The sequence below is a fragment of the Nocardia sp. A7 genome, assembly GCF_046549215.1.
Lineage (GTDB): Bacteria > Actinomycetota > Actinomycetes > Mycobacteriales > Mycobacteriaceae > Nocardia.
Map to the genome: position 1 here is coordinate 748,701 of NZ_JAJPWE010000002.1, position 57,671 is coordinate 806,371.

General features: G+C 67.3%; 50 protein-coding genes (2 of these 50 cut by a window edge). 22 read left to right on the forward strand and 28 right to left on the reverse strand.

Annotation, left to right across the window (positions count from 1 at the left end; genetic code table 11):
* Positions 1-693 carry the 3' portion of a phosphotransferase gene (locus ACLJPD_RS14860; protein ID WP_410872677.1) on the forward strand. The gene continues 390 nt to the left of window position 1, outside the view, so the window shows 693 of its 1,083 coding nt (coding positions 391-1,083); the start codon falls outside the window, past its left edge; the stop codon is at positions 691-693.
* A 4-nt stretch (positions 694-697) separates the two neighbouring features.
* On the opposite strand, the gene ACLJPD_RS14865 is transcribed toward ACLJPD_RS14860, so the two are convergent.
* From ACLJPD_RS14865 to ACLJPD_RS14875, 3 genes are read right to left on the reverse strand one after another with little or no spacing between them, the layout of a single operon-like run.
* Entirely contained in the window at positions 698-1,477 is a 780-nt protein-coding gene (locus tag ACLJPD_RS14865) for an SDR family NAD(P)-dependent oxidoreductase (RefSeq protein ID WP_410872678.1), read from the reverse strand.
* Positions 1,474-2,427, reverse strand: a complete 954-nt coding sequence (locus ACLJPD_RS14870) for an alpha/beta hydrolase (RefSeq protein ID WP_410872679.1) — start codon at positions 2,425-2,427, stop codon at positions 1,474-1,476. The genes ACLJPD_RS14865 and ACLJPD_RS14870 overlap by 4 nt, the downstream gene beginning before the upstream one ends.
* Entirely contained in the window at positions 2,424-3,803 is a 1,380-nt protein-coding gene (locus ACLJPD_RS14875; RefSeq protein ID WP_410872680.1) for a flavin-containing monooxygenase, read from the reverse strand. The genes ACLJPD_RS14870 and ACLJPD_RS14875 overlap by 4 nt, the downstream gene beginning before the upstream one ends.
* A 149-nt stretch (positions 3,804-3,952) precedes the next feature.
* On the opposite strand from ACLJPD_RS14875, the gene ACLJPD_RS14880 reads away from it, so the two are divergent.
* Positions 3,953-4,558 carry a TetR/AcrR family transcriptional regulator gene (locus tag ACLJPD_RS14880; RefSeq protein WP_410872681.1) on the forward strand — a complete coding sequence of 202 codons (606 nt, stop codon included), beginning with the start codon at positions 3,953-3,955 and terminating at the stop codon, positions 4,556-4,558.
* Between the two features lie 76 nt (positions 4,559-4,634).
* On the opposite strand, the gene ACLJPD_RS14885 is transcribed toward ACLJPD_RS14880, so the two are convergent.
* Positions 4,635-4,871, reverse strand: coding sequence for a hypothetical protein (locus ACLJPD_RS14885; RefSeq protein ID WP_410872683.1), 237 nt, complete (start codon positions 4,869-4,871; stop codon positions 4,635-4,637).
* Positions 4,872-5,132: 261 nt separating this feature from the next.
* Here ACLJPD_RS14885 and ACLJPD_RS14890 point away from each other — a divergent pair, with 261 nt between their 5' ends.
* The 3 genes from ACLJPD_RS14890 to ACLJPD_RS14900 all read left to right on the forward strand — a co-directional run bounded on the left by ACLJPD_RS14890 (position 5,133) and on the right by ACLJPD_RS14900 (position 8,131).
* Positions 5,133-5,837, forward strand: a complete 705-nt coding sequence (locus ACLJPD_RS14890) for a response regulator transcription factor (protein WP_410873415.1) — start codon at positions 5,133-5,135, stop codon at positions 5,835-5,837.
* Positions 5,815-7,350, forward strand: a complete 1,536-nt coding sequence (locus tag ACLJPD_RS14895; RefSeq protein ID WP_410872684.1) for a sensor histidine kinase — start codon at positions 5,815-5,817, stop codon at positions 7,348-7,350. Before ACLJPD_RS14890 ends, ACLJPD_RS14895 begins: the two co-directional genes overlap by 23 nt.
* Positions 7,351-7,477: 127 nt before the next feature.
* Positions 7,478-8,131, forward strand: coding sequence for a hypothetical protein (locus tag ACLJPD_RS14900; RefSeq protein ID WP_410872685.1), 654 nt, complete (start codon positions 7,478-7,480; stop codon positions 8,129-8,131).
* Positions 8,132-8,264: 133 nt separating this feature from the next.
* Here the strand turns inward: ACLJPD_RS14900 and ACLJPD_RS14905 are convergent, their stop codons facing one another.
* Entirely contained in the window at positions 8,265-9,221 is a 957-nt protein-coding gene (locus ACLJPD_RS14905; RefSeq protein ID WP_410872687.1) for an oxygenase MpaB family protein, read from the reverse strand.
* A gap of 125 nt (positions 9,222-9,346) precedes the next feature.
* On the opposite strand from ACLJPD_RS14905, the gene ACLJPD_RS14910 reads away from it, so the two are divergent.
* Together ACLJPD_RS14910 and ACLJPD_RS14915 are read left to right on the forward strand one after the other, a co-directional pair.
* Positions 9,347-10,081 (forward strand): TetR/AcrR family transcriptional regulator, encoded by a 735-nt coding sequence (locus tag ACLJPD_RS14910; protein ID WP_410872688.1) that lies wholly within the window; start codon positions 9,347-9,349, stop codon positions 10,079-10,081.
* Positions 10,082-10,309: 228 nt separating this feature from the next.
* Positions 10,310-12,007 carry a hypothetical protein gene (locus ACLJPD_RS14915; protein WP_410872689.1) on the forward strand — a complete coding sequence of 566 codons (1,698 nt, stop codon included), beginning with the start codon at positions 10,310-10,312 and terminating at the stop codon, positions 12,005-12,007.
* Here ACLJPD_RS14915 and ACLJPD_RS14920 read toward each other — a convergent pair.
* The 3 genes from ACLJPD_RS14920 to ACLJPD_RS14930 are packed head-to-tail and all read right to left on the reverse strand — an operon-like array spanning position 12,004 to position 14,248.
* Positions 12,004-12,441 carry a hypothetical protein gene (locus ACLJPD_RS14920; protein ID WP_410872690.1) on the reverse strand — a complete coding sequence of 146 codons (438 nt, stop codon included), beginning with the start codon at positions 12,439-12,441 and terminating at the stop codon, positions 12,004-12,006. The two genes, ACLJPD_RS14915 and ACLJPD_RS14920, sit on opposite strands and share 4 nt — an antisense overlap.
* A 55-nt stretch (positions 12,442-12,496) precedes the next feature.
* The gene (locus ACLJPD_RS14925) at positions 12,497-13,321 is read right to left on the reverse strand and encodes an SAM-dependent methyltransferase (RefSeq protein ID WP_410872691.1); all 825 of its coding nucleotides are present in this window, start codon (positions 13,319-13,321) and stop codon (positions 12,497-12,499) included.
* A gap of 33 nt (positions 13,322-13,354) precedes the next feature.
* A complete protein-coding gene (locus ACLJPD_RS14930) occupies positions 13,355-14,248 on the reverse strand; it encodes a helix-turn-helix domain-containing protein (RefSeq protein ID WP_410872692.1) in 894 nt (297 codons plus the stop codon).
* A gap of 156 nt (positions 14,249-14,404) precedes the next feature.
* Here ACLJPD_RS14930 and ACLJPD_RS14935 point away from each other — a divergent pair, with 156 nt between their 5' ends.
* Both ACLJPD_RS14935 and ACLJPD_RS14940 read left to right on the forward strand, forming a co-directional pair.
* Positions 14,405-15,853, forward strand: a complete 1,449-nt coding sequence (locus ACLJPD_RS14935; protein ID WP_410872694.1) for a helix-turn-helix domain-containing protein — start codon at positions 14,405-14,407, stop codon at positions 15,851-15,853.
* A gap of 235 nt (positions 15,854-16,088) precedes the next feature.
* A complete protein-coding gene (locus tag ACLJPD_RS14940; protein WP_410872695.1) occupies positions 16,089-16,562 on the forward strand; it encodes a hypothetical protein in 474 nt (157 codons plus the stop codon).
* 13 nt (positions 16,563-16,575) lie between these two features.
* Here ACLJPD_RS14940 and ACLJPD_RS14945 read toward each other — a convergent pair whose 3' ends face one another.
* Positions 16,576-18,366, reverse strand: a complete 1,791-nt coding sequence (locus ACLJPD_RS14945; RefSeq protein WP_410872696.1) for an FAD-dependent oxidoreductase — start codon at positions 18,364-18,366, stop codon at positions 16,576-16,578.
* Entirely contained in the window at positions 18,359-19,780 is a 1,422-nt protein-coding gene (locus ACLJPD_RS14950) for an NAD(P)/FAD-dependent oxidoreductase (RefSeq protein ID WP_410872697.1), read from the reverse strand. Before ACLJPD_RS14950 ends, ACLJPD_RS14945 begins: the two co-directional genes overlap by 8 nt.
* 202 nt (positions 19,781-19,982) lie before the next feature.
* On the opposite strand from ACLJPD_RS14950, the gene ACLJPD_RS14955 reads away from it, so the two are divergent.
* The 3 genes from ACLJPD_RS14955 (at position 19,983) to ACLJPD_RS14965 (ending at position 22,385) form a co-directional block, all read left to right on the forward strand.
* Positions 19,983-20,624 carry a TetR/AcrR family transcriptional regulator gene (locus ACLJPD_RS14955; protein ID WP_410872698.1) on the forward strand — a complete coding sequence of 214 codons (642 nt, stop codon included), beginning with the start codon at positions 19,983-19,985 and terminating at the stop codon, positions 20,622-20,624.
* A 133-nt stretch (positions 20,625-20,757) separates the two neighbouring features.
* Positions 20,758-21,642 (forward strand): oxygenase MpaB family protein, encoded by an 885-nt coding sequence (locus tag ACLJPD_RS14960; RefSeq protein WP_410872700.1) that lies wholly within the window; start codon positions 20,758-20,760, stop codon positions 21,640-21,642.
* 83 nt (positions 21,643-21,725) lie between these two features.
* Positions 21,726-22,385: a TetR/AcrR family transcriptional regulator gene (locus ACLJPD_RS14965; protein ID WP_410872701.1), complete on the forward strand. Its 660-nt coding sequence runs from the start codon at positions 21,726-21,728 to the stop codon at positions 22,383-22,385.
* Positions 22,386-22,407: 22 nt separating this feature from the next.
* On the opposite strand, the gene ACLJPD_RS14970 is transcribed toward ACLJPD_RS14965, so the two are convergent.
* Entirely contained in the window at positions 22,408-23,937 is a 1,530-nt protein-coding gene (locus tag ACLJPD_RS14970) for an aldehyde dehydrogenase family protein (RefSeq protein ID WP_410872702.1), read from the reverse strand.
* Positions 23,938-24,125: 188 nt separating this feature from the next.
* Between ACLJPD_RS14970 and ACLJPD_RS14975 the strand changes: the two genes are divergently transcribed.
* Positions 24,126-26,606, forward strand: a complete 2,481-nt coding sequence (locus ACLJPD_RS14975; RefSeq protein ID WP_410872703.1) for a molybdopterin-dependent oxidoreductase — start codon at positions 24,126-24,128, stop codon at positions 26,604-26,606.
* Positions 26,607-26,627: 21 nt separating this feature from the next.
* Here ACLJPD_RS14975 and ACLJPD_RS14980 read toward each other — a convergent pair whose 3' ends face one another.
* A complete protein-coding gene (locus tag ACLJPD_RS14980) occupies positions 26,628-27,500 on the reverse strand; it encodes an alpha/beta fold hydrolase (protein WP_410872705.1) in 873 nt (290 codons plus the stop codon).
* A gap of 122 nt (positions 27,501-27,622) precedes the next feature.
* Between ACLJPD_RS14980 and ACLJPD_RS14985 the strand changes: the two genes are divergently transcribed.
* Both ACLJPD_RS14985 and ACLJPD_RS14990 read left to right on the forward strand, forming a co-directional pair.
* Positions 27,623-28,519 carry a LysR family transcriptional regulator gene (locus tag ACLJPD_RS14985; protein WP_410872706.1) on the forward strand — a complete coding sequence of 299 codons (897 nt, stop codon included), beginning with the start codon at positions 27,623-27,625 and terminating at the stop codon, positions 28,517-28,519.
* A 103-nt stretch (positions 28,520-28,622) separates the two neighbouring features.
* On the forward strand, positions 28,623-29,189 hold the full coding sequence (locus ACLJPD_RS14990) for a TetR/AcrR family transcriptional regulator (protein WP_410872707.1): 567 nt from the start codon (positions 28,623-28,625) through the stop codon (positions 29,187-29,189).
* Between the two features lie 12 nt (positions 29,190-29,201).
* Here ACLJPD_RS14990 and narI read toward each other — a convergent pair whose 3' ends face one another.
* From narI to ACLJPD_RS15020, 6 genes are all read right to left on the reverse strand, one after another.
* Entirely contained in the window at positions 29,202-29,933 is a 732-nt protein-coding gene (narI, locus tag ACLJPD_RS14995; protein WP_410873416.1) for a respiratory nitrate reductase subunit gamma, read from the reverse strand.
* Between the two features lie 16 nt (positions 29,934-29,949).
* The gene (narJ, locus tag ACLJPD_RS15000) at positions 29,950-30,627 is read right to left on the reverse strand and encodes a nitrate reductase molybdenum cofactor assembly chaperone (protein WP_410872708.1); all 678 of its coding nucleotides are present in this window, start codon (positions 30,625-30,627) and stop codon (positions 29,950-29,952) included.
* Positions 30,627-32,282, reverse strand: coding sequence for a nitrate reductase subunit beta (narH, locus tag ACLJPD_RS15005; protein WP_410872709.1), 1,656 nt, complete (start codon positions 32,280-32,282; stop codon positions 30,627-30,629). The genes narJ and narH overlap by 1 nt, the downstream gene beginning before the upstream one ends.
* Positions 32,282-35,971, reverse strand: a complete 3,690-nt coding sequence (locus tag ACLJPD_RS15010; RefSeq protein ID WP_410872711.1) for a nitrate reductase subunit alpha — start codon at positions 35,969-35,971, stop codon at positions 32,282-32,284. The genes narH and ACLJPD_RS15010 overlap by 1 nt, the downstream gene beginning before the upstream one ends.
* Positions 35,972-36,008: 37 nt before the next feature.
* Entirely contained in the window at positions 36,009-37,205 is a 1,197-nt protein-coding gene (locus ACLJPD_RS15015; RefSeq protein WP_410872713.1) for a nitrate/nitrite transporter, read from the reverse strand.
* 99 nt (positions 37,206-37,304) lie between these two features.
* Positions 37,305-38,204, reverse strand: a complete 900-nt coding sequence (locus ACLJPD_RS15020; RefSeq protein ID WP_410872714.1) for a phosphatase PAP2 family protein — start codon at positions 38,202-38,204, stop codon at positions 37,305-37,307.
* Between the two features lie 196 nt (positions 38,205-38,400).
* On the opposite strand from ACLJPD_RS15020, the gene ACLJPD_RS15025 reads away from it, so the two are divergent.
* Entirely contained in the window at positions 38,401-39,714 is a 1,314-nt protein-coding gene (locus tag ACLJPD_RS15025) for a lipase family protein (protein WP_410872715.1), read from the forward strand.
* A 26-nt stretch (positions 39,715-39,740) separates the two neighbouring features.
* Here ACLJPD_RS15025 and ACLJPD_RS15030 read toward each other — a convergent pair whose 3' ends face one another.
* Entirely contained in the window at positions 39,741-40,658 is a 918-nt protein-coding gene (locus ACLJPD_RS15030; RefSeq protein WP_410872716.1) for an LLM class F420-dependent oxidoreductase, read from the reverse strand.
* A 161-nt stretch (positions 40,659-40,819) separates the two neighbouring features.
* Between ACLJPD_RS15030 and ACLJPD_RS15035 the strand changes: the two genes are divergently transcribed.
* From ACLJPD_RS15035 to ACLJPD_RS15045, 3 genes are read left to right on the forward strand one after another with little or no spacing between them, the layout of a single operon-like run.
* A complete protein-coding gene (locus tag ACLJPD_RS15035; RefSeq protein ID WP_410872717.1) occupies positions 40,820-41,947 on the forward strand; it encodes a polyprenyl synthetase family protein in 1,128 nt (375 codons plus the stop codon).
* A 46-nt stretch (positions 41,948-41,993) separates the two neighbouring features.
* On the forward strand, positions 41,994-43,520 hold the full coding sequence (crtI, locus tag ACLJPD_RS15040; RefSeq protein ID WP_410872718.1) for a phytoene desaturase family protein: 1,527 nt from the start codon (positions 41,994-41,996) through the stop codon (positions 43,518-43,520).
* The gene (locus ACLJPD_RS15045; protein ID WP_410872719.1) at positions 43,517-44,485 is read left to right on the forward strand and encodes a phytoene/squalene synthase family protein; all 969 of its coding nucleotides are present in this window, start codon (positions 43,517-43,519) and stop codon (positions 44,483-44,485) included. The genes crtI and ACLJPD_RS15045 overlap by 4 nt, the downstream gene beginning before the upstream one ends.
* 18 nt (positions 44,486-44,503) lie before the next feature.
* Here ACLJPD_RS15045 and ACLJPD_RS15050 read toward each other — a convergent pair whose 3' ends face one another.
* Complete coding sequence (locus ACLJPD_RS15050) at positions 44,504-45,985, reverse strand: SDR family oxidoreductase (RefSeq protein ID WP_410872721.1); 1,482 nt, start codon at positions 45,983-45,985, stop codon at positions 44,504-44,506.
* A gap of 232 nt (positions 45,986-46,217) precedes the next feature.
* On the opposite strand from ACLJPD_RS15050, the gene ACLJPD_RS15055 reads away from it, so the two are divergent.
* Complete coding sequence (locus tag ACLJPD_RS15055) at positions 46,218-47,432, forward strand: hypothetical protein (protein WP_410872722.1); 1,215 nt, start codon at positions 46,218-46,220, stop codon at positions 47,430-47,432.
* 31 nt (positions 47,433-47,463) lie between these two features.
* Here the strand turns inward: ACLJPD_RS15055 and ACLJPD_RS15060 are convergent, their stop codons facing one another.
* The 8 genes from ACLJPD_RS15060 to ACLJPD_RS15095 form a co-directional block, all read right to left on the reverse strand.
* Positions 47,464-48,366, reverse strand: a complete 903-nt coding sequence (locus ACLJPD_RS15060; RefSeq protein WP_410872723.1) for a helix-turn-helix domain-containing protein — start codon at positions 48,364-48,366, stop codon at positions 47,464-47,466.
* Between the two features lie 57 nt (positions 48,367-48,423).
* Entirely contained in the window at positions 48,424-49,857 is a 1,434-nt protein-coding gene (locus ACLJPD_RS15065) for a hypothetical protein (RefSeq protein WP_410872725.1), read from the reverse strand.
* Positions 49,858-50,022: 165 nt separating this feature from the next.
* Entirely contained in the window at positions 50,023-51,249 is a 1,227-nt protein-coding gene (locus ACLJPD_RS15070) for an allantoate amidohydrolase (RefSeq protein ID WP_410872727.1), read from the reverse strand.
* On the reverse strand, positions 51,246-52,559 hold the full coding sequence (locus ACLJPD_RS15075; RefSeq protein WP_410872729.1) for an FMN-binding glutamate synthase family protein: 1,314 nt from the start codon (positions 52,557-52,559) through the stop codon (positions 51,246-51,248). Before ACLJPD_RS15075 ends, ACLJPD_RS15070 begins: the two co-directional genes overlap by 4 nt.
* Positions 52,560-52,587: 28 nt before the next feature.
* Complete coding sequence (locus ACLJPD_RS15080) at positions 52,588-53,286, reverse strand: protein glxC (RefSeq protein WP_410872731.1); 699 nt, start codon at positions 53,284-53,286, stop codon at positions 52,588-52,590.
* Entirely contained in the window at positions 53,271-54,170 is a 900-nt protein-coding gene (locus tag ACLJPD_RS15085; RefSeq protein WP_410872733.1) for a class II glutamine amidotransferase, read from the reverse strand. The genes ACLJPD_RS15080 and ACLJPD_RS15085 overlap by 16 nt, the downstream gene beginning before the upstream one ends.
* A 23-nt stretch (positions 54,171-54,193) precedes the next feature.
* Positions 54,194-55,555 (reverse strand): type III glutamate--ammonia ligase, encoded by a 1,362-nt coding sequence (gene glnT, locus ACLJPD_RS15090; RefSeq protein WP_410872734.1) that lies wholly within the window; start codon positions 55,553-55,555, stop codon positions 54,194-54,196.
* Positions 55,556-55,597: 42 nt separating this feature from the next.
* Positions 55,598-56,788 (reverse strand): NAD(P)/FAD-dependent oxidoreductase, encoded by a 1,191-nt coding sequence (locus tag ACLJPD_RS15095; protein ID WP_410872736.1) that lies wholly within the window; start codon positions 56,786-56,788, stop codon positions 55,598-55,600.
* Between the two features lie 213 nt (positions 56,789-57,001).
* On the opposite strand from ACLJPD_RS15095, the gene ACLJPD_RS15100 reads away from it, so the two are divergent.
* The gene (locus ACLJPD_RS15100; protein WP_410872738.1) at positions 57,002-57,388 is read left to right on the forward strand and encodes an ethanolamine utilization protein; all 387 of its coding nucleotides are present in this window, start codon (positions 57,002-57,004) and stop codon (positions 57,386-57,388) included.
* Between the two features lie 14 nt (positions 57,389-57,402).
* Positions 57,403-57,671, forward strand: the 5' portion of a protein-coding gene (locus ACLJPD_RS15105; RefSeq protein ID WP_410872739.1) for a dimethylamine monooxygenase subunit DmmA family protein. The gene runs 235 nt beyond the window's last position; the window shows 269 of its 504 coding nt (coding positions 1-269); its start codon is at positions 57,403-57,405; the stop codon falls past the right edge of the window.

A 57,671-nucleotide genomic window follows, 5' to 3' on the forward strand; every position in this document is an offset into this window, starting at 1 on the left:
CTCGCGCCGGCTGTACAGGGCGACCAGATTGCCGGCTGCTCCGTCGAACAGGCGCGTGCGGTCGCTGTCGCCGCCGCGGGGCTGCACGGCCCGCGCTGGTGTGACGACACGCTGTTGCAGGTCCAGGGCCTGTCTTTGCCCACTGCCGAGGATCGGGAGTTGATGGATTCGGTGCTCGCGCCGATGGCCGACGCGTTCGTCGAACGTTTCGATGATCGGCTGAGCGACCTCGAGCGAGCCACCGTCGCCTGGCTCGTCGCGTCCGCCGGTGAGTGGCTGATCGCTCCCTTGCGGCATTTCGCGTTGTTGCACGGCGATCTGCGCGTCGACAACGTGATGTTCGCGCCGGACGGCACGGTGACGCTGCTGGATTGGCAGACGATCACCCCTGGACAACCGTTGCGCGACATCGCCTTCCTGCTCTCGACGAGCCTCACGATCGAGGACCGTCGCCTGCACGAGCGCGCCATCGTCGCCGACTACCACCGTGAACTCACCCGGCACGGTGTCACCGGTTACAGCGCCGAGCAATGCTGGACCGACTACGTGTCGTCGCTGATCCACGCCCCGCTGATCGTCGTATTCGGTTGCGGCGCTGCCGCTCCCACCCCCCGTGGTGACGAGATGTTCCACACGATGCTCACGCGCAGCGCCGCCGCGATCGACGACCTCATGCCGGGCACCCTGCGCTGACGACCTACGGCTGCTCAGGGGGCGCCGCCATCGCCCGCACCCGGCCCAGTACATCCGGGTAGCGGCGCAGGTGTGCGCCGCCGTTGAGATCGATCGCCGTGCCGGTCATCCACCCCGCGCGGTCGGAGGCGAGGTAGGCGACCGCGTCGGCGATCTCCTCCGGCCGTCCGGTGCGGCCGAGTGGGGTGTTGTCCAGGTACTCCTCGGTCAGCCCGGGCACCAACGAGATTCCGGCGACCAGTGGGGTGTCGACCAGGCCGGGAGATATCGCGTTGACGCGAATGCCACGCTCGGCCAGTTCCAACGCGGCCACCTCGACCAGCATGAGTACACCGGCTTTGGCCGAGCAGTAGGAGGCCATGCCTGCACCAGGTTGGCGTCCGTTGAGTGAGGCGATGCAGATGATGCTGCCGCCGTCGGCGATGTGGCGACCGGCGTGTTTGAGGACCAGGAAGGTGCCGGTCAGGCAGACATCGATCGTGGTCTGCCAGTGCGCCAGTTCGAGTTCGGTGATCGCGCCCGGTATCGAGAGGCCGGCACAGTTCACCACGGCGTGCACACCTCGCGCGGACTCGAAACCCGCCGCGACCGAGTCCTCATCGGTGACGTCCATGCCGATCGCGGTGACATCGTCGCCGAGCAGCGATGCGGCGTCGCCGGCCGCACTGTCGTTGATGTCGGCGATGGTCACCCGGTACCCCTCGGCCGCCAGTGTGCGTGCGGTTGCCAGGCCGATGCCGGACGCTCCGCCGATCACCAGCGCCGAGCGTCGATCCTCGCTCATGCTGTCTCCTCCGTGGTCCGAACCTGGCTGTGCGCGCCGTCGAGCAGATGGCGGCGTAGGAAATGCAGTTGATGGGCGACGGCGGCGTCGAACCACTGGCTACCCGCGAACAGGTCGAAATGATCACACGGGTAGTGCCTGACCTCCGCGCGGGCCTTGAACGCAGCTTTGGCCGCGGCGTGCGGGGGAGCGGCGCGGTCGAAATCGGCGATCTGCACGAGGGTCGCGGCAGTGATGCGGTCCAGATGCCGATCGGCCCGATAGCCGCCGAGCTCGAGTCCGACGGCGGCGTCGACTTCGTTGCGCCAAGTCGGCCCGGCCAGCGCGGTATAGGCCTCGAAGTAGCCCTCGCCGGTCAAGGCCGCCCGCTCGCCGGGTTTGCCGACCAGCGGCATCATGATCGGTGTGCCGCGCAGGCGTCCCGCGATCGCGCTGCGCACACCGGTCACCGCGGAGCGGGTGACCGCGCCGACACCCACCTGGGCCAAGGCGTTGCGACCCGCTGACATGCCGTCGATCATGGGCACCATCGCGATCACCGCGCGGATGTCGGTCCGGTCGGCGGCCACACTCAGCGCGTGCCCCGCGGACTGGGAGATGCCCCACAACACTGTCCGCGCCGGATCGACACCGGGCTGCGTGCGCGCCGCGGCGATCGCGGCGTGATAGTCCTGGACCTGGCCGGTCATCGAGACCCGTTGGCGCGGTTGACCTTCGGAGGCACCGAAGCCGCGGTAGTCGAAGGCGAAGACGGCCACCCCGGAGTCGGCGAGGTGCCGCGCGAACGGCGCGAGACCGGAGTCCTTGGTGCCGCCGAATCCGTGCGCCATGACCACGACGGGCGAGCCCGCGGCCCCCGCGTAGGGACTGTCCGACGCAGGGGAGAAGAACCAGGCATCGCAGGTGGTTCCCTGGGAGAGGAAGGAGATCTGCCGGTAATCGCCGGTCACTGGAGCGCCTCCGCGGTAGTCGTCGCGATATCGGCCACCTCGGCCCACGGCGGCGGCCCTTGCGCCCGGGCCCGTTGCGCTCCCGCCGGCAGTTCTCGTGTCCGCATGTCGTGTTCGTAGAGGAAATAGTCGACCTGCTGGGTGTGGCGGGGGCGGTCGAGCATGTGCCCGGTGTAGCGCTGCTGATCGGTGACGATCACCTCGCGCATCCGCTGCGGCTCAGGCAGTCGGTACCGGCCGACCGCGTACGCCCCGATCAGCCGCGCCTGGGATTCCACGAAGGGGAACAGGGTGGGCGTCGACTGCGCGAATCCGGCGAAGACCAGATCGTCGATGCCCGGCACGAACATCCGCTTGTACAGATCGATCCGATTATCGGGCGCGCTGAGGAATTCCTGATCGAAGAACGGGAAAGTGATGTTGTAGCCGGTGGCGTAGATGACGACATCGAAATCGTCGCTGGTGCCGTCGACGAAATGCGCGGTGTGCCCGTCGAACCGCGCGATATCGGGTTTCGGGAGCACATCACCGGATCCCAGGCGCAACGGAAGTTCGACCGATTGGGTCGGATGTGCCTCGAAGAACTTGTGATTGGGCGTCGGCAGACCGTAGCTCTCCGGGCGACCCGAGATGAGCGGCTGGCCCCACTGCGCGATTTTGCGCTGCCAGGAGTACGGGATGTGGGGGCTGGTCCGGTAGTACTTGTCCGCCGGTCGGCCCGCGATGTATTTGGGCACGATCCACCCACCGGAACGGGTCGACAGACTCAGCGTGTTACCCAGGGCTTTCGACGACAGTTCCACCGCGATATCGGCCGCGCTGTTGCCCAGACCGACAACGAGAATTCGCCGGTTCGAGAAGTCCATCGGTGTGCGTAGGTCGATGTAGTGGTGCGCGTGCAGCGTGGTTCCGGCGAATTCACCGGGAAAGTCGGGATAGCGAGGATCCCAGTGGTGTCCGTTCGCGACGACGAGGAGATCGAAGCGCCGCGTTCCGGTGCGCTGGGTGCGCAGTTCCCAGCCGCCGTCGGGCAGGCGCCGCGCGTGTTCGACGCCGTTCTCGAATTCGATGTGCTCGGTCAGTCCGAAGGCGGCGCTGTAGTCGTCGAGATACTGCTTGATCTGGGTGTGGTGCGGGAAGTCCGGGTAGTGCTCGGGCATGGGGAAATCCCGGAACGACAGCTGATGTTTCGAGGTGTCGATGTGCAGCGACCGATAGGCGCTGCTGTGCCCGTTCGGATTACCGAAGGCCCAGTTGCCGCCCACCCGATCCGACGACTCGAAGCAGGTATAGGGCACGCCGTAGTCGTTGAGCATCTTCGCGGCGGTGAGGCCACTGATGCCCGCACCGATCACGGCGGTCCGCGGTTGATACATGTCCCGATCCCTCCGAGCAGATCTGTAGACAGATTTGCAAGAGTGTCTACTCGCAGTTGTCACATTCTCAGATCTGTCCACTGCTTGCTAGGGTTTTCGAGAAACCCGACGTCGTTCCCGCGTGGACGCCGACCCTGGAAAGCAGGAGTGTGACCGAAGCACCGACGGCGACGGTCGTGGATCGGTTACTCCACGCCGCACAGAAGTTGTTGGCGACCAAGGGAATCCGGGCCACGACGGTCAGCGAGGTCGCTGAGGAGGCCGGAGTGTCACGCGCCTGGCTCTACCGGCATTTCCCCGACAAGACGACCCTGCTCGGCGCCGCGCTCGTCCGGCTGACCGACGCCTTCTGGACCGACGCTCGCGGCGAACTGGATGCGATCGATACCTTCGGTGAACAGCTCGCGGCGGGGGTGCGCATCGGCAGAGGGGCCTACGACGATCCCGGCGCACTGCTCATTCGGCTACGGACCGACGAACCCGAGGAGTTCGCGTTGTGCACCGACGCGGGCGTCTCCGGCCTGATCCCCGACCTGGCGTCCTTCTGGCGTCCCTACGTCGAGGCCGCGGCGACGCGCGGCGAGATTCACCCCGGTCACGACCTCGCTCAGGTCGCCGAGTGGGTGGCGCGTGTGCTGATCAGCCTGGGCACGGTCCACGGTGACACCATCGACCCCGATGACAGGGCAGCGGTGCTGCGTCACATACGGCGCTATGTCCTTCCCGGCCTGACGGCCGATCCCGGCTCCTTCTGAGTCCGGCAATCCGGCCCGATCACGAACGCGACGCAGGCCCGGTGCCGAGCACCGGGCCTGCGTCGCGGGTTCAGGATCAGGGCAGCGGAACCCAGGTGCCGAACAGCCAGAAGCCGTGCTGCGGCGAACCCTGGTCGTGGTGTTCGGGCTGCTGCTGCTGGCGGGGCTGCTGCCGCTGTTCCTGCTGTGCCTCCGGTCGCGGCTGGTCGTGGCCACCCGGATCGGCGCTCGCGACGCCTGCCGCCGCGCCGAGCACACCGACGGCGAGGGTGCCCGCGACCGCGGTCTTGGCCAGAGTCGACTTGATCCTCATTGCAGATCCTCCTGTCGTTCGACCCGCTGGAGTGGGTCGGCGGCCCAGCGATGTGCTGGACCGGTAGTGGAACCTTCGCCGCCGAAACTGGGTGGGCGATGGGTCGCGGATGTGCGCCGGCTGTGAATCGCGTTCGTCCTGGCTCGGTTGCTCACTCACAGTGGACTCACAGACAGGGTCCAGCTACACCCCAGCGGGCTCGATCATGATTCGACCATGACCACGATGTCCGCAGCGAACAGTCCGACGGAGCGAATCCCGCTGTACCGGGGCGACGGCAGTCGCCTGACGGTGCTGGTGGTCGACGACGAGCCGGTACTGGCCGAGATGCTGTCGATGGCCCTGCGCTACGAAGGCTGGGACGTGACCACCGCGGGCGACGGACGCGCCGCGGTGACCGCGGCGCGCGAGACCCGGCCCGATGTGGTCGTCCTCGACCTGATGCTGCCCGACATGACCGGCCTCGAGGTACTCGGCAAACTCCGAGCGCAACTGCCGGATCTGCCGGTGCTGCTGCTCACCGCCAAGGATTCCGTGGAAGACCGCATCGCGGGTTTGTCCGCGGGCGGCGACGACTACGTCACCAAGCCGTTCAGCATCGAAGAGGTCGTGCTGCGCCTGCGGGCACTGGTTCGCCGTGCCGGTGCGGCCACGGCCGACGACGGCGCCCAGCTCGTGGTCGGTGATCTGGTCTTCGACGAGGACAGCCGCGAAGTGAGCAGGGCGGGCGAACCGATCACGTTGACCTCCACCGAGTTCGAGCTGCTGCGGTTGTTCATGCGCAATCCACGGCGGGTGCTGAGCAAGTCGCAGATCCTGGACCGGGTGTGGGACTACGACTTCGGTGGCCGCTCGAACATCGTCGAGCTGTATGTCTCCTATCTGCGCAAGAAGATCGACAGCGGTCGGGACCCGATGATCCATACGCTGCGCGGCGCCGGATATGTCCTCAAACCCGCAGGCTGAGTGGCATTTCCGCGCGCCACGTCGCTGGTCGCTGCGGGCGCGGCTGCTGCTGGGCCAGGTGCTGGTGCTGGTGACCGTTGTCGTCGGGATCGGTGTGGCCACCGAGTTCGCGCTGCAGCAGTTTCTGGTCCACCAGCTCGACACCGAACTGATCGGCGCGCAGAAGCGTTCGCTCGCCGAGTCCGGTGGCGGGCCGAGTCTCGGTCCGCGCCCCGCTGAACCGTCACCGCGCTCCGCTCCGCCCGAAAACACCGGGCCCAGCCCACAGTTCCTGGACCGGCGCGGCATTCAGCCCGGTGCGGTCGGGGCGCTCATCTTTGGTGACCAAGTCGTCTCCGCCGGACGGATCGATGCCGACGGTGCGCAGACCGCGCTGTCGGATGCCGCGCGCAGCCAGCTGTCGCAGGTCGCGGTCGCCGGGGAGCCGGTCACTGTCGAGGTGGACGGGCTCGGGCGGTACCGGGTGATCGCCGACTCGACCTGGACGAACCAGACCGTCGTCACCGGCCTGCCGCTGGCCGACGTGGACGCGACATTGTGGCGGGTGCTGCTGGTGCTGGTGGTCGTGACGATCGTTGTCCTGATCATCGCGACGATCGTCGGCGTCTGGGTGGTCCGGCGCGCGCTGGCCCCGCTCGAGCGGGTCGCGGCGACCGCGTCGGAAGTGGCCGATCTGCAACTCGATCGCGGGGAAGTGCTGCTCCCGGTGCGGGTTCCGGTTCTCGACACCGATCCGCGGACCGAGGTGGGTCGGCTCGGTGGTGCGGTCAACCGCATGCTCGACCACATCGCGGGCGCGCTGTCGGCGCGCCATGCCAGCGAAACGCGGGTGCGGCGGTTCGTTGCCGATGCCAGCCACGAACTGCGTACTCCACTGGCCGCGATCCGCGGCTACGCCGAGCTGGCCCAGCGTCAGCGCGCCGACGTGCCCGCCGAGGTGGGCGACGCGATGAGCCGCGTCGACGCCGCCGCGCAGCGCATGACCGGATTGGTCGAGGACCTACTGTTGTTGGCGCGCTTGGACTCCGGTCGTCCGCTCGAGCACGAACCGGTCGACCTGAGCCTGCTCACCATCGATGCGGTCAGCGACGCGCACGTCGCCGGACCCGATCATCGCTGGGGCCTGGAACTTCCCGACGAACCGGTGGTGGTCACCGGCGACGCCACCCGCCTGCATCAGGTGTTGGCCAATCTCCTCGCCAACGCCCGCACCCACACCGCTCCCGGCACGACAGTGACCGTGTCACTGCGATCCGATCACGCGGGACGAGTGCTGTGGCGGGTCGCCGACGACGGGCCCGGCATCCCGGAAACACTGCGGCCGGAGATCTTTCAGCGATTCACCCGCGGTGACTCTTCCCGGTCCAGGCGCGCGGGCAGTACCGGTCTCGGCTTGGCGATCGTGGCCGCGGTCGTCGAGGCGCACGGCGGTGCCATCACCGTCGACAGCCGTCCCGGCGCGACCGCGTTCACTGTCGTTCTGCCCCGCTGCACGACACCCGAACCCGGCTGATCTCGGCTCACAGCAGGTCCGCAGGTCGCTCCCAGCTCGGTCGCATCGGAGCCACCGACGAGTTACCGTAACCATGGCTGGTCCGATGGCCGCATCGTGGGCCAGGGAAACGCCCTGGAGGAATGTCATGGTGTCAGCCGCATTGCTGATCGTCGCGGGTATCGAGCTCGTGTGCGTCGGCCTGCTGTGGACGCGAACCACACACGTCGCCCGGGTGCTCGTGCTCGGCCTGGTCGGTCTCGGAATCGCCTATGACTCAGTGATTTTCGGACTCGGCGCGCTGATCGGCGAGGGGGCGCTGCTGCACGGTCTGAGTGTCGGCAGGTTCGTCGGCCACGCCGTGCTCACTCCGCTGCTGGTGCTGTGGGCGGTGGATCGCATCGGAGCGGGTCGTCGGTGGCGACAGGCGGCGCAGGTGTTCACCGTTCTGCTGGTCGTATGGGGCGTGGTCGAGCTGGCTCACCTGACACTGGTCCCGTGCCAGTTCGCCGACACGCTGCGGTATTCGGGGGAGAACCCGGCACTCCCGATTCCGGCGCTCGCGGCGACCGCGGTGCTGCTGACGGCGGGCGTGGTGTTGTGGCGCAATGAAGGTCTGCGGTTTCCGACGCTCGGGATCGTGGGACTGATCGTCGCCTCGGGTGCCGCTGTCGCCTGCCCGCCGCTGGGCAATGCCGGGGAGGCGATCATGTTCTGCGCCCTCGTCGGCGCGGAACTCGCAGCATCACAACGATATTCGGCCCTGCGGTCGAGAGATGTGACATCCTCCCGCGATCGGTAGCCGAACAGCTCAGATACCGCCGCTGCCCCCGGCCGTCGCGCGGTGGGAGCGAAACTCGCGGTTTCGGTCCCGGTGGCCGTGCGACGGCGGCGGATTCCTGCGACGAGGTAGCCCGCCGACAGGCACGGCATCGCTACCGCATCGTTGCTGCGGTGGGGCGGAGAGCGGGGTCGGGGGCGAACGAGGTCAAGCCGACCTTGCGGTACCTGGCGGCCAGTCGTTCGTACTTGCGGCGATTACGTGCCATGGGGGAATCGGTCACCACGGCGGGGAGCTGCTGGTAGGCGATGCGCAGTGCGGTGGTGAGTGCCCGGAACTCCCGTTCGTGTCGGCTGGTCCAGGTGATCGGCATCTTGGCCCGAACGTCGGGGTGCATGATGCCGCAGCCGAGGACCATCGCGAAGTGACCGAGGACCGGCGCGCTCAGCCGCCACAGCGGGCCGATCGCCGCGGGCAGGAAGTCCGGTCGCGGGGAGAGGCGTACCGAGCTGGTGGCCGCTTCCAGCGCGGAGGTGACCCGCAGCTCGGCGATCCGCTGCTCGTAGTGGGCGACCAGGTCGGGAAAGGCGGCGATGGGCGCCGAGTTGCCGGGTAGGTGCAGCCCGCTGGTCTTGTGCAGGTAGTGGTCCCAGATCGCCTGGTTGTCCGCCGCCGTCGGGGTGTCGCCGGTGAGCGCGAGATAGGCGCCGCGCTGAACGAAGAAGGTTGAGTAGAGGATCCAGTTCCACGCCTGCGGGTTGAGTGCCGAATAGCGCTCGCCGTCGGGGCCGACGCCCTTGACATCGCGGTGCAGCAGCATCAGCCGCTCGGATTCGGCGTCGCGATCGGCGTCCTCGCCGTGGTAGATCAGCTGGTCGGCCGCGGCGGTGCGGACCGCGCGCGCCCACGGCTGGTAGCGGGCACGTCCGGTCGCCTCCAGGGCCGCGGAGACCGGTGGCAGCATCGGTTGGTCGAACAGGGCGACGCCGAAGAGGCCGAACAGGACCGAGCCGCCGACGGCTTCGAATCGTGCGACAGCAGAGGCGGATTCGCTCGTGGGGGACGCGGTATCGACAGCACCCGGTGGTTGATGCGGCAGGGGACAGGTCATCGGTGAACTCCTTTGTTCCGCCGTAGTGGGCCGTGTCGAGCCCACCTTCACTCATTGTGGTGCAGTGTGACACCACAACTGGTGTGGTGCTAGCGTGCACCAGAATTGGCGGCTGGTCAAGAGTGGTGGGATACGCTCGTACAACAGCTCCCCGCGATGAGCGGGTACGGGAATGGGAGGCGGTCGAGGACGTGCCTGGGCAACCCGATGTCGCCGCCGCTGCGCGTGTCTACGGCGGAGTCGCCGCCGACGAACGCCGCTCCCGCCGCCGCGGCGCACTCGTCGACGCCGCGCTCGACCTGCTCGCCGAGGGTGGCGCGCCTGCCGTCACCAAGCGGGCGGTCTGCGCACGGGCCAAGCTCAACGACCGCTACTTCTACGAGCACTTCACCGACCGCGACGCCCTGCTCACCGCCCTGGTCGAAGAACACACCGCGCTCGGCATCGTCACGGTGGTCACCGCGGCCCGCGAGGCCGCCCCGGATCTGCACAGCCAGGTGTACGCCGCCGCCGACGCCGCGATCGGCTTCCTGCTCGCCGACCCCCGCCGGCAGGCGTTGCTGCTCAACGCGCACAGCACCGAGGCATTGCAGGCTGCACGGCTCACCACTCAGCACGCGATCGCGCGCGCGATGTCGGCAGTCGGGCGCGAACTCGTCGCCGAGCCCACCCCCGATCCACTCGACTCCGACATGGCCGCCTACGCGGTGGTCAGCGGAACACTCGAGCTGGTCGCCGCATGGATGCGGGGCGAATTCGCCGCAACGCGAGACCATCTCACCGACCTTATCGCCCGCCTGCTGCTGCTCACCGACAATTCGGGCGTTCTGCAGGTCGCGGGAGTGAAGCCGACCGGCTGAGTCTCAGCACGCCTGCGCCCCGCGCGACAATCGAGCCATCCGCAGGTGGCCTGCTCGAGACCGCGGCCGTATTCGCAGAGCATTCGGCCCGGGCCGAGTCCCCATTGTGATGTGCTCTATTCCGATCGAGTCGTTGCTGTGAACCTGCCGTGCGCGGGTCCATTCCCCGCACTCCACCGCGGGACGAGGGTTCGATATCGGTGAACGCACGTGTGGAGGAATGATCGTATGCGACTTCGGCGAACCGGCCTGTCGGCGGTGGTGACAGCGCTGGCGGCGATCGGGGTGTACGCGGTGACCCCGGTCGCGAGCGGTCAGGTGCCCGAACGTACGGAGACGGTGTACGCGACTTCCTCGCCGGTGACTTCGGTAATCGCCTCGAAAGTCACTCTCGCCGTGCCCTTGCCGCCGGGCAGCCTCCCGCATCCGCAGGCGTGCGACACCCTGTCGTATCTGCGATGGCGATCGGTCGACGGGCCGAGGTCTTCGGTCGACGCCGAACGCGTCCTGGTAGCGCAACCCGGTGTTTTCGAGGGTGCGGGTGCCTTCGACAGCGTGGCGCGCAACACCGTCGCGCGGGCCGCCGAACTGGGCAGCCACATCGAATTCTGGGCACTGGACCGGCGATCGAACTGCCTCGAGGACCACACCGGGGTCGCCGCCGCGCTACGGACCGGATCGTTCGACACCGCCGCGGACTACTACTTCAACGGCGCCGAGGCCGACGGTCGCCGGTTCAGCGGCTTCGCCGAGGGCGAGGCTACGGCCTGGTTGCGAGACCAGGGACTCGCGCAGACCCTGCGCGACGAATACGACGTGCTGCGGATCGAATTCCCCGACCAGGCGGTGCGCAAGCAGAAGGTGCTGTGCGGCGGGCATTCGCTGGGTGGTTTTCTCACCGGTTACTTCGTGGAATGGGACTTCGACGGCAACCCGGCCACCACCGATGACGCCGGTTACAACCAGTGCTCGGGCTATTTCGCGCTCGACACCACCATTCACGCCGGACTGAGCTTGCGTGGCCTGCAGGTTCCCGAGCTTCCCGCCCCGCTCGCCGGAGTGGTGGAAGCCGGCTCACTGCAACTCGATACCGCGCTGCCGGTCCTACGCCTGCCCGCGGTGATCAACCCCGAGACCACCAATCTGCTCGCCCTGGCAGGCCTCGCGGCGCGACTGAACCCCGACGGCGTCAACGACCTCGTCCGCCGCCTACCCGACAACCCCAACATCGCCGCGACCCTACGAACCCTGCTCTCCCAGAACGCCGCGATGTTCGCCACCGGACAGCCGAGTGTGCGTGACCTCAACGCGACCAACGAAGCTGTGCTCGGCGCGATCCTCGACGACAATTCCCAACCACTCGGCTTCCTCCAGGCCAGCGTCGGCCTACCCACCGGCGGCCCGATCGGCCCGAAATCCTTCCCCCTGCCGGACTCGATCGCGCTGAGCCCGCTCACGATGGGCATGTTCGGCGACGCACCGAAGGTCTCGCCGACCGTCTACAACCCCGAAACCCTCTACCGCTGGGCCGATTACGACGACACCGCGGACCTGACGGCCCCCTACACCTCCGCCACCAGCGAAGTGACCGCCATCGGCGAACTGGCCCGCAGCCTCTGCGAACCACCCCTCGACTTCACCGAATGGTATTTCCCCACCCGCCTCACCCTCGACCTCCAGCAGACGTCAGCACCGTCGTTCGCCGCCGACCACGTCCACCTCGACGGCGTGAACCGCAACCCCATCCTCACTTTCCGCAGTAGCGGCGGTATCCCTGTAGCCGACTCGGGAAGTCCCCACGACGAAGTGATCCATCTCCCCGGCTACAACCACATCGACGTCCTCACCGCCGCCGCTGACCAGAACGACGGGCGACCCGAAGTCGTCTCCACCCGTCTCGCCCAATTCGCCACCGGTGCTCGTTAGTTCATGCTCACTGCGCCTTCGACCGGGATGGGCGAGAAGAAGGTCGATCGTTCGAATTCGCGGTGCCGCACCGCGAGGACGAACGCGGTGTATTCGCGGTGGTCGAAAGCGAGCCTGGCGGTTCCGGCCGCGGCCCTGCATTCCGGCGTGGCGCTGAATTCGTAGAGGCCGTCTAATCGTCGATCGATGGTGAGGGCTCCATGGACGGGTAGGTCAGCTCGTATCGCGTCTTGGAGGGCATCGAACTGGTCGTGGTCGAGGGTCAGGCACTCGTCGAGCGGGACAGGGTGTGCCGCGGTGTCGACGGGGCCCGCGAGTTTGTCGTCCCAGAGCAGGGTGCGATGGTCGTCGCGGTAGACCATCACGCACGCCTGCTGCGGGGAACTGGCGGCCGCTTTGCGGAAGTGGGCGGCGGTCGGTGTCAACAACGACATGGTGGATCCTTTCGAACAGCGCTGTCGGCGGCGGTGCCGACAGCGCGGACGCACGCTAGGGGAGGCTGCCGATAGCGGCGAAATTGCAGGGGCGGGCGTAGTCGTCGTGGTCGATGGGCTGGTCGGGTCGCCAGTCCGTGGCGTAGGTGATGCCGGGGTCGGCGATGGTCCAGCCGTCGAAGAAGGTCTGGAACTGCGCACGGGTGCGCAGGGTGACCGGCGTGCTGGCATCGGTGAAGACGGCAGCGCCTGCGGCAACCTGGGCTTTGATCTCCGATCCCGCGTCTTCGAGGGACACGTGTGTCATCGCGATGTGGCTACCGGGAGCGAGGGCATCGCGCAGTTGCGCGACGATCTTGGCGGGTTCGCTGGCGTCGGTGATCCACGGCAGCACCGAGACCAGCAGCAGACCGACGGGTTCGGTGAAGTCGATCAGGCGTTGGGTGTCGGGGTGGGCGAGGATGCGTGCGGGATCGCGCAGATCGGCGTCGACCATCGTCGCGGTGTCGGTGACGCCTTGTTCGCGCAGCAGGTCGCGGGCGCGGTTGATCGCCTCCTCGTCGTTGTCGACATAGACGACACGGGAGTCGGGCGCGAGTTCGCGCGCGACTTCGTGGGTGTTGCCGCCGGTCGGCAGGCCTGACCCGATATCGAGGAACTGGCGGATTCCGGTGCCGGCCATATAGCGAACGGCGCGACCGAGGAACCGGCGATTGTGCTGGGCCCACAGCGGATAGAAGGGGATATCGGCGTAGAGCCGTTGAATGAACGGCAGATCCGATTCGAAGATCACCTCGCCGGTGACCATGTGGTGATAGATGCGGGCGGAGCTGGGTTTGTTGGTGTCGATCGGACGGGGCTCGAAGTCACTGTCGGACATCGTGTTTCCTCTGCGGTTGCGGTGGGGCGTGGTCTATCGCTGGATGGTCGGTCGGCTGCGGAGGCCGCGGACGAGGTGTTCCATGAACTGGCGCGAGTCGTGCGGGCTCAAGGCGGTCATCGTCAGGCGGTTGAAGATCTTGTCGCGGATCCCGACCCCGGGTTTGTCGTCGATGTAGCGGATCTCGCCCTGGGCTTCGACGACGGCCATCTCCAGATCGCCCGCGGCCCCCGGGGAGGGCACTCGAACCAGGATGTAGCGGTCCTCCATCCCCGCGCCCGGTGCCTGGTGCGTGAAGGGCATGACCTGGATCTGGATATTGGGGCGGGTGGAGAGTTCGAGGAGATGGGTGATCTGGTCGAGCATCACCGCGTCTCCGCCGTAGGTGCGGCGCAGGCAGGACTCGGACAGGATCGCGTGGAACTCGGGCGCTCCCCGCCCGAGCAGGATTCGCTGACGCGCGATGCGGGCCTTCACGTAGTCGTCGACGGTGACCGCGTCCGGATCGTCGGGGTCGGGTTGCAGTGGTTCGTGCAGCGCGCGGATGTAGCTCTCGTGCTGGAGCAGACCGGGAACGATCTCGGCGCCGGTCTCGCGTAATCGATCCGCCACAGCCTCGAGGTCGACGAGCAGTCGCAGTTCCTCGATGTAGGCGCGACGGTAGCCGGAGTTCCAGAATCCGCGGCGGTGGCTGTCTTCGCGGAGATCGAGCAGGATCGCGATGTAGTCGTCGTCGGTGGCGCCGAGCTGTCTGACCAGCTCGGCGAGCGCCTGGGCGCTCAGATTGCCGGTGCCCCCGATCACCGCCGCGATCCGCGACTGGCTGACCCCGATCAGCTTTCCCGCCTCGGCCTGGGTGGTTCGAGTCCGGCGCAGCAGCGCGTCGATCTCTCTACCTAGCAGCACTTTTCGTGCGGTTCGTGCCATGGATCCCACCGTATCGGGCTGCTGGGCGGCGGATGCCACCAGTTTCGCAAACCTGATTATCAGGTTAGATTATCAACCAAGATTATTTGGCGAACAAGTCAGAGGGTGAGTCCGAACTGCGACATACCCTGCGGCGCAAGAAGAGTGGGCCCACTCATGGACGTCACCGACCCCGAAACCCTGCGCGGCCATGCCGATGCCGGAGCCGCGAACAGCTGGGGACAGCGGCTTCGGACCTTTCGCCGCGCTCGATTAGGGCTCAGCCGTGGGGATTTCGCCGAGTTGATCAACGATCGGGCTCGCCGCGACAGCGTCAATGTCGCGTGTTCGGAACGACACGTCGCGCGCTGGGAACTCGGCGAGGTCCGCAGGCCGAGCAAGTCCTACCGTGCTCTGTTGGCCGCGCTCGGCGCACCGGTGCCGGAGATCGACGCCGTACTGTCATCCTCTGACCTGAACATCGGGTTCGCTCGTGACGTGGTGTCACGGTCTCCCGAATTCCCCGGTGCCGGTTCCCGTCGCGGCGCGGATGCGACTCTGCTGGAGGCCCTCGCGACCGCCGTTGTCGGTTCCGCCGACATCCTGACGCCCTGGCTTCCCTCCCTCGACGCGTCCGAGTCCCTGTGCGATACACGGCAACTCGATCTCGATACCGTGCGTAGCGCCACCGCGGGCCTGCGTGAACGCGACCAGCGACACGGCGGCGGTTCGATCGCCCGCACGGCCGTCGATCTCCTGAAATCGACGACCGCGCTGCTGGCCGGGCACCGCGGACACACGACACTCGCGCACACGCTGCTGGTCGCCACTGCCGACCTGGCCCGGCTGATCGGCTGGGCCTACCACGACATCGGTGATCAACACCGCGCCCGCCAATACGCGACGATGGCCTTGGTTTCCGCGCGGCGAGCGGGCGCGGACAGTCTGGTCGCGTCGACGCTCTACGTGCTGGGGCGGATCAGTTTGATCGAACGCGACCCACGCGCCGCGCTGCGCATGTTCCAGCTCGGGCAGCTGCCCGCCCAAGATGCCGGTGGTGGGGAGTCCGCGCGCTTGTATGCCAATGCGGCCTGGGCGCACGCCATGATGGGCGACGCAGGCCGGATGCGGACCGCGCTCGCCCGCGCCGAAGACGAGACCGCTCGGGTCGCAGACCCCATCGACCCGTGGACCCGGGTGTTCTTCACCCCCGGAGAGTTCACCGGCATGCGATCGGTGATCTACAACGAGTACGCCCTGACCGCCCGCGGACAGACCGCCGAGCACTTCACGGCCGAAGCTGTCGACGCCGCCCGAGCCTCGTTGGCCGCGTCCACACCAGGACGACCGGCCCGCAGCATTCTGTTCGACAACATCACGGTCGCCACGGGCGCCTTCCGTCTCGGCCAGATCGATGAGGGGGTCTCGTTCGCGACGGCGTCGCTGGACATGACCGGCCAGGTCGACAGCGGGCGCGTCGGCGACCGACTGGGGCAGCTGGTGCACGCCGCGACCCTCGCGTCGTCGCGATCCGACGTTCGGGACCTGTGCCAGGCGATCCGCAGGACTGTCCGCGCTCGGCACACTCCGAGTCCGATGACCGAACACCGCCTCGCGACCGCGTAGCACTGCGGGCGCGAGGTGACGATGTCATCCGCGCACCGCGATATTTATGACATGCCCTGTCGAATGTCATTGTCGCAGAACCTGTTCGGCGATGTAATCGCTCCATGACTACGACGACGCCGAGGCGTGGCCAGCGGGAGATGGGCAGACGCGAGTGAACCGGGTGTGTGTAGCGGCGACGCACGCAGGCGTCGCCACCGCGACGTCTGACAACCGCGCCGCGGAGGAGGTGCGGATGCGGACCGCGGAGGGATTACTGGAGGCGCGCCAGTTGCTGCTCGCCGTCGCAGGGAACCTGCGTGGCGGTTCCCCGTTGATCGGATGGGCGCGCGAGCTGGCGGATCTGCACGCGACATTGTTCACCGCGTCGGTGTCGACCACCCGTCGGCCTGCTGACTTCGATGCCGTCGCTACCCGCGGCCGAATCGACACCACCATCGGCCTGATCGACGAGTGGTCGGCCTGCCACCTTCCTCGCCCCACCTCGGGCCGCCGCCACACCCATTCCCTCGGCGAGGTGATCAGCCACGTGGCCGACACCTACACCCACGTTCAGTGGACACTGCGCCACACCAAGAGTGCCGAACACCAGCACCATGCCGCCCTGCGCTTCGCGCAAGTCCAGGAAGGCTATGCCGATCTGGTCGGCGAGATCCGCGCCTTGCGCGTCGCACTACCGCTGGGCCGGGGCCACCGACCGGCCCCATGACGGGCGAGGTGGATCAGCCGTCGAGCAGGTGCGGTAGGCCCGCGCGGAAGCGGTCGGCGTCGATGGCTTTGGCAGCGGCGAAGGCGGGCAGCGAGACCAGCGGGAAGATCTGGGCGCGCGGGCCCGGGTCGTCGGCGGCGTCGAGGACGGCGTTGGCGGCGGCCCGGCCGGATTCGTTGGCGCCTTCCATGGTGGCCAGGTCGATGTGGTTGCGGACGTGGTCGCCGCCGAAGTAGAGGTTGGGAATCGCGCAGTGCGCGTCGGGGCGATCGTCGTAGGAGCCGACCGTGTTCACCAGCAGGGGAGTTTCGTTGTGGATGGTGTCGCCGGACCAGGTGATGCCGGGGTCGAGATGCCAGGAACGGATGTCTTCGTCACGTAACCAGTCGGTGCCGGTATTGAGCCAGACTTTGAGCTGAGCCCAGGTCTCGGTCGCGATCTCGGCCGCGGTGCACTCCTTGGCGGTGCGCCCGTAGAGGATGCCGGGGGTGTCCCAGTCGGAGATGTCGACCGAGAGGCATTCCAGCACCGAACCGTCGCCGTAGGTGGCGGGGAAATCACCCACCCACATGGGGGCTTGGCGCAAGGCGGTGAGTGCCCAGGGGGAGCCGAGTGCGGCGATGTGCCCTTCGGGGATCTCGGTCGTGCGGCGCAGGTAGTACTGGATGCCGACCATCCAGTCGGTGACCAGGTTTCGCATCCCGGCCAGGCGTGGATCGGCGTCGATGATCGTGTCGTCGAGCAGATCGACGGCGCGGTCGACCGGCACGGCGCACAGATAGTGGTCGGCGGTCACCGTCGTGGATCCACTCGTGCCGGTGATCGTTGCCGAGGCGATGCGGCCGCCTGCCATCCGCAGTGCGGCAAGTCCCCGACCCAGCACGAAGCGAACCCCGAGCGATCGCAGGTACTCGACCCACGGATCGATCCACGCAGTGCTGGTGGGGCGGTTCAGGATTCGATCGATGCCACCGGCGAACTGTGGGATCGTGCCGGTCGCGGCCAGGACGAGTGCCTCGCCGATCGTGCCGATGGTGCGTGCCGAACTGGTCTGGGGTTTCGCGGCGACGGTGATCCGGGTGAGCGCGTTCACCAGATACTTGCGATAGGCGGGCGACTTCCCCTCGGCGTGCATGATCTGTTCCCAGGTCACGTATTCCCACTGGCCGAAACGCCGTTCGGTGCTGGAGGTGAACCACACCAGCATCTGTTTGGCGAAGAACGCCAGCTCGTGCGGCGGTAGCCCGGGGATGAAACCGAGGGCGCCGATGATGCTGTTGCGCAACACCTCCGGCGTCAGTTGACTCAGTCCGCCGAGCTCGACCGGGGCGAAGATCGGTGGGAGATCCTGGAATCCGGCGACCGTTCCCTCGACCCGTACCAGGTTGTCGAGCACGCCGTTCGGGTTGCCGGGGAACGGGATTCGGCTCATCGTGTCGGGAACGTGCTGATAGCAGCCGGGGAAGAACCGGAAGCCGTGCTCTCCCGGCAATTCCTGGCGACCGGGTGCCGCTGTCCCCGGCACCCCCATGCTGCGCGCCTTGCCGCCGAGAAGCGCGGGTTCGTAGACGGTGATGTCGTATCCGCGTTCGGCCAGTTCGTGGGCCGCGCTCAGCCCGGCCATGCCACCGCCGAATATCGCCACCGTTTTGCCGCCGGAGCGCAATAGTGGCGAGCGCCGGTTGCTCGGCGCGGCGGCGGCGACCGGGGGAGCGACGGCCAGCGCGGCTCCGGCGACGAGCCCGGCGCGCAACGCGGTGCGGCGGGTGATCGGTGCTGACAACGGTGTCGGCTGATCAGGCATGGTGTTCTCCTGGACCTGCGGTGGTGAGGGTAGAGCGCGGGGTGGACGGGGCTGGGATGTGAGATGGGTTGCCGTGCAAGGCTGTTCGTGTCATCCGCCATTCGCGGGTCGAGTCGCGGACCTCGCGCGCCATGTCGGCGAGGACGGCGGGCAGGTGCGCTCGCTGATGACGCAACGCGCGGACCGCGAGACCGAGCGCGCGTGCCGGGGCGTACAGCTCGGCGGGCCGGTGGGTGCGGGAGAAGATGCCCGCGGTGATCCGTGCCAGGTCTGGATCGTCGGTAGCGGTGCGGTAGAGCTCGATCTCCAAGGGCCGCATGACCTCACCGCGGGCCAGCCGGTTGGTCCAGTGGAAGATCTCGCGGCACTCGATGACGCGACGGCGTTCCCACTCCGACAGTGCCGCGTCGAGTGCGCGCGGGTCGTGGAGAACCTCGACCACCGACTCGGCGAGCGTGCGTCCGTAGTGCAGCGCGTCGCGGATGCCCTGCGCGGTGACGGGGTCCTTGAAATGTCCGGAATCGCCGGGTAATGCCCACCCGGGGCCCGCGGAACGACGGAAGTAGGAGGAGATGCCGGTGGCGGAACGGACCCGGCCGACCCGCTCACAGCCGCTCAATCGCTGCGTGAGGTCCGGAATCCGGGTGAGAGCCTCGGTATAGCGGCGTTCGGCCTCGCCGGGCCCGCGTCCCCGATCGTTGCCGGACGGGGGCTGCACCAGACTGAGGACCAGGCCGTCATCGCAGGGAAAGGCCGTGCCGAGATCGGCGCCGACCCGCCACTGGGCGGCGATGTGGCGTGGGGCGTCGGCGGTGTCCCGCCAGTACGCGAAGTAGCAGTCGCGTCCGCTGGGCACGGTCAAAAACGGTGGCTCGGCGCCGACCTCGCGGGCGATGGTGCTGCGCCGCCCGTCCGCACCGACGACGAGCGCGGCCCGAATCTCCACGCTCCGGCCCGCGCTGTCGAGGTATCGCACACCGGCGCAACGGTTTGCGTCCCACACCACCGAGGTGACCCGGCAGCGCGCCCGCACCTGCGCGCCCGCCTCGACCGCGGTGCGCAGTAGCGCGGCGTCGAGTCCGGCACGGCGCACGCACATCGCGTAGTCGATGCCCTCGACCGAGGGAAAGGCGGAATCGACACCGTAGCCTGCGCCCTGTGCGTAGGCCCTGGTCAGCCGTGGGGCACCGAGGGCCTCGACGGCTGCCAGCGCGTCGAGGCGCTGGAGTTCGGCCAGGCCCGCGGGCCAGAGCAGATGGGTGGACAGGGTGTCCGACGGCAAGGTGGCGGCGTCGAGAACGACGACGTCGCGGCCCGCCCCCGCCAGTGTCGCCGCGGTGGCCGATCCCGCGCAGCGCGCGCCGACCACGACGACGTCGGCCCGTTCGACCGCGGTGGCAGGGGAATCGACCATGAGGACCTCCTCGGTCACACAGTCTCGGACAGTGTGTCCGATTGATGATGAGGCGGACCGCGCACAGGTGTCAACAGCGAACCGGGACAGGGGGATTGGCACCGCCCGTACCCGCCACCCGGGCGGTTCGCCGCGTTACGGGCACAATGGGTCGCATGGTCACTGCCAGCGCGCCGGGTGCGGCATCGGCGACGGATCGCCGATGCCCTCGCTGACCCGTGTCCCGCGATCGGCGCGCAAACCGGCAGATGACCGGCGTGCCGAATTCGAGCGCCGGGTCCTGGCCGCGGTCGAGGACCTGCTCGCCGACGGCACGCCGTTCACCGAGATCGCCGTGCAGAAGATCGCCGCGGCCTCGGGGTCGGCCAGATCCACGTTCTATCGCTACTTTCCGGACAAGAGCAGACTGCTGATCCGAATGGCCGAGTTGGCCACCGCCGATCTGTTCGCGGCGGCGGAGCTGTGGTGGAACGCCGAGCACACCGATCAGCAGGCCGGTGTCGTTCGAGCCATGCGCGCGATGATCGGCGGCTTCCGCGACCATCGCTACCTGCTGCTCGCCCTGACCGAAGTCGGCTCCTACGACCGGGAAGTCGGTGCCTACTGGCGGTCCCGGGTGGCGACATTCGCCGAACTGGTGCGCGCGCGGCTCGAGGCCGAACAGTCCGCGGGCCGCGTCGGGCGACAACTCGACCCTCGGGCCACCGCGTTGGTCCTCACCTCGATGGTCGAACGCACGATCTCCGTCGCCTTCGCCGCCGAAACCGGTATCGGCGAGGAGGAATTGGCCGCCTCGCTCGGTCGCGCGATCTGGCTGGTCATCTACGGGGACGCGCCGCGGTAATGCCGACCGGCTGACCAGCCCGCCCGACCTCCCAGTAATGGGACATCTCTACAGATTTTCGTGAGTTGATTAGTTGAAGAGTCTCTCAATGTATCATCGCCTTAGTGGTGTCCGGAGAAGGAGACGCAGGACTATGAGCGAAGTTTCAGTGAGGCCCGATCCGGCGATGCCCGGTGCTCTCGACGGGGTACCGAGGTGTCGATACGGCACTGTCGAGGATTTCGAGATCGAGCGATTTCTCGACGGGATCGGCGCCTTCGCCGGGGCGGGCGCGAATGTCATCGTGCAGCTCGCGAACCGGCCGGTGGGGTACGGCGTCGTCGAGAGCACGGTCGACTCCGGCCGCGCCGACGTGCATCCATGGAAGCGGCTGCGCACCACACTGACCTACATCGCGGTGGCGATGCTCGGTACCGAGGATGACCGGGACGTGTATCGACAGGCAGTCGGTACCGTCCATCGCCGCGTTCGTTCCGCGCCGGGCGCCGAGGTGAGATACAACGCGTTCGATCCCGAGCTGCAGAAGTGGGTCGCGGTCTGCCTGTGCTGGGGCGTCATCGATATGCACGAACGCCTCTACGGGCCGCTGGACAAGGCCACCAAGGAAGTCTTCGTCCAGTACGCGGCCAGGTTCGGCACCGGGTTGCAGATGAAGGCCGACATGTGGCCCGCCGACCTGGCGGAGTTCGACAGCTACTTCGAATCCGGGCTGGCGAGCATGCAGATCGACGACGTGGTCGCCGAGTACCTGCGCAAGCTGGTCGGTTTGCGCAATGTTCCGCGGCCGCGTCTGCTCGCCAGCTTTCATCGTTTCGCCGTCACCGGCCTGCTGCCCGCACCCATGCGCGCACAGCTCTACCTGCCGTGGACCGACGAGCAGGAGCGACGCCATCGGCTGATGTTCCGAGGCATCGGAGCCGTGTACGGGCGGCTGCCCGTTCGCGCCCGGATGTTCCCGTACTCGACCGTGCTCGGGGATATGCGGCGGCGCCACCGACGCGGCCGCGCGCTAGTCTGAGCGCTGCGATCCACGGCGCGGTCGCACGCCACCGGCAGGCCGCACGATGTTCGGGCCTTGTGCTCAGCTGAGGGGAATGGGATATGGCCGAGTCGATCAGGTTGCTGGCCCGAATCCGTGGACACGGCAGTGTCGAGCGCGATAATCCCGATGTGCTGAACGCCGCCTTGGCCGCGTTTCTGGACTTCGGGATCAAGCGCACCAGCATGGGGGAGGTGGCCCGCCGAGGCGGGCTGTCCTTGGCGACGCTGTATCGCAGGTTCGGTGGCAAGACCGACGTCGTCCAAGCGGTCGGTCTCTGGCAGGTGCGCCACCTCCTCGAACAGGCCGACGCCGCGATGCGTGAGCAGGCCGAGGCGGGCGCCAGCGCCGAAGATCAGATTGTCGAACTGTTCGTCACGTTCGCCCTCGGCCTGCGCGAGAACCCGCTGCTGGACCGCCTGCTCGAAACCGACGCCGCCACGATCCTGCCCTATCTCACCACCGGTGGGGCGCCGGTCATCGAGCTCGGTCGAGACTTCTTGGCCGAATTCATCACCCGCCTGCAGCAGGCGGGAAAGCTCCCCGAATACGATCCGCTGCCCGTCGCCGAACTCGTGGCGCGCACCGCGTTGTCGCTGGTGCTGACCAAGCCGACGGTCATCCCGCTCGACGACGAGGCCGCGGCACGCCGGTTCGCGCGCGATCACATCGCACCCGGGTTCCGTCCGCTGGACGGGCGTGCCGCGGCCTCCGAGGCCTAGCCGGATCCCTCGCGGGCGGCGATCACCGGCCGAATCGGCGGCGACCGCGAGCACCGGTCGCGCGCATCGCGCTTCGCATGAACCCGAAGTTCTTCAGGCTGTACGGGTACCAGACGAGTTCGGACTTCTGCGTCGGCAGCGCCGGCGCCGTGATCGCCTGCTTGCGGCAATACTTGCGCACGCCGTCCGCACCGCCGAAGCGGTACCCGGTGCCGGACTGTCCCCAACCACCGTGGGGGAGCGCGAAATTGAACAGGTTGATGGTGGCGTCGTTGATATTCACCGCGCCGACCGTCAGCCGCCGGGCGATCTTCTGCCCGCGGGACTTGTTGCCCGTCCACACCGAGGCCGACAGCCCGTACTCGGAGTCGTTGGCGAGCCGGATCGCCTCGTTCTCGTCGGCGACCTTGATGACCGGGATGGTCGGGCCGAAGGTTTCCTCGGTGATGCACGACATCGAATGGTCGACGTCGACCAGCACGGTCGGTTCGAAGAAGTTGCCCTCGCCCGTGGCCTTTCCACCGGTGAGGGCTCGCGCGCCCTGGGCGATCGCGTCGTCGACGTGGCGGGTGACGATGTTCAACTGCGTTTCGTTGGCGAGCGGACCGATATCGACATTGCCACTGCGGTCGTCGCGGCCGAGCCGCAGCGTCTTGACATGGGCGACAAGCTTGTTCACGAACTCGTCGTACACCGGCGCCTCGACATACACCCGCTCCACCGACACGCACAGTTGCCCGGCGTTGGTCAGCGCGCCGAACGCGATGCCGTTGGCCGCGCGCTCCAGGTCGGCGTCGGCGAGCACGATCGCCGGGTCCTTGCCGCCCATCTCGAGGCTGTAGGGGCGCGTGCGTTCCGCGCACGCGACGGCGATCCGGCGCCCGGTGGTGCCGGAGCCGGTGAACTGGACGAAATCGGCGTTGTCGACCACCGCGGCACCGGTGTCGCCGGTACCGGAGACCACCGCGAACACCGGCGGCGCGCCGATCTCGGCCCAGCCGCGGGCGAGGACCAGCGGTGTCAACGGGGTCACCTCCGACGGCTTGAGCAACACGGCGGCGCCTGCGGCGAGCGCCGGAACGAGGTCCGAAGCAGGCATGGCGAGCGGAAAGTTCCACGGCGTGATGATGCCGACCACGGGATACGGTGTGTAGGTGGTGGTCAACTTCTTGATCCGCATCAGGGGACTGTGCGGGCTCACGTCGGTATCGGCGAGGAACTTCTTGGCGTTTCGCGCGTAGTAACCCAGCAGATCGACGGTGAAGGCGACTTCGACCTCGGCTTCCACCCGGGGCTTTCCCGATTCGGCTTGAATCGAATCCGCCAGTTCATCGGTGTGGTCGAGCACCCAGTCCTGTAGCGCGAGCAGCCACTGCTTGCGTCCGGCGGCGCTGATCGAAGCCCACCGCGGCTGCGCCTTGCGCAGCGCGATCGCGGTGGCGGCGACCTCCTCCGGGCTCGTGACGGCGACGGTGCCGACCAGTTCTCCGGACGCCGGGTTGCGAACAGTCAGTTCGGTGGCGCCGACGGTGGGTGTGGCGGAATCAGACACTTCTTCTCCTGGATAGCCGAATCGGTCTACCCGCCCACCTTAGACAGTGTGAGACGTTTTATGCGTCACTCTTTCAATGCTGGACCGAGATTCTCGACCGCGCCGTCGCCGCTGTTCGCCTATGTTATGTTGCATACCATAGAACGGCCTGGCGGCAGGCCGTGATGTCTCGAGCTGGAGGGTGTCGCATGGCCGAACCGGAGCAGCAGGCGACCGCGTGCGTGTTGTGCGAGTGCAACTGCGGGATCACGGTAGAGGTGGACGGGCGGCGGTTCGCCAAGATCCGTGGTGACAAAGCGCATCCGGCCTCGGCGGGCTACACCTGCGAGAAGGCGATGCGCCTTGACCTGTATCAGAACGGCCCGCACCGGCTCACCTCGCCGTTGAAGCGGACCGCCGACGGTTCCTATGTCGAGATTGATTGGGACACCGCACTCGACGAGATCGCCACCCGGTTGACCGAGGTCGAGACCCGGTTCGGTGGCGACAAGATCTTCTTCTACGGTGGCGGCGGGCAAGGCAATCACCTCGGCGTGGCCAATCAGCTCGCGCTGCGCGGCGCGCTGGGATCGGTGTACCACTCGAATGCGTTGGCGCAGGAGAAGACCGGCGAGATGTGGGTCGACGCCCGGCTCTACGGCGGGCACACCAAAGGCGACTTCGACAATGCCGAGGTGCTCGTGTTCGTCGGGAAGAACCCCTGGCAAAGCCACAGTTTTCCGCGTGCGCGTCCACTGCTCAAAGAGGTTGCGGCCGATCCACATCGAGCGATGATCGTGGTCGACCCCCGGGTCAGTGAAACCGCGGCCATGGCCGACCATCACCTGCAGGTGACCCCCGGTGGCGACGCGTGGCTGATCGCCGCCATGGTCGCGGTGCTCGTGCAGGAAGATCTCGTCGACGCTGCTTTCATCGCCGCGCACACCAGCGGCTACGACGAGGTCCGTGCGGCCTTCGCCGACGTCGATATCGCGGCCTTCGCCGTCACCAGTGGTGTCGGTGAAGAACAGATTCGGGCCGCCGCGCGACGGATCGCCGCCGCGTCGAGCGTGTGCGTCTACGAGGATCTCGGCATCCAGCAGGCGCCGAACAGCACGCTGGTGTCCTACCTCAACAAACTGCTGTGGATTCTCACCGGCAACTTCGCCGGACCGGGGAAGATGTTCCTGCACTCCTCGTTCGCGCCGCTGGCCGGTGGCGGTGGCTCCGGCGCGGGCCCGCGGAAACCGCCGACCAGGCTGGACCGCGCCCGCAAGGCGGCGACGGCGCGTGCGGTCACGACGGCGGGCTCGGCGATCGGGGTCGCGCTGCCCGCGTTGTCCGGCATCGCGGCACTGCGACCCGCGGTCGAAGCGGGCTCGCGCGCCCTGCTCGACGCGATGATTCCACTCGCAGGCGGCATGCTCGGCGGCACCGCGGGAGCGGCGGGCGGTAGTCGGACGAGTCCGGTCACCGGCGCGAAGATCATCGGCGGCCTGTTGCCGTGCAATTCGATCGCCGACGAGATCCTCACCGAGCACCCCGACCGTTTCCGGGCGATCTGGATCGACTCGTCCAATCCCGCGCATTCGCTCGCTGATTCGAAACGGTTCCGCGCCGCGATGCGGTCGATCGAACTGTCGGTCGTGATCGATGTCGCGTTCACCGAGACCGCGCGCGAAGCCGACTATGTGCTGCCCGCCGCGAGCCAATTCGAGAAGCCCGAAGCCACGTTCTTCAATTTCGAGTTCCCGCGCAACATCTTTCACCTGCGCAAGCCCATCGTCGATCCGCTGCCGGGCACCCGATCCGAGCCCGAGATCTACGCCGAGCTCCTGCGTCGAATGGGCGCGGTGGACACGGCGACGATCCACCGACTGCGCCGCGCCGCTCGCAGCGGGCGCGACACGTTCGGCGCCAGCTTCTTCGCGACGCTCGCCGCCCGGCCCGCGCTGGCGAAGCTCGCGCCCTATCTGCTCTACGAAACACTCGGCGAAACCCTGCCGCCGCGGGTCCGCGGTGCGGCCGTGCTGTGGGGTCTGAGCCAGATCTGTGCGATGTCGAATCCGAAAGGTGTTGCACGAGCCGGCTTTACCGGCAAAGGCGCGGCGCCCGGCAATAAACTGTTCGACGCGATCATCGACTCACCTACCGGCGTCGTGTTCACCGACGACACCTGGGACGACGTCTGGCACCACGTCAAGCGCAAGGACCGCAGATTCACCATCGCGATCGAGAATCTCCTCGGTCAGGTCCGTGCGCTGCCCTCGGCACGTTCGGTCTGGACCACCGAGGAGTTCCCGCTGGTCCTGGCCGCCGGTGAGCGCCGTTCCTTCACCGCCAACGCCATCTTCCGCAACCCCGAATGGCGTCGCCGCGACAAGCACGGCGCCCTGCGGATCAGCGCCGCGGATGCCACCGCGCTCCACCTCGCCACCGGCGATCAAGCGCGCCTGACCACCGAAACCGGTTCCGCGACAGTCACTGTCGAGATCAGCGACATGATGAGGGCAGGCAATATCGCCCTGCCCAACGGTCTCGGTCTGGACTTCCCGGCCACCGACGGCACCACCACCTCCGAAGGTGTCTCACCCAACGAGCTGACCAGCCTCGGCCTCAAGGACGACCTGGCGGGCACACCGTGGCACAAACACGTCCCCGCACGCCTCGACGCGCTCGTCACCTCGTGACCTACCGAGTCACCGCATGGACTACTCCTGATCCAGGCTGTCGACGAAATCGCTGATGAGCGGGGCGATTTCGGAGAGTTTCTCCTCGAGTGCGAAGTGGCCCGTGTCGAAAATGTGGACGGCGGCGTCGGGGAGGTCACGCAGGTAGGCGTGCGCGCCGGCTTCGGGGAAGAAGGCGTCATTGCGACCCCACAGCACCAAGGTGGGCGGCTGGTTCTCGCGCAGCCACTGCTGCCAGACCGGGTAGAGCGCGAGGTTGGTGTGGTAGTCCAGTCCCAGCTCGACCTGGGCTTCCTTACGGCCAGGAAGGTCGAGGAAGTGCTGGTCCATGGTCCAGCCGTCGGGTGCGATGAGTTCGGGATCGGCTGTGCCACCCTCGTATTGGCCGCGGGTGACGGGCAGTTCGAGGATCTGTCGCACGCTGTCCGCACCGCCGGGTACGGTTGGGGTGTTCGCGGTCATGGCGCGGGCGAGGTCGGACAGGCCCTCGTCGTAGGCGTTGGAGTTCTGCACGATCAGCCCGCAGATCAGTTCGGGGCGACGGGTAGCCAGGCGCAATCCCACCGGGCCGCCGAAGTCGAAGGCGTACAACACAAATCGCGAGAGGCGAACCGCGTCGATGAAGCCTTCCACGATGTCGGCGAGCCGCTCGAAGCTGTATTCGAAATCCGCTGGGGCCTCCGTGTGCCCGAACCCGGGATAGTCGGGAGCGATCAGCCGGTATCGCCCGCCGAGCGCGTCCATGAGCCGCCGGAACTGGTGCGAGGCCGACGGAAAGCCGTGCAGCAGAAGCAGAGCCGGTGCGTGCTGCGGTCCGGTTTCCCGGTAGAACACCCGCACCCCGTCGATCTCGACGAACCGGTGCTTGATGCGCGGGACGGTGACTACCACCATGCCGAAACCGACCTCTCTGCAGGTTTTCGTGGACAAATCTATGATTGAGCGTTCGCCGGGTGTGATCAACGACTGATCACCCAACGATCGTTAACCAGCGGGCAAGGATCACGAGGACGACAGTGGAGCGACACGAGATCGAGGCGTTCCTGACGCTGTCGGAGGAACTGCATTTCGGCCGCACCGCGGAACGACTGCGAGTGTCGACGGCGCATGTCAGCAAGACGATCAAGGCGATCGAACGCCAGGTCGGGGTTGCGCTGTTCGAACGGACCAGCCGCAAAGTGGCGCTCACCGCGGTCGGAGTTCGGCTGCGTGCGGAATTGCATCCCGCCTACGAGCAGGTTCAGCGCAGCATGCGCAATGCCAAGCTGGCCGGGCGTGGCATCGCGGGAACCGTGCAGGTCGGCTACTTCGGGTCCGCCGGTGGGCGGTACCTGCTCGAGGTGGGCGAGATCTTTCACGTGCGCTACCCGGAATGCGAGGTGCGGATCATGGAGATGCAGCTCAGCGACGGAGCGAACCGGCTGCGTTCGGGTGAGGTCGAAGCCCTGCTGTGCTGCTTTCCGATGTGCGAGCCCGACATGGCCATCGGGCCCCCGCTGATCTCCGAGGACAAGATGCTCGCGGTCCCGTCCGACCACGAGTTCGCGCGGCGAAGGGCAGTGTCGCTGGAAGACCTCGCCGACGTCGCGATGATCCAGAACCCGCCCGAGCTACCGGCGGACTTCGACGATTTCCACCACCCCAAGCGCACCCCCTCCGGCCGTCACATCCCACCCGGGCCCACCGCGGCCACTTTCCAGGAAATCCTCGCTCTCGTCGGGGCGGGTCGAGGCGTCTACCTCACGACCACCCAGGCACCACTGTTCTACCTCCGCCCCGATGTCGTCTTCGTCCCCGTCACCGACGCGCCACCCCTTCAATTCGGCCTTGGCTGGATGACTGCGGGACTCACCCGCCGGGTCGAAGCGCTCGTGCAGGTGGCAGTTGACGCCGGGAACCGGAGCAGGGCCTGAGATGCACGGGCGGTGCCGGTCTCTGCCGCAGGTGGCGGCTATATTATGAGACATACAATAATCGTGGACTACGTGAGGTAGGTGGCGGCCGATGGCGGCGCGGGTGACAACGCGACACAAAATGTTGCTCGGCGGCGTCGAGCTGCTGCGGGAGCGCGGCGCGGCCGGGGTGACGGTCGATGCGATCCTCGCGCGCACCGCGACGCCGCGTGGCTCGGTCTACCACCACTTTCCCGGTGGTCGCGGGCAGATCATCAGCGAATCGCTCGACCTGGCCGGTGATGCCATCGCCGCCATCATCGACGATTCGCTCGCGGACGGGCCGGTCGCGGGGTTGCGACGGTTCGCCGCGTTCTGGACGCAGATTCTGCAGACGAGCGACTTCAAGGCAGGCTGCCCCGTGATCGCGGTGGCGGTCGGCGGCGCTCCCGACGACGAGCTCGCGCACAAGGTGGCCACCATCATCGAGCGGTGGCAAGCCAGCCTGCGCGCCTCCCTTGTCGCGGCCGGGGTCTCCGAACAGCGGGCCGTTCCGCTGGCGACGATGGCGATGGCATCAATCGAGGGGGCGGTCATCCTGTGCCGCACGACCCGCACGATCACACCGCTCAACGACGTGGTCGATGAGCTCACCGCGATGCTCGCAATCGTTGTCCCGCAGCGTGGGTGAGCACTGATTCGGCTACCAGCCCCGGCGCTCCGGGCGCGATCCCATCAACTCGTCGGGCTTGGCGCTCGAGCGGGTCCGGTAGACGATGTAGGGCCGGTAGAAATAGCTGATCGGGGCGCTGAAGGCGTGCACGAGTCGGGTGAACGGCCAGATCGCGAACAGGATCAGCGCGATCATCACGTGGATGTGGAACGACAGCGGCGCCTGTGCCATGAGATCGCCGCGCGGCTGCAGGATCCAGATCGAGCGAAACCACGGTGAGACGGTTTCGCGGTAGTTGTGTTCAGGACCGACCGCGCCGGACCCGATCAGTGTGGTCGCGAGGCCGGTGACCAACGCGCAGACCAGGACCAGGTACATGATCTTGTCGTTGCGGGTGGTGGCGGTGAACACCGGCCCGTTGCGGCGCCGCCGATAGATGAGCAGCGCGAGACCGGCGAGCGTGGAGACACCGGCGATGCTGCCAAGGGCGATGGCCTGGATGTGATAGACGTGCTGGCTCATACCGATGGCGTCGGTCCAGGATTCGGGGATGACCAGGCCGATGATGTGGCCCACGATCACCACCATCATCCCGTAGTGGAACAGCGGGCTGCCGATCCGCAGCAGCGTGGATTCGTAGAGCTGGGAGGAGCGAGTGGTCCAGCCGAACTTGTCGTAGCGGTAGCGCCACCACGTGCCGACGATCAGAATCGCCAGGCTCACATACGGGACGATGTCCCAGAAGATCTCACCCGCCGAGATGCCTTCTCCGTCCATGTCACCGAAGTCCTTTCGCTACAGCGGGTTTGCGATCGTCGGCAACGCGGCGCGGTGGCACGGTCAGGGTGAACGGGGCCAGCCCGACCGATTCGGCGGCCGGGCCGGTGTCGACGAGCCTGCGGGCCCACCCGAGGTCGGAATCGGTCGCGGTCGGCAGCGTGGCGATGACCGCGGCCAGCGTCGGGGCGTAGCGCGAGTCCTCGTCGACCAGGGCCATGCCGATGGCGTGGATCGCGCGCCGATTGGCGGTGAGCAGGGCCGCGCCTGCCACCGGGTCGACGGTCGCCGCGAATTCCAGCACGACCGGGAGATGGTCGGGAACCTCGCTCGACGGTGGGGTGACACCGGCGGTCCGGTAGGCCTCGGTGAAGGTCAGCATCGCCATGCCGCGGTTGCGGGTGTCGCCGTCGGTCCAGTAGGTGAGCAGCAGTGTTGCCCGCCTGCGCAGGTCGAAGGTGTCGACATACTGTTGTGCCGCAACCCTTTCGGGCAGTGCGCGTAGTGCCGCGGCGGTGTCGAGCAACGGGTGGGCCCGCTCGGGTGGCAGGTGGGCACACAACTGCGCGACGAGGTCGAGTCGCGAGTTCTGCTCGGCGTCCGGATAGGCCAGCAACAGCGACGCCGCCTGCCAGGTCAGGCGATGCTCGGCGGTCCGGCGCGCCGTCCGGCCGCGCATCATTTGCCGCCGCCGGGGAACATGCCGTCGGGTGCGCCTTTACCATCCCAGTTGAGCAGGTTGACCCGGGTGGGATCATTGGCGTCGGCATGCAGTGTTTCGCTGGTCTGGCGTTGTTTGAGCGCTTGGAACGTTTCGACTGCGACCGGCACCGGCTTGCCGCTGGTCTCACCGAACGGGCCCGACGCCTGCTCGTACATGCCGGGACCGCCGTCGAAATCGAGCGCGCAATCGGTCATCGATTCCTCGAGTTGATGGCCCTGGTCGGCATACGCTGACGGAATCACATACCTGTCCTCGATTTTCGCGAGTGCGAGCAACCGGTACATCCGGTACATCTGCTCCTCGGTCATCCCCACGGCCGCCGGGATATGGGCCTGCGGTTCGCGTCCGAGATTGATATCGCGCATATAGGACCGCATCGCCGCCAGCTTGCGCAAGACCGCGGCCACCGGTTCGGTGTCGCCCGCGGTGAACAGTCCGGCCAGATAGTCCAAGGGAATACGCAGCGATTCCAATGCGCCGAAGAGATTGCCCACGTCCTCGCCGTCGTGACCGTCGCGGCTGACCGCGTCGACCACCGGTGACAGCGGCGGGATGTACCAGACCATCGGCAAGGTCCGGTATTCCGGATGCAGCGGCAGGGCGACGCGGAAGTCCTTGATCAACGTATGGATCGGGGATCGCTGCGCCGCCTCGATCCAGCTGTCCGGGATTCCCGAAGACCGCGCGCCCGCGATGACTTCCGGATCGGACGGGTCGAGCATGATCTCCACCTGGGCCTCGTACAGATCGTGCTCGTCGGCGACGGACGCGGCGTCGAGCACCCGGTCCACGTCGTAGAAGACCAGCCCGATATAACGCAACCTGCCGACGCAGGTCTCCGCGCACACCGTGGGAAGCCCGACCTCCACGCGCGGATAGCAGAACGTGCACTTCTCGGCCTTGCCGGTCTTGTGGTTGAAATACACCTTCTTGTACGGACAACCGGAGATGCACATCCGCCAGCCACGGCACTTGTCCTGATCGACGAGCACGATCCCGTCCTCGGTGCGCTTGTAGATCGCGCCGGACGGGCACGACGCGACACACGCAGGGTTCAGGCAGTGCTCGCAGATGCGCGGCAGATAGAACATGAACGTCGACTCGAGGTCGGACTTGACCTGCTCGCTCACCTTGGCCAGCACCGGATCTCCCGGCAGGATCTCCGGCGACCCGGCCAGATCGTCGTCCCAGTTGGCCGACCAGTTGATCTTCATCCGCTCACCGGTGAGCAGGCTGCGCGGCGCGGCGACCGGGATCTGCTCGCTCAGTGGGGCATTGATCAGATTCTCATAGTCGTAGGTCCACGGCTCGTAGTAGTCGCTCATCGCGGGCATCTTCGGATTGGCGAAGATATTGGCGAGCTTGGCGAAACGATCACCGCCGAGCAGTCGCAACCGGCCCTTCTTCAAGGTCCAGCCGCCACGCCATTTCTCCTGATCCTCATAGGTGCGCGGATATCCCTGCCCCGGACGGGTTTCCACATTGTTGAACCACACGTATTCGGTGCCCGAACGGTTGGTCCAGGCCTGTTTGCAGGTCACCGAGCAGGTGTGGCAGCCGATACATTTGTCCAGGTTCATCACCATCGCCAACTGCGCCATGACTTTCATCAGTACGTCACCTCCTGGCTGCGGCGACGGACCACGGTTACCTCGTCGCGTTGATTTCCGGTGGGGCCGAGATAGTTGAACGCGAACGCGGTCTGGGCGTAACCGCCTGCCAGATGCGTCGGTTTGATGAGCAGCTGAGTGATCGAATTGTGAATGCCGCCACGGGTTCCGGTAGTTTCCGAGAGCGGCACATCGATGGTGCGTTCCTGTGCGTGGTAGACGTAGACCACGCCTTCGGGCATGCGTTGGGACACGACCGCCCGGCACACGTACACACCGTTGCGGTTGAGCGCCTCGACCCAGTCGTTGTCGCCGACGCCGATCTTGTCCGCGTCGCCGGGGCTCATCCACATCGTCGGACCGCCGCGCGAGAGCGACAGCATCAGCAGATTGTCCTGGTATTCGGAATGGATCGACCATTTGGAATGCGGCGTCAGATAGCGCAGGGTCAGACCGACACCGTTGCGCTCACCGATCGCCGGTTCGCCGAAGAGCCTGCCCATATCCAGCGGCGGCCGGTAGATCGGGAGTGCTTCGCCGAGTTCTTCGATCCAGTCGTGGTCGACATAGAAATGCATGCGCCCGGTGAGTGTGTGGAACGGTTTGCCGAATTCGATGTTCTGGGTGAACGGCGCGTACCGTCGGCCACCGGTTTCGCTGCCCGACCATTCCGGGCTGGTGATCACCGGCACCGGGCGAGATTGTGTCTCGGCGAAGGTGATCCGGCGCTCCTCGCTGCCCTCGGCCAACGTGACCATGTGGCAGCCGGTGCGGCGGTCGAGCTCTGTGAAACCCTCCACCGACAGGCGCCCGTTGGAGGTTCCCGAGAGCATGAGAATGGTTTCGGCCGCCTTCTCCGCGGTCTCCATCGCCGGCCGACCGAGCGCCACGCCGGCATTCATCACACCGTGCAGGCGGGCGAGTTCGGTGACCTCCTGATCCGGGACGACGGTGATGCCCTTCGTGGTCAGGCCAAGCTTCTCCACCAACGGTCCGAGCGCGGTCCACTTCTCGGCGATCGCCGCGTAGTCGCGCTCGACCACCGCGATCGGGCCCATCGTCTTGCCCGGCACCGGCCTGTCACCGGTGTCCTGCCAATTCGATTGGGTGCCATGGGGATAGGCCATCGCCCCCGGGGTGTCGTGTTGCAGGGTGCCGAGAACGACATCGGTCCTGGTGCCCAGATGGCGCGCGGCCATCGACGAGAACACCCGGGCGATCGCGGCGAACGCGTCGAAGTCGGACTTGGTCTCCCACGGCGGATCGATCGCGGGGGTGAACGCGTTCATGAACGGGTGCATGTCGGTGCTCGACAGGTCGGCCTTCTCGTACCAGGTCGCCGCGGGCAGCACGATATCGGAGAACAGGGTGGTCGAGGTCATGCGGAAGTCGATCGACATCAACAGATCGAGCTTGCCTTCGGGCACCTCGTCGGGGGAGACCACATCGACGGGTCGATCATCGGGCCCGGCGATGTCGTTGCGCACGTTCGAGCTGGTGCCGAGCAGATGCTTCAGGAAGTACTCGTTGCCCTTGGACGAGGAACCGAGCAGATTCGACCGCCACACACTGAGCACGCGTGGCCAGTTCTTCGGGTTGTCGGGGTCCTGGACCGCGAATTTCAGCGCGCCACTGTGCAATTGGTCGACGGTGTAAGCGACCGGATCGACGCCTGCTGTCTTCGCCTCGTCGGCCAGCGTCAGGGAGGAGCGGTCGAACTGGGGATAGAACGGCGTCCACCCCATCGCCACGCCCGCGCTCATGACATCCATCGTGTGCTTGCCACGGAACAGCCCACGCCCGGTCGGGGAGGCGAGCACATCGGCGCGGTAGCCGTCGTAACGCCACTGGTCGGTGTGGGCGTACCAGTAGGAGGTGCCCGCCATCAGCCGCGGCGGGCGCGACCAGTCGGTGCCCATCGCCACGGTCGACCATCCGGTCACCGGCCTGCACTTCTCCTGGCCGACATAGTGCGCCCACCCGCCGCCGTTGCGCCCCATCGACCCGGTGAGCAGCAGCATCGCCAGGATCGCGCGATAGGTGGCGTCGCCGTGGAACCACTGGCAGATGCCCGCACCCATGATGATCATGGAGCGGCCACCGGAATCGACGGCGTTGTCGGCGAACTGGCGGGCGATCCGGATGACCTGATCGGCGCTGACGCCGGTGATCCGTTCCTGCCAGGCAGGGGTGTAGAGGCTGTCGGGGTCCTCGTAGTCGCTGGGCCACTCGCCCGGCAGTGTTTCGCGCCGCACGCCGTACTGGGCGAGCATCAGATCGAACACGGTGCACACCGGACGGCCGTCGAGCATCATGACCGGCACGCCGCGCTCGACGGTCTCGCCGTGGCCGTCGATGGTGTCGAATCGGGGCAGCGTGACGGTGACACCCGTCAGATCCGCGCCGCGCACGTCGGCGACGCTGAGAACCGGCTGCCAATCGCCCAGGTCCAGGTTCCATTTACCGGCACCGTCGGGGCCGTAGCGGAAGCCGAGCGAGCCGTGCGGGACGACGGGTCGACCGGTCACGCCGTCGACGAAGATCGGTTTGAACGCCGCGTTCTCCTCGGTGCTGCCGAGGTCGGCGGCGGTGAGGTTCTTGCCGGGGACCAACCGGCCGTCGCGCTGTTCCAGACTCACCAGGAACGGCAGGTCGGTGAACTTCCGCACGTAGTCGACGAAGAACTTCTCCCGCTTGCGGACGAAATACTCGGTCAGGATGACGTGGCCCATCGCCATCGCCATCGCGCCGTCGGTGCCCGCCGCACACGGCATCCATTCGTCGGCGAACTTGGTGTTGTCGGCGTAGTCGGGGCTGATCGTGACGACCTTGGTCCCGCGATAGCGCACCTCGGCCATCCAGTGCGCGTCCGGTGTGCGGGTCACGGGCACGTTGGAGCCCCACATCAGCAGGTACGAGGCGTCCCACCAGTCGCCGGACTCGGGGACATCGGTCTGGTCGCCGAATACCTGCGGCGAGGCCACCGGCAGGTCGGCGTACCAGTCGTAGAAGGAGGTCATCACGCCGCCGATGAGCTCGATGAAGCGCGAACCGGCGGCGAAGGAGACCATCGACATCGCCGGGATCGGCGAGAATCCGGCCACTCGGTCCGGCCCGTATTCGGCGATGGTGTGCACGTGCGCGGCGGCGATCATCTCGACGGCCTCGTCCCAGCTCACCCGCACCAAACCGCCCATGCCCCTGGCTTTTTGGTATCCGCGCCGGCGTTGGGGATCTGCTTGGATGTCGGCCCAGGCCAGGACTGGGTCGCCGAGCCTGTTCTTGGCTTCGCGATACATCTCGACCAGCAGACCGCGCGCGTAGGGGTAGCGGACGCGGGTGGGGGAGTAGGTGTACCAGGAGAACGCGGCCCCGCGCGGGCAGCCACGGGGCTCGTAGCCGGGGCGGTCCGGGCCCGCCGACGGATAGTCGACGTCCTGGGCTTCCCAGGTGATGATGTCGTCTTTGACGTAGACCTTCCACGAACACGACCCGGTGCAGTTCACACCGTGGGTCGACCGAACCACCTTGTCGTGGCTCCACCGGTTGCGGTAGAAGATGTCGCCTTCGCGCCCGCCCTCGCGGGTGACGGACCGCAGGTCGGCGGATTCGACTCCGGGAGTGAAGAATCGGCCGCTTCGGACGAGCAGATCTTCGACGGGGCCGCCGATCCGGGCTCGGTGTGCCACTGCGCTTCTCCTTCGACGTACGGGACGCGAACGGGCGTTACTCGACGGCGTGCAGCTTGACCACGGTGTAGACGAGGGCGGCCAACGCGGTCGCCGCGAGCAGCAGCAGGCCGACGGTGTAGCTGTGACTGGCCTCGTTGTAGGTGATGCCCATGATCAGCGGCGGGAAGTAACCGCCGAGACCGCCTGCCGCCGAGACGATTCCGGTGACGCTGCCGACGCTCGTGGCCGGTGTGCGTCGAGCCACCCAGGCGAACACGCCGCCGGTCCCGATGCCGAGGAACAGCGCCAAGGTGATGAACGTGGCGGCCGACGCGACATCGGCGGGCGGTTTGAAAGCCGCGACCACGGCCATGACCGCTGTCCCCGCCAGCGAGGTGACCACGATGTACTTCGGCGCGATCCGATCCGACAGCGCTCCGCCGATGGGCCGGGCGATGACAGCGGCGAGCGCGAAAGCGGCTGTGCGGGTGCCCGCGTCGACCGCGGAGAAGCCGTACACGTTCTTGATATAGGTCGGCAGGTACGAACTGAATGCCACGAATCCGCCGAACACCACCGCGTAGAGGAACGACATCTCCCAGGTGACACCGAGTTTCATCGCCGCGCGCAGTTTGGGCAGCACCGGATCGGTGTTGGGGGTGAAGTCGGGCGAATTGCGCATGAACAGGATGCACACCACCGCGGTGACCGCGAGGGTGGCCGCCACGATCAGGTGGGTCGGCAACAGCCCGAACCAGCGGACGAACCGTGGTGTGAAGAACGCCGACACCGCGGTGCCGACCATGCCCGCCCCGAACACGCCGGTCGCGAAGCCGCGCCGGGCGGGCACGTACCAGGAGTTGGCGAACGGAATCCCGACCGCGAAGACGGTACCGGGGATACCCAACAGGAAAGCGAACACCAGCATCAGCGGGTAGGACTCGATGCTGCCCGCGATACCGACCGCGACGACCGGCACGATCGAGGCCAGCGAGACCCCGATGAACATCGCCCGCCCGCCGATGCGGTCGGTGAGCGCACCGGACACGATCCGGCCCAGCGAACCGACCAGAATCGGCATCGCCACCATGATCGAGGCCGCCATGCTGCTCAGCGCCATCTTGTCGGCATAGTTGGGGGAGAGCGGACCGATGAGGTTCCAGGCCCAGAAGTTGATCGCCGAAACCCAGGTGGCCAGGGCGAGATTGAGGGTCGGGGACCCGGTGCGTACCGCGGACTCGGGCGAGGTCACACGATCAGGAAACCACAACGGTCCGGGACGCGGCCGATGACACGCAACATTCTGGCAACCATTGCGAACTCGGAGGCGAGCAATCCGATAGTGCCTCGATCATCGAGCTCGGGAAGGCGAATCGTTGTCGATCGTGGTGTCGAGGCGATGCCAGGCGGCCAGGAACGCCAGTGCCGTGAACAGCGACGCCGCCGACGCGAAGGCCGTCGCACCGAGATAGATGTTCCACTCGTCGTCGCTGGTCGCGACGGCGACGCCCTCCTCGCTCAGCGGAACGCCCCACAGCACCGCGCCGAGGGCGGCGGTGAGCACGGCCGACGCGGTCGCGAAAACGGTGACGAGCACCGCGATCACCTTGGCGCGGCCGGTGTAGCGGCGCACGCCACCGCGCGCCACCACCCACCACGACGCCAGGCAGGCCAGCGCGAGCGAGATGGCGTCGGCGGCGATGGTGTCGCTGAGCCGGTGCCATTTCGCGGTCAGTGTGTAGTGGCCGATCCCGACCGCCCAGGTCAGCACGATGACCAACGCGAGCCCACGCCAGCGGTAGGGCACGACGATGATCGTCGCGAACAACACCGTCATCGCGATCGTCGTGTGCCCGCTCGGCAGGCTGTTCTGCGCGTAATGGCCGGTGATGTCGACCAATTCGGGTCGCGGCAGCACATACCGCTTGAGCGGTTGTACGATCACCTGCCCGGCCACGATCACCCCGACCGCCGCGATCAGCAGATCGAATCGCTTGCGCAGTGCGGCGATCGCGGCGACGGCGACCACCGCGACGGCCAGTGAGTACACGGTGATCTGGTCCAGGCTGTGCGAGGCCTGGTTCGCGTCCCGCGCAGAGGCCTGGTCCGCACCGCGCAACGCGGCGTTCTCGATGGCCTGTCCGGTGCCGGTGCGCACCGCGAGGAGGTAGGTCGCCGTGGCGACGGCGACAGCGATGACGGCGATGCCGGGCCAGCGCCGTTGCGGCAGCGGGATCAGACTGTGGGACATCGTGTCACGCTACGGCGGCCCCCGTCACAGCGTGACGGCGCCACGCCACGCCACGCCGCGACCACGGCCTCGGCCTCGGCGATCCGTCCGTGGGGCGCCGGTTCCTGCGGCGCTGCCGGGCCGACTGAAACAAGAAGTCTTGTTATGAGTAAGGCATCGTGCTGTAATCGGCGTCACCTACCGAAGCGAGGAACCGATGAAGAGCACACGAGGCGCCACCAGATGGGCGGCGGTGCCGCTGGCAGCGCTGTGTCTGGCGGTATCGGGCACCACGGCCGCCGTGGCCGACCCGTATCCGAGCTTCCCGCCCGATCAGAACCAGCTGCCGCAGCTGCCCGCCGAGCCCGAGCTCTACGACCAGCTGCCGATCCCGGTACCCGCCGAGGATCCCTGGTACGACGACCCGGCCGAGCTGGCTTCCTACGCCCCCGGTCAGATCATCCGCTCCCGCACGGTGCAGACCCGGCTGCTCGGGCTGCCGTTCCCCGTCCACACCGAACAGCTGCTGTATCGCAGCAACGACGTGCACGACAATCCGATCGCGACCGCGACGTCGGTGATCGTCCCCGGCATTCCCTGGTCGGGCAGCGCGCGACCGGTGGTCTCGTTCCAGGAGGCGATCGACTCGACCGATTCCGCCTGCAATCCCTCCTACACGCTGCAGACGGGAACGATGAAAGAGGCCGCGCTGACGGTCTATTGGCTCGCGCAGGGCTTCGCCGTCAACGTGCCCGACTTCGACGGCAAGTTCAACACCTTCAACACCTACGACGAAGGCAAGATGGTGCTCGACAGCCTGCGTGCCATGAAGAATTCGGCACTGGGCCTCACCGATTCCGGGATCGCCCTCTACGGATACTCCGGTGGCGGCTCCGGGTCGATCCGCGCCGCCGAGCTGCGCCAGACCTACGCCCCCGACGTACGACTGCTCGGCACCGCGGTGGGCGGTTTCCCCGCCGACCTGCGAGCCCAGGCCCGCTACGCGGTCGCCCGACAGCCCGGGCTCACCGGCATCAGCAACTTCACCATGTGGCTCGGATTCGCCGCGCTGTCACGGGAATTCCCCGAGCAGTTCGACGCCGAGGAACTCCTGACCCCCGAGGGCCAGGCCATCGTCGCGGATATGGGCAAGCGCTGCGTGTACACGATCGCGGCGGCGGGCGCGTACCGACCGATCAGTGCCTACTTCCAGCCGGGCAAGTCCCTGGACACCGCACCCGGGGTCATGGAAGTTCTCGCGGAACAGAGTGTGGGCCAACACATTCCCGACAGCCCGATCCTCTGGTGGCACGGTATCTGGGACGAACTGATCCCCGCCGACGTCGTGCTGCCAACGGTCAAGGACTACTGGAACCGCGGCGCCGATCTGCGGTTCTACACCATGCCGCTGCCCGAACACCTGGTCAACGCCGCCGCGGGCTGGCCACCGGCGGTGGCCTGGACCAGCGCGGTACTGCGCGGACTCCCGCCGGGCGAGCGCTTCAAAGCCGACATCCCACTGCCCGGATAGGCCGGGAAAACGCAGCCCCGTCGGATTCAGAGCTGCGATTGCACCTCGGCGGCGATGAGTTCCAGGTGGTCGAGATCGGCGAGATCGAGGATCTGCAGGTAGATCCGGCTCGCACCGATCTCGCGGTAGCGGGCGATCTTGTCGACGACCTCGGCGGGCGAACCGGCCAGGCCGTTGGTCTTCAGCTCATCGACCTCGCGGCCGATCGCGGCGGCCCGGCGCGCCACCTCGGTGTCGGTGCGCCCGACGCAGGCGACCAGGGCGTTGGAGTAGACCAGTTCGTCGGTGCGCCCGGCTGTGCGTACCGCGGCGCGCACCCGGTCGAACTGGGTGGCGCTGTCGGCGATCGAGGCGAACGGCATGTTGAACTCGGTGGCGTAGCGGGCCGCCAGGCGCGGGGTGCGGACTTTGCCGTTGCCGCCGATGATCACGGGTACCGGATCCTGTACCGGCTTGGGCAGGGCGGGGGAGTCGGTGAGCTGATAGTGGACGCCGTCGAAGCTGAACGTCGCGCCCGGCTTGGTCTCCCACAGGCCGGTGACGATGGCCAGCTGTTCCTCGAGCAGGCCGAACCGGTTGTCCGGGAACGGAATTCCGTAGGCCGTGTGTTCGGCGGCGAACCAGCCGCTGCCCAGGCCGAGTTCGACCCGCCCACCCGACATCTGATCCACCTGGGCGATCTGGATGGCCAGCGGTCCGGGCAGCCGGAAGGTCGCGGCGGTGACCAGGGTGCCCAGCCGGATCCGGGAGGTGTCCCTGGCCAGCCCGGCCAGGGTGATCCAGGCATCGGTCGGGCCGGGTAGGCCCTCGGCCTCGCCCATGGCGAGATAGTGGTCGGAACGGAAGAACGCGTCGAAGTCGAGCTCCTCGGCTGCGCGCGCCACCGACAGCAGCGTGTCGTAGTCGGCGCCCTGCTGGGGTTCGGTGAAGATGCGGAGGTCCATGATCACCATCGTGCCCGATCCGTCCTCGGCGCGCCCGACACCGGGGCACCACCGCGTCGGCCGGACCGGGGTCAGTTCTCGGGGCGCCGTCTCCCTGAGAGACGACTACGAAACGATGCGCAAACGATGCATTTTGGGCCGAACGGTGTCACAATCGAACGGTGGATGCAGAACGAGTAGCAGTCTCGCTCCGGCCTGACGAACCCACTGTCGGTGGTGACGGTTCTTCGCGGTTCGCGGTGTGGCTCGCGCGCACGCAATGGTCGGTACGCGATCACGTCGACGAGTTCGTCCGGGCGCGCTGCACGGCAGAACTGGACCCGGCGGGGTTCTCGCTACCCGGTCAGCTGATGATCGACTTCGCTTCGGGCGGCAAGTGCGTACGGTCGGTGTTCGTCTATCTGGGCTGGTTGAGTGGCGGCGGCGGTGAATCCGAACCCGCGCTGCGCGCCGCGGCCAGCGCGGAACTCCTGCACGCGTTCGCGCTCGTGCAAGACGACGTGATGGACGAGTCCCTGGTCCGGCGGGGAGGTCCATCGGCCCATCAGCGACTCGCCACATGGCACAAGAATCAGGAACTGTCGGGATCGTCGGCCCGATTCGGTGAGTCCGCGGCGATTCTGCTCGCCGACCTGTACCTGGTGTGGGCTGAGCGCATGCTGCGCGAGAGTGGCGTCGCCGCCGCCGCGTTGGATCGAGCATGGCCGCATTACGACTCGATGCGCAGCGAGCTGGCGGTTGGCCAACTCGCGGATCTGACCAACGACGCCAACCTCGTTCCGTCGGTGGGTGCGGTGATGGACATCGCGCGCCGCAAGTCCGGTAACTACACAGTGCGTCGCCCGCTCGAACTGGGTGCTGCGATGGCCGGCTGCGACGAGACGGTGATGCGCGTTCTCGGTGCCTACGGCGAGGTGATCGGGGAAGCGTTCCAGCTCCGTGACGACCTGCTCGGCATCTTCGGCGATCCCTCGGCTACCGGAAAGCCCACCGGCGACGATGTCCGAGAAAAAAAGGCGACCATCGTGATCGCGCTGGCCGATCAGCTCGCCGCACCGTCGGACCGCGCCCGGTTACGCGATCTCTGGAGAGAGGCGTACATCGGCGAGCAGGGCGTAGCGCTCGCGCAGGCGGTGATCACCGAGAGCGGCGCACGAGAGCGCGCTGAACAGATGATCGGCGACCGAGTCGAGCGTGCACGTCGGCTCCTCGACGTGGCTGATCTCGAACCGTCGGTGGCCGACGCGCTGCACCGAATGGCGCTGTTGTGCACCCACCGCACCCACTGATCAACCCCCTGCCGTAACCACCGAACGGTCCGATGGAGAGGAAGTTATGCGAACGGTATCGGGAAGAACCGATGAGGTGGTCGTCGTCGGGGCCGGTCTGGCCGGTCTGGCTGCCGCGCTACACCTGGCGGGGCGCGGTCGCAGTGTCACGGTGGTGGAGCGCGACGCGTTCGCCGGCGGTCGGGCCGGACGGCGCGACGTCGACGGCTATCGGCTCGACACCGGACCGTCGGTGCTCACCATGCCCGACATCGTTGCCGACACCCTTGCCGCGGTCGGCGACAGTCTCGAGTCCCGGTTGGACTTGCTGCCGGTAGTTCCCGCCTACCGCGCGCACTTCGCCGACGGCAGCGGGTTGGACATTCACAGCGACGCCGCTGCGATGGAGGAATCGGTTCTGGCCTTCGCCGGACCCAAGGAAGTCGATGGCTACCGCCGGCTGCGCGCGTGGTTGAGCGAGCTGTACCGCGTCGAATTCGATCGTTTCATCGCCGCGAACGTCGATTCGCCACTCTCGCTGCTGACACCGGCGTTCGCGCGGCTGATCGCGTTGGGCGGGTTCCGGCGCCTCGACAAGGCGGTCGGGTCGTTCCTGACCGACGAGCGGCTGCGCAGGGTATTCACCTTCCAATCCCTCTACGCCGGGGTATCGCCGCAACGAGCGTTGGCGCTGTACGCGGTGATCTCCTACATGGATACCGTGGGCGGGGTCTACTTTCCGCGCGGTGGCATGCGCGCACTGCCGGACGCCCTGGCCGCCGCTGCCGCCGACGCCGGTGTCACGTTCTGTTTCGGCGAGACAGTCGACGAACTGGAACGAAGCGGCTCCCGGATCACCGCGGTCCGCACCGATCAAGGACGCCGAATCCCTTGCGATGCCGTCGTTTTGGCGACGGAACTTCCTACTGCCTACGCATTGCTCGATCGCTCCCCGCGCCGACCGATCAGCTGGCGCCCGGCGCCCTCTGCGGTCGTCATGCACCTCGCCGTTCCTGCCGGCGTGCCGACCGCGCATCACAACCTGGTCTTCGGCGCCGCATGGCAGCAGACCTTCGACGAACTGATCGGTGCGGGAACATTGATGACGGACCCGTCACTGCTGGTGACCCGCCCTACCGCGACCGATCCCGCTCTTGCTCCGCACGGCCGCGATCTGTTCACCGTCCTGGCTCCGGTACCCAACCTGTACCGCAGCGGGGACCTGGACTGGGATCGCCGGGCCACCGCTTACGGCGAGGAACTCGCCGCGATCGTCGAGGACCGGTTGGTCCCGGGCTTCGTCAGTGACTCGAGGGTCGTGCATCTGGACACCCCCGCCGACTGGGAACGACAGGGCATGCTGGCCGGTACGCCGTTCTCGCTCGCGCACACCTTCGCGCAAACCGGACCGTTTCGTCCCGCGAACCTGCCGCGCGGCGCGTCCAACGCGGTGCTGGCAGGCTGCGGTACCGTCCCCGGCGTCGGTGTGCCGACCGCCCTGCTGTCGGGTCGGCTCGCCGCGGACCGTGTCACCGGCACGGTGTCCACCTCGCGGCCGTCGGCCGCGACCGCCACCAGGGGTGATCGACGATGATGCGCACCGAACTCGACGCCGCCGGTATCCGCGCCACGGAGCTGCGTGCGGCCTACCTCAGATGCCGCGAACTCAACGCGCAGCACGGGCGCACGTTCTTTCTGGCCACTCGGCTGCTCGCTCCCGCCCAACGGCCGGCCATCCACGCTCTCTACGGCTTCGCCCGGTGGGCCGACGACATCGTCGACGAACCCCCGATCGATGCTGCCGCGGGCACCCGGGCGGACCGACTGGACGCGGTGGCGCAGGAAATGCGCGACAGTCTTTCCGGTAACCCCGGTGCCGACCCGATCTTCGCCGCGCTCGCAGATACCGCAGCCAGGTACCACATCGACCACGTCCTGTTCGAGGAATTCCTCGACTCGATGCGTATGGATCTGACGGTGACCGACTACCCCGACCGGGCCGCGTTGGATCGCTACGTGCACGGTTCGGCAGCGGTGATCGGCCTGCAGGTACTGCCCGTGCTCGGCACCGTCGGCGCTCGAGCCGATGCTGCTCCGTACGCGGCGGCACTGGGGAAGGCCTTCCAGCTCACCAACTTCCTGCGAGACGTCGCCGAGGATCTCGATCGGGGCCGGGTGTACCTGCCTGCCGACGAGCTGGCAGCTTTCGATGTCGATCGCGCCCGGCTGCAATGGTGTCGAGACAATCGCCGCACTGACGCCAAGGTGCGCTCGGCACTGGCCGCCCAACATGCCGTCGCCCGCGACTTGTACCGATACGCTGACGCCGGAATCGCACTGCTACACCCGGTTTCGCGACCATGCGTGGCCACGGCGGCCGTGTTGTACTCGGAAATTCTCGACCGCATCGAGGAGACCGACTTCGCGGTGTTCACCGCGCGAGCCACCGTCGGTAACGTGCGCCGCACCCGTGTTGCCGGTTCGGCGTTGGCTCGCGCGCTCTGGGCACGGCGAGGCAGCCGCGTTCGCGCACTGACCCCGGCTGAAGGACCGATGTGAGCCGTACCGGGTAAACCCTCAGCTCGGCGAAGCCGCGCCGTCGGCGGGGGTGCGTTCCGCGGTCCCGGTGATGTTGCGGACCATCCCGCCGAATACTGCGTTGTGGAACGGTGAGATCGCCTGCCAGTAGAGATGCCCGGCGAGTCCGTGCGGCTGGAAGATGGCTCGTTGCCGATAGCAGGAGCCCCCGTTCGGGTCGGGTTCGACGCTCAGTTCCAGCCAGGCCAGTCCCGGGACCCGCATTTCGGCGCGAAGCCGCAGCAGACGGGGCCGGTCGATCTGTTCTACGCGCCACCAGTCCAACGCTTCGCCCTGATGCAGATAGCGTGGGTTCTTGCGGCCCCGACGCAAACCGACACCGCCGGAGACTCGGTCGATCCAGCCGCGGAACGACCAGGCGAATGGGGACGAGTACCAGCCGTTCTCGCCGCCGATCGCTTCGATCACCGCCCAGAGGGTGTCGGGGTCGGCGCTGGTGTGGTGCTCGCGCAGGTCCTCGTAGAGGGAACCGCCGGACCAGTCCGGGTCGGTGGGCAGCGGATCCGACGGCGCGCCGAAGGTGCTGGCGTCGGACCAGCGGGTAGGGACCTCAGCGTTGCGAATTCGATTCAGCGCCAACTCCACCGCACGTTCGTAGCGCGTGAGCCCCTCGGCGGGATCGGGGATGTGTGCGGCGATGTCGTGCTCGCCGCACACGACTTCGTGGACGAGAGATTCGATGAGAGGTACGGCCAGCGCACGAGGCACCGGAGTCACCAGGTTGACCCATTGCGCCGACAGCCATGGCGTGAGAACCGGGACCGGCAGCACCACCCGGCGATTCAACCCGGCGACGACGGCGTACTTGCGCATCATGGTCAAGTAGGTGACGACGTCGGGCCCGCCGATGTCGAACGCGCGATTGACGTCAGCGGGCAACGACGCGGCATGCACCAGGTAGTACAGGACATCTCGGACGGCGATGGGCTGGATCCGGTTGTGCACCCACCGAGGGGTGATCATCGCGGGAAGGCGTTCGGACAGGTAGCGCAGCATCTCGAAACTGGCCGAGCCGGATCCGATGATCACCGCGGCGCGCAGTTCCGCCGTGGGGACGCCGGATGCCCGGAAGATCTCGCCCACCTCGGCGCGGGAGGCGAGGTGGCGCGACAGCGTCGCGTGTGGTGGGACGATGCCGCCGAGGTAGATGATGCGTCGCACGTCTGCCGCGTGCGCAGCGGCCGCGACGATCTCCGCCGCCTGCCGGTCGGTGTCGGAGAAGTCGCCACGGGTCAACGAGTGAACCAGGTAGTAGACGACCTCCTGGTCCGCGACGGCCGCGCGCACCTGCTCGTCGTCGGTGACATCGCCACGGACGATCTCGACTCGATCCCGCCAGGGGACCTCCGCCAGCTTCTCCGGCGTCCTGGCCACGACACGGACCTGATGACCGGCCTGGATCAGTTCGGGCACCAAACGTCCGCCGATATAGCCGGTTGCTCCGAAAACCACGCACCGCATGCTCATCACTCTTTTCCGATTGTGGACGTCGAGATCGGTGAGGTAGTGCGAAGGAAAGGCCGCGCTGGATACGTCGACAATATCCTGATAACGCGTTCGACCATCCGGCCTCGGGCCCGGTTTCGAGCAGAATCGCAGGTTGGATCGGGTTCGGTGGCCCGTCGTTGCGGCTCTCGCCGCCGCGGTGGGGATACGATGGTCGGACTCGACATGCAGCGAGAAAGCCGGACAGATGACGACTGTTTCTGGTGGCCGGGGGCGGCGGCTCGCCGTCGCATTGCTGGTGTTCGCCACGGGGATCTTCACGCTGACCGCTGTTGTCGCCGGGTTCCTGCGCGCAAAGGTCCTCGACACCGACCATTACGTCGACACCGTGTCCCCGCTGGCCTACGACCCGGCGATTCAGACGGCTGTCGCGGATGCGTTGACCAGGGCTGTGATGGCCCGTGTCGACGTCGAGCGGGCGGCATCGGAACTACTCGACACCGTCGGCGACGCCGAGAACCGCGGTCCGCTCGCCACGGCCGCGCTGCGGAGTGTGCCCGCGCTGCTGGAAGCCCAGTCCGAGCAGTTGGTCCGCGGCGTGGCGACCACCCTGGTGCACAGCGACGCCTTCCCTCGACTGTGGACCACGGCGAACCGGCTGGCGCATCGCGGGCTGGTGGCAACGGTCACCGGCATCGATGACGGCGTGGTCCGGGTGAACACCGACGGCGTGGTGTCGCTCTCGCTCGACCCACTGGTGGACGAGGTCGTCGAGCGGCTGGACCGCCGCGGTTTCGCCCTCGCCGACCGCGACATCGATGCGCGTACCGAATTCGTGCTCATCGATTCCGACGAGCTGGCGCAGGCGCAGCGGGCCGTGCGTCTGCTCGACCGGGCGGCGATCGTGCTGGCGGCCGCCGCGCTGGTCTGCGCGCTGAGCGCGATCCTGGTGGCGGGCAACGGTTTCCGTCGCCGGGCGATCATCGCCGTCGTGGTGAGTGTGGTGGTGTCGATGGTCGTGCTCGCGGTGGCACTGCTGATCGGGCGTGGCATATATCTCGATCATGTTCGGTCCCAGTCGATGTCACCGGAGGTAGCCCGGATCTTCTTCGACACTGTGGTCGGTCCGTTGCGGGTGAGTATGCGGGTGCTCGTGGTCGTGGCCGCGGTGGTAGGTCTCGGCGCTTTCCTCACCGGCCCATCAGCGCCGGCGTCCTGGGTGCGCGCGACGGCTGATCGGGTGGGGGATCGGCTCCGCCGAGGCCAGAGCGGTCCGGTATCGCGGTTCGTCGCGTCGAATCTGGGTTGGGTGCGCGCCACGGTGCTGATCGTCGCCGCGACGGTACTCGTGTTCTGGGACTACCCGACTGTGCGGGTCGCGGTGGTGATCGCGCTGGTCACCGGCGTCGTGCTGCTCGCGCTGGAGCTCGTCGCCAGGTCAGGACGTGGGGCGACGGGCTGACTTCGACGTCACCGGTTTTCGGTGTCGCTGCCTACATTTCGGCGGCGGCGATGTGTTCGACCCGACGGGCGGTGGCGAGCAGTTCGTCGATATAGCGTCGCCGCTGGGGGAGGGTGGCTTCGGTACACAGCGGGCCGATCTGGATTTCGAAGAGGGCCCGGCCGGCAGGAGCGAGGACGGGGGCGCTCAGATAACCGAGGGACAGCGCCGCCGGGGAGTTCAGTGCGTCTTCGGTGTGCGCGCTGCCGCTGACGTCGCCGAGCAGGCTCAGGACTCGCCCGCGCAGTTCATCGGTCGCGGGGCGTTCGGCGAGGTGGTCGACCACGTCGGACAGGACACGGAGCGCGTTGAGTGCGCCCGGGCGCAGGCTCCAGGCGCAGTAGCCCGCGGTGCGGATCGTCGCCAGGACATCACGGAACTCGGCGCGGCGGTCGGGGTCACCGCGATCGAGCCACCGGTTCTGCGCGGCGGCGGGGGCGTGGGCGACGAGGGTGGCGCCCGCGGGCGGGAGCAGTGGTATGCGGGTCCCGTTCTCGATGCCCGCCGGGATGAGGCCATGCCCGCCGACGACCGCCACGAAGGTGAGTTCGTCCCCGATCAACGCGGTGAGGGCGGCGCCACAGCCCGCGCGCGCTGCCAGCCGCTCGAGTTCCTCGCCGACCGCCGCGCTCTCGGCGAGAATCGCGGGTGCCAGTAGCCCGACCCGTGACAGGCCGGGGCCGAGCCGGTAGGCCAGATCGGGCTGTCGCCGGGTCCACCCGTGCCGGTCGAGGGTGGCCAGGATGGCTCCCACCGTCGACCGGCTCAGGTCGAGCGAGTGCGCGATCTCGGCCGCCGAGAGTGCGGTGCCCCGCGCCGCGAGCAGCTCCACGACGGCGATCACCCGGCTGGTCGGCGGTGAATCATCATGGGGGCGAGCCGAATCGGATCCCATTCCGCCTCCCTCCCGCATCGAACGCCGCCGGTTGGCTCCGATGATCGCACACGACACTCAGCGTGGTGCGATGCGGAACAGGCCGGTCATCGTGCCCTGGTAGAGAGTTCGGTCGGGTGAGATGGTCCCGACCATCTGGAGCGTGTTGTGGACGGCTGTCGCCCCGATCAGCTTCTCGGTGTCGATGCGCCCGGACGCGGCGTCGATCACGGTGTATCGGAAGTTGTCGGTCAGGCCGACGCTGCCGGTCGGGATCACGGTGTGCCGGGTCACGGTGTAGATCTTGCCGTCGGCCACCGACAGACGCGGGACCGCCGCGGACAGCGCCTTGTTGGTCCACACCACCCGGCAGCCGGAGCCGGTGACGTTGACTCGCACCATCCCGCCGGTGAACGCGGCGTTCGCCGGTTCGCTCGGACCCGCGCCGTCCGGCAGGGCCGGATACGGGTAGCCGTAGGTTCCCGCGACGAACAGACTGCTACCGGAGCCGATCGGGGAGTTCTCGGTGCCGTCGACGGTGGGTACCGAGCAGATCCGGTTGCCGGTCGCGGTGTCGAAGACCAGCAGGTTCTCCTTCGGCACCGCGTTGTCGGTGATCGCCAGGTATTCGGTGCCGTCGCCGGGTCCGAAGAAGGTGGGCGTGGCACCGGAACCCCAGGACAGTTGCCCGGGCTTGCGGGCCGGGCCGCGGTCGTAGGCCTGCCGCCACACCACCCGAGGATTGCCCGAGCCGTCCACGTCGACGAGGTACAGCGCGTGAGTCGTGGCGATCGCCACGCCCTGCGGCGCGGTGGAGATACTGTTGGCGACCTTTTCGCCGGGACCGAGCACGATCGCGCGGGCTACACCGGTCGACGGGTCGGAGAAGCCCACCGCCGCATTGTCGGTGGCGAACCAGACCCGGCCGTCGAAGTCGGGCATCACCGAACTGACCGCGTCACAGTCTCCGCCGCCACAGTGACCGGTCACGGCCTGGGCGATATCGGTCGCCGATTCGATGAAGACCGTCCAGTCGTCGCCGTTCTCGCGGTGGCCGATGCGCAGCAGCTTGCCGCTGCCGTCGACGGTGACCATGCGGTCGTTGCTGTCCAGATAGGCGTAGACGCCGCCGAGCAGGCTGCCCTTGGCCAGGTCGAGCGAGGCGAGCGGTCGACCACTGTTCGGGTCGAGCAGGAAGACCTTCGGGGCACGGTCGATGACCTTGGTGCACAGCGCCTGCGGCATGCCGTCGGAGCCTTGGAGGATGGTCGGGCACGCCGCGGCGAGCTCATGGAAATCGCTGTCGATGTGCCCGGTGCCGGGGCCGGCGAACGGTGTGGCGTCGGAGGATTCGGCATCGCCGTGCATGGTCGCCGTACCCAGCGGGCCCAGGTGTGGATTGGCCGGTGGCAGTGAACCGAAGTCCGCCGCGGCGGTGCCGGTGCTGACGGTCAGTAGTGCTGTCAGTCCGATCGCGGCGGTGACGGCGGCACGACCCATTCTCTCGGACACGGACGACTCCTAGATTCGTAGTGCCGGCGTGGTCACCCGATCCGAGAAACTTTCGCCGTGCGACGAATATTCGAACTCTGCAGTTCGACTATTCGGTAGAGGTTAGGAGGCGATCGGTGCGATGGCAAGGGTCGCAGCTTCTTTCGCGCTGCGGCGCGGATGTCGTCAGGTCGACACCCAGTCCGCCATGACATCGGCGAGCGCCAGCACCCCGGCGTGGCAGTCGTCCGCGTCAGCGTGCTCGACCGGGGAGTGTGAGACTCCGGTGGGGTTGCGGACGAAGAGCATGGCGGTCGGGACCTTGGCCGAGAGGATGCCCGCATCGTGTCCCGCCGCGGTGGGCAGCACCGGGATCTCGCCCAGGTGGCCGAGTGCCGACTGCAGACGGTGGCGGGTACCTGCTGGGAATTCGACGATGGGCGTGATCGATTCGGCCTCGGTGTGCAAGCCGATGCCGTCGGTGGCCGCGTGCCCGTGGATCTCGCGGGTGATGTGGTCGACGAGTTCGGTCAGCGTTGCTTCGTCGGCGGCGCGTGCGTCGAGCCAGGCTTTGATTTCGGACGGAATCGCGTTGGCGCCGTTGGGAAGTACCCGGACCTTGCCGAAGGTGGCGACCGCGTCGTGCAGTGCGGCGGCGGCGCGGGCGGTGTGGACCGACGAGGCGAAGGTGAGCATGGGATCGCGGCGGTCGACGAGTCGGGTGGCGCCCGCGTGATTGGCCTCGCCGGTGAAGGTGAACAGCCATCGGCCGTGCGGCCAGATCGACGACGCGACCGCGAGGGGTTGATCGACGAGGTCGAGTGCGCGCCCCTGCTCGACGTGCAATTCGACGTAGACGCCGACGCGTTCGGTCAGTGCCGGATCGGCGCCGAGGTGCGCGGGGTCGCGGCCCGCGCCGGTGAGCGCTTCGGCGAGGGTGATGCCATCGGCGTCGCGAAGCCGAAGCGCGCGTTCGGGTTTCAGTGCTCCGGAGGTCAGTTGTGAACCGATGCAGGCGACCCCGAAGCGGGCGCCTTCCTCGTCGGTGAACGCGGTGACCGCCACGGGTCTGGTCGGCGCGATGCCGCGTTCGCGCAGGACATCGACGGCGGCGAACGCCGAGACCACGCCCAGCGGTCCGTCGAAGGCGCCGCCGTCGGGCACGGAATCCAGATGCGACCCGGTGACGAAGGCGTCGCGGGGTTCGCCGGTCCAGCCGATCGGCATCCACCAGGCCCAGAGGTTGCCGTTGCGGTCTTCGTCGACGGTCATGCCGCGCCGATCAGCCTCGCCGGTGAACCATTCACGCAGCGTCATCTCCGCGTCGTTCCACGCGAAGCGTCGATAGCCACCGGTCGACGGTTCGCGGCCGACGTCGAGGATGGCCGCCCACATGGCGTCGAAACTCTTCATGACCGGCCGGGGATCCAGGTCGTTCCGGCGAGCGGCACGCGGGCCATCGCCGACGACTCGACCGTCAGCGCCACCAGATCCTCCGGTTCGAGGTTGCGCAGATGCGACTTGCCGCAGGCGCGGGCGAGGGTCTGCGCTTCCATGGTGAGCACGCGCAGATAGTTCGCGAGTCGGCGCCCGCCTTCGACGGGGTCGAGATTCGCGGCGAGTTCGGGGTCCTGGGTGGTGATGCCGGCGGGATCGCGACCGGCCTGGAAGTCGTCGTAGAAGCCGGCTTCGGAGCCGAGTTCGCGGTATCGCTCGGCGAAGCGAGGACTGTTGTCGCCCAGCGCGATCAGCGCCGCGGTACCGATCGCGACCGCGTCGGCACCCAGTGCCATCGCTTTGGCGACATCGGCGCCGCTGCGGATACCACCGGAGACGATCAGCTGTACCTTGCGATGCTGTCCCATCTCCTGCAGGGCCTGCACCGCCTGGGGGATGGCGGCGAGGGTGGGGATACCCACGTGTTCGATGAACACGTCCTGGGTCGCGGCGGTGCCGCCCTGCATGCCGTCGACGACCACCACGTCGGCGCCTGCCTTCACTGCCAGCTTGACGTCGTAGTAGGTCCGGGTCGCGCCGACTTTCACATAGATCGGCTTCTCCCAGTTGGTGATCTCGCGTAGTTCGATGATCTTGATGGCGAGGTCGTCGGGACCGGTCCAGTCGGGATGACGGCAGGCACTGCGCTGGTCGACGCCCTGGGGCAGGGTGCGCATGCCCGCGACGCGTTCGGTGATCTTCTGGCCGAGCAGCATGCCGCCGCCGCCGGGTTTGGCGCCCTGGCCGAGCACGATCTCGATGGCATCGGCCTTGCGCAGGTCATCGGGATTCATCCCGTATCGTGACGGAAGGTACTGGTATACGAGGTTTTTCGACTGACCCCGTTCTTCGGGGGTCATCCCACCGTCGCCGGTGGTGGTCGATGTGCCGACTTCGCTGGCGCCGCGACCGAGTGCTTCCTTGGCTTGCCCGGACAACGCTCCGAAGCTCATTCCGGCGATCGTGACCGGAATGTCGAGGTGCAGGGGAAATTTCGCGTTGCGATCGCCGAGCACCACGTCGGTGTCGCAGCGTTCGCGATAGCCCTCCAGGGGATACCGCGACATCGACGCGCCGAGGAACAGCAGGTCGTCGAAGTGCGGGAGTCGGCGTTTGGCGCCCCAGCCGCGGATGTCGTAGATGCCGGTCTCGGCGGCCCGCTGGATCTCGGCGATCACGGTGCGGTCGAAGGTCGCCGATTCGCGCAGCGTCGGGTTGAAGGTCATGGAAGTTGTCTCCTCGTTCGCCGCGGTGTCAGTACGCCGAGGCGTTGTCGACGTGGAAGTTGTAGAGCTGCCTGGCCGAGCCGTAGCGGGTGAAATCCGCTGGGTCGGCGTCGATTCCGGCCGCGTTCAGCAGTTCGGCCAGCTCGGCGAGGTGCTCGGCGGCCATCTCCTTCTTGATGCAGTCCGCACCCAGCGACGCGACGGTGCCCCGCACGTAGATCCGGGCCTCGTAGATCGAATCACCCAGTGCCTCACCGGCATCACCGCAGACGACGAGGCGACCGGCCTGACCCATGAAGGCACTCATGTGGCCGATATCGCCGCCGACGACGATATCGACGCCCTTCATCGAGATGCCGCAGCGCGCGGCGGCATTGCCCTCGATCACGAGCAGCCCCCCGTGCGCGGTGGCGCCTGCGGACTGTGAGGCGTCGCCGGTGACCCGAACCGTGCCCGACATCATGTTCTCGGCCACCCCGACACCCGCGTTGCCCGCGACGGTGACCGATGCCCGCTGGTTCATGCCCGCGCAGTAGTAGCCGACGTGACCGTCGATGATGACGTCGATGTCGCTGTCGAGTCCGCACGCCAGGGCATGCGCGCCGCGCGGTGCGGTGATCACCGAGCGGGCAGGGGCGTCGGCCGACTGCAATGCCTGATTGGTACTGCGCACAGTGGTCGTGCGCAGATCGAAGGTCGTGGCGGTGTCGGTCACTGACGGTGCCATACGTACACCTCTTCCGGTTCGGGCTCGAAGATTCGGGCGGAGTCCACGCCGGGCAGGTCCGCCAGGGCGCGGTATTCGGAGGCCATCGCCACCCAGCGGTCGGTCTCGGCGATCACGGCGGGCTTGCACGAGATCGCGTCGCGGACCACCGCGAAGGAGTCCTTGGTGGAGACCAGCAGCGTGTAGAAGCCGTCGAACGTCTCGTTCAGCATCAGCAGCGCCTTCTCGAGATCGACGCCGTCAGCCAGTTGCTCGGCGACGAAACGCGCACCGACCTCGGTGTCGTTCTCGCTGTCGAACACGATGCCTTCGCGTTCGAGGCTGTGCTTGATGCTCATGTGGTTGGAGAAGGAGCCGTTGTGCACCAGGCACTGGTCGGGGCCGACCGAGAACGGGTGTGAGCCCTCGGCGGTCACGGCCGACTCGGTGGCCATCCGGGTGTGGGCGACACCTTGCCACCCGGATGCGTTCGGAAGTCCGAAGCCGTGGGCGAGTTCGGTCGGGTTGCCCATTCCTTTGAGAACGGTCACCTCGGTGCCGAAGCCGATGATCCGGGCGGTCGGTGTCACGGCGCGGACGGCCTCGAGCAGCTGTTCGGTGCTGACGGGCGCGTGCACCACCGTGGTGGGGGCGAGGTCGAACGCGGTGACCGCTACACCGAGCCTGTCGGTGAGGGCGGACTCCAGAACGCTTGCCGTGAGCGGGTTTTCGAGTAGCGACAGGGTGGCGTGGCCCGCGGGCGACCAGGTCGGGTCGCCGTAGATGGACATGCCCGCCGAATCGGGTCCGCGGTCACACATCTGGTCGAGCATGCCGGTGAGCAGCATCCCCAGCTGGGGATACAGTGCCCGGTCACGTAGGTGCAAACCCACGATTCCACACATGTTGTGCTCCTCTTTCGTAATGGTCAGAAGGCGGTGAGGTACTGGTCGATCTCCCAGCGCGACACCGTGTTGTGCCAGGCGAAGAATTCCTCGCGCTTGAGCCGCGCGAAATATTCGGCGACGCCGGGCCCGGCGATATCGAGGGCGCCGGTGAGCACGGGATCTCGCTCGAGCGCGTCCATGGCGTGCAGCAGGGTCATCGGCAACATGTCGCTCTGGCGGTCGCCGCTGCCGGGTGCGCCGGGGTCAAGGGCCCGTTCGACGCCGTCGAGACCGGCGGCGACGGCCGCGGCAGCCGCGAGATAGGGGTTGGCCGAACCGTCGCCGCCGCGCAGCTCGACCCGGTTCGAGTCGGGGACACGGAGATAGTGCGTGCGGTCGTTGCCGCCGTAGGTCGCGAAGCGCGGCGACCACGTGGCACCGCTGCTGGTGGTGGTTGCTCCGGTGCGCTTGTAGGAGTTGACGGTCGGGGCGATGACGGCCTGCAGGGCGCAGGCATGGTCGAGCAGGCCGGCGATGAAACCGTATGCGGTGGGCGACAATCCGAGACCTCTGTCGTCGGTCGGATCGGGAAAGACCGCGCCGTCCTCGCGCCACAACGACAGGTGCATGTGCATGCCGGACCCGGTCCGGTCGGTGAACGGTTTGGGCATGAAAGTGGCTTGCATGCCGCGCTTCTCGGCGATCACCGACAGCAGATACCGTGCGGTGATGACGCGGTCGGCGGTGATCATGGCGTCGGCGTAGTCGAAGTTCTGCTCGAACTGGCCGTTCGCGTCCTCGTGGTCGTTGGCGTAGTTGCCCCACCCCAGCGCGTTCATCGCCGTGGAGATCTCGGTGAGGTGGTCATACATTCGGGTGACGTCGCGGGCGTCGTAGCAGGGCCTGCTGCTCAGATCGGACGCGTCGGCGGTGACGAGTTCACCGGAGGCACCTCGATTGACCAGGAAGTACTCGATCTCGGCACCGACATTGACGGTGAACCCGAGCGCGGCGGCCCGGCGCAGTGTTTCCCGGAGGATGACCCGCGGCGAGTACGGCCACGGCTTACCCGCCACGTGCGGGTCGCAGTGGACCAGCGCCAGACCGGGGCGAACGAACGGGATAGGGGTGAACGACGACGCGTCGGGCATCGCGACGAGATCGGGATCCCCGGGTTGTTGGCCCATACCGCCCGCGGCGTATCCGGCGAAGCCGACACCGTCGTTCTCGAGTTGCCCGACTGCCTGTGCGGGAACGAGTTTGGCGCACGGTTTGCCCGACAGGGTGACGAACAGCGCGAGGATGAACGTGGTTCCGGTGCTGTGCACCAGTTCGGTCAGGGTCGGTCGCGGATCGATGTCCGGGGTCGTCGCGGCGAATGCTTCGGCGGTGTCGATGGCCATGTCAGGCTCCTACTCGGAATGATCGAAAGGTGATGGGCCGGTTCACCGCATCTCACCCGCGCCCTCGTAGGGGTGCGGGCTGAGCAACAAGTCGTTCTCGGCGAATCGGCTGTACCGGAAGTCGCGGGGATCGACATCGCGCAGCGTCGTGGTTCCGGTGGTGATCAGGTCGGCGACCAGTTCGCCGACCGCGGGGGAGATCTTGAATCCGTGGCCGGAGAAGCCGGTCGCGAGGAACAGCCCGGCCACCGGGGCGGGGCCGATGATCGGGTTGTAATCGGGAGTGACGTCATAGGCGCCCACGTAGGAACTGGTGATGCGCGGGTCGGGCATGTCGGGAAGACGCTTGTCGAGCTTGACGATGGTCTTCTCGATGGTGGCGGCGTCGGCGCGGTTGGCGAAGTTGTCGGGGTCGATGTACTCCGGTACCTCGTGGTCCGAATTGCCGACCAGCAGTTCGCCGTTGGGTTCGCGGCAGATGTATTGCAAACCCGCAAGGTCCGACAGCACCGGTACCTCGGGCGTCGGTTCACCTTGGTCGACCAGAACGAGCTGGGCGCGTTGAGCTCTGACATCGAGGTCGACCCCGACACCGGCGGCCAGCGCGGGTGTCCACGGGCCCGCGGCCAGGATCACCGTCTCGGCGTGGATCTGGGTGCCATCGGCGAGTCGCACGCCGTAGACATCGCCGGCGTCGTCGGCGAGAAGGCCGGTGACCTTGGTGGATTGGCGGATCTGGACACCGAGTGTGCGCGCCGCGGCGGCGAAGGCCATGCCTGTCATATAAGCCTCGCCGCGGCCACCGAGAGGTTCGTAGGCGAAGGCGGCGAAGTCGTCCAGCCGCAGACCCGGCCACAGCTCGGCCATCGAATCATGGCTGATGAAGTCGACGTCGATCCCGAGGCCTCGCATCATCGCGACATTGGCCCGTAGCGGCGCGAGATTGTTCTCGGCGACCCCGACCACGTAGCCGCACTGCCGAAAGGCCATGTCGTCGCCGAAGAGTTCGGTGGCCCGGGTGAAGATGTCGACGCCGTACCACGCCATCGCCGCGAGTGACGGGTTTCCGTAGTGGCAGCGGACCACGCCGCTGGACTTGCCGGTCATGCCCGAGCAGAGGGTGTCGCGCTCGAGCACGAGAACATCGGTCTCGCCGCGGTGGGCGAGCGACCAGGCGATAGCGAGGCCTTCCAGGCCGCCGCCCACGATGACGTACTTGGCTGTGCGCTTCACGATGCTCCGTCGCTGTTTCATGCTGTGATCTGTTGTTGTATGTAATGAAACAGTTCAAGCGTTTCCGCCGTGTTACGTGCCGGTCAATCACAGGTGTCGAGGTCGCTGGACTGGAGATTTAACACCGAGGCAATGCGGGTAGTGGTTTCCTGTCGATGGTTGATGTTTCACCACAGCGGCTATACGTGTCGCTTCGTAGAGTCAGGAGTACGCATGACCACCACCGATTCCGCCGCAACCGTCGCCCCGTTCCGGGTGACCACCGAGTTCTGGAAGAACCTGCCGCAGATGCCGACGGCGGAATACCCGGGCACACAGGGCTACATCGACGACGTCTACGCCAACCCGAACGGTTCGGAGATGTCGGCCGGCTACTTCGAGTTGCGCAGCACCGACGCGCCGCTGGACTACCACTACGAATACGACGAGATGAAGGTCGTGCTCGAAGGGGAGTTCCGGCTGGAGAACCTCGACACCGGGCAGGTGGAGACGGCCGGTCCGAAGGACGCGATCTTCTTCCCGAAGGGATCGCGTATCCGATTCACCACTCCCGACCGGGCGCTCGCCTACTTTGTCGGGCACCGCTCGTTCGCGCCGTAACGATGGCGGTGTCGATGTCGACCACCAGCGTGCCGCGGTGGTCGGCGGTATCGGTGGGCAATCTCGAATTCGATTCCCACGCACGGCATCACCTCGTGGTAGTCGCCGATTCGGGGGCTGCCGCTCATGTCGCCGACCACAGCTCGGTGCTCCCGCCCGCGAGCACGGTGATCGGTGCGGGCGAGATCGACGCGGGGCTCGAATCGGCGCGCACGGGCTGGCGGTTCCTGCTCGTCGGAGCCGCCGCGGCGGTCGCCCGGATCCACGCCCGCGTCCTGGCCGC

Coding starts and splice junctions, on each gene's coding strand:
- ACLJPD_RS14905 (WP_410872687.1), bottom strand. CDS start 9,221: ATGACCTGTCCCCTGCCGCATCAACCACCGGGTGCTGTCGATACCGCG.
- ACLJPD_RS15025 (WP_410872715.1), top strand. CDS start 38,401: ATGAAGAGCACACGAGGCGCCACCAGATGGGCGGCGGTGCCGCTGGCA.
- ACLJPD_RS14975 (WP_410872703.1), top strand. CDS start 24,126: ATGGCCGAACCGGAGCAGCAGGCGACCGCGTGCGTGTTGTGCGAGTGC.
- ACLJPD_RS14925 (WP_410872691.1), bottom strand. CDS start 13,321: ATGTCCGACAGTGACTTCGAGCCCCGTCCGATCGACACCAACAAACCC.
- ACLJPD_RS14930 (WP_410872692.1), bottom strand. CDS start 14,248: ATGGCACGAACCGCACGAAAAGTGCTGCTAGGTAGAGAGATCGACGCG.
- narJ (WP_410872708.1), bottom strand. CDS start 30,627: ATGCGCGGCCGGACGGCGCGCCGGACCGCCGAGCATCGCCTGACCTGG.
- ACLJPD_RS14940 (WP_410872695.1), top strand. CDS start 16,089: ATGCGGACCGCGGAGGGATTACTGGAGGCGCGCCAGTTGCTGCTCGCC.
- ACLJPD_RS14900 (WP_410872685.1), top strand. CDS start 7,478: ATGGTGTCAGCCGCATTGCTGATCGTCGCGGGTATCGAGCTCGTGTGC.
- narH (WP_410872709.1), bottom strand. CDS start 32,282: ATGAAAGTCATGGCGCAGTTGGCGATGGTGATGAACCTGGACAAATGT.
- ACLJPD_RS14960 (WP_410872700.1), top strand. CDS start 20,758: ATGAGCGAAGTTTCAGTGAGGCCCGATCCGGCGATGCCCGGTGCTCTC.
- ACLJPD_RS15070 (WP_410872727.1), bottom strand. CDS start 51,249: ATGAAGAGTTTCGACGCCATGTGGGCGGCCATCCTCGACGTCGGCCGC.
- ACLJPD_RS15100 (WP_410872738.1), top strand. CDS start 57,002: ATGACCACCACCGATTCCGCCGCAACCGTCGCCCCGTTCCGGGTGACC.
- ACLJPD_RS14875 (WP_410872680.1), bottom strand. CDS start 3,803: ATGTATCAACCGCGGACCGCCGTGATCGGTGCGGGCATCAGTGGCCTC.
- ACLJPD_RS15085 (WP_410872733.1), bottom strand. CDS start 54,170: ATGTGTGGAATCGTGGGTTTGCACCTACGTGACCGGGCACTGTATCCC.
- glnT (WP_410872734.1), bottom strand. CDS start 55,555: ATGGCCATCGACACCGCCGAAGCATTCGCCGCGACGACCCCGGACATC.
- ACLJPD_RS14955 (WP_410872698.1), top strand. CDS start 19,983: ATGCCCTCGCTGACCCGTGTCCCGCGATCGGCGCGCAAACCGGCAGAT.
- ACLJPD_RS14980 (WP_410872705.1), bottom strand. CDS start 27,500: ATGGTGGTAGTCACCGTCCCGCGCATCAAGCACCGGTTCGTCGAGATC.
- ACLJPD_RS15080 (WP_410872731.1), bottom strand. CDS start 53,286: ATGGCACCGTCAGTGACCGACACCGCCACGACCTTCGATCTGCGCACG.
- ACLJPD_RS15060 (WP_410872723.1), bottom strand. CDS start 48,366: ATGGGATCCGATTCGGCTCGCCCCCATGATGATTCACCGCCGACCAGC.
- ACLJPD_RS14895 (WP_410872684.1), top strand. CDS start 5,815: ATGTCCTCAAACCCGCAGGCTGAGTGGCATTTCCGCGCGCCACGTCGC.
- ACLJPD_RS15075 (WP_410872729.1), bottom strand. CDS start 52,559: ATGACCTTCAACCCGACGCTGCGCGAATCGGCGACCTTCGACCGCACC.
- ACLJPD_RS15050 (WP_410872721.1), bottom strand. CDS start 45,985: ATGCGGTGCGTGGTTTTCGGAGCAACCGGCTATATCGGCGGACGTTTG.
- ACLJPD_RS14945 (WP_410872696.1), bottom strand. CDS start 18,366: ATGCCTGATCAGCCGACACCGTTGTCAGCACCGATCACCCGCCGCACC.
- ACLJPD_RS14915 (WP_410872689.1), top strand. CDS start 10,310: ATGCGACTTCGGCGAACCGGCCTGTCGGCGGTGGTGACAGCGCTGGCG.
- ACLJPD_RS15030 (WP_410872716.1), bottom strand. CDS start 40,658: ATGGACCTCCGCATCTTCACCGAACCCCAGCAGGGCGCCGACTACGAC.
- ACLJPD_RS14935 (WP_410872694.1), top strand. CDS start 14,405: ATGGACGTCACCGACCCCGAAACCCTGCGCGGCCATGCCGATGCCGGA.
- ACLJPD_RS14950 (WP_410872697.1), bottom strand. CDS start 19,780: ATGGTCGATTCCCCTGCCACCGCGGTCGAACGGGCCGACGTCGTCGTG.
- ACLJPD_RS15055 (WP_410872722.1), top strand. CDS start 46,218: ATGACGACTGTTTCTGGTGGCCGGGGGCGGCGGCTCGCCGTCGCATTG.
- ACLJPD_RS14885 (WP_410872683.1), bottom strand. CDS start 4,871: ATGAGGATCAAGTCGACTCTGGCCAAGACCGCGGTCGCGGGCACCCTC.
- crtI (WP_410872718.1), top strand. CDS start 41,994: ATGCGAACGGTATCGGGAAGAACCGATGAGGTGGTCGTCGTCGGGGCC.
- ACLJPD_RS15045 (WP_410872719.1), top strand. CDS start 43,517: ATGATGCGCACCGAACTCGACGCCGCCGGTATCCGCGCCACGGAGCTG.
- ACLJPD_RS14920 (WP_410872690.1), bottom strand. CDS start 12,441: ATGTCGTTGTTGACACCGACCGCCGCCCACTTCCGCAAAGCGGCCGCC.
- ACLJPD_RS14965 (WP_410872701.1), top strand. CDS start 21,726: ATGGCCGAGTCGATCAGGTTGCTGGCCCGAATCCGTGGACACGGCAGT.
- ACLJPD_RS15020 (WP_410872714.1), bottom strand. CDS start 38,204: ATGTCCCACAGTCTGATCCCGCTGCCGCAACGGCGCTGGCCCGGCATC.
- ACLJPD_RS14865 (WP_410872678.1), bottom strand. CDS start 1,477: ATGAGCGAGGATCGACGCTCGGCGCTGGTGATCGGCGGAGCGTCCGGC.